Annotated in this window: 45 protein-coding genes, 1 tRNA gene, 1 other RNA gene and 1 pseudogene (2 of these 48 only partly in view); 13 read left to right on the forward strand and 35 right to left on the reverse strand. The window is 65.6% G+C overall.

Going from position 1 to position 57671, the window contains the following annotated elements; genetic code table 11:
- On the reverse strand, positions 1 to 3656 hold the 5' portion of the coding sequence (gene purL, locus G335_RS0111500) for a phosphoribosylformylglycinamidine synthase (protein WP_018176842.1). Its footprint begins 220 nt before the window's first position; the window shows 3656 of its 3876 coding nt (coding positions 1-3656); its start codon is at positions 3654 to 3656; its stop codon lies beyond the left edge, outside the window.
- 133 nt (positions 3657 to 3789) lie between these two features.
- On the opposite strand from purL, the gene ssrA reads away from it, so the two are divergent.
- Positions 3790 to 4150, forward strand: a transfer-messenger RNA (tmRNA) gene (gene ssrA, locus G335_RS14030).
- A gap of 59 nt (positions 4151 to 4209) precedes the next feature.
- Positions 4210 to 4629: a secondary thiamine-phosphate synthase enzyme YjbQ gene (locus tag G335_RS0111505; RefSeq protein WP_018176843.1), complete on the forward strand. Its 420-nt coding sequence runs from the start codon at positions 4210 to 4212 to the stop codon at positions 4627 to 4629.
- Positions 4630 to 4637: 8 nt separating this feature from the next.
- Here the strand turns inward: G335_RS0111505 and rlmM are convergent, their stop codons facing one another.
- From rlmM to G335_RS0111580, 14 genes are all read right to left on the reverse strand, one after another.
- Positions 4638 to 5714, reverse strand: coding sequence for a 23S rRNA (cytidine(2498)-2'-O)-methyltransferase RlmM (gene rlmM / locus G335_RS0111510; RefSeq protein ID WP_018176844.1), 1077 nt, complete (start codon positions 5712 to 5714; stop codon positions 4638 to 4640).
- 105 nt (positions 5715 to 5819) lie between these two features.
- Positions 5820 to 7553, reverse strand: a complete 1734-nt coding sequence (soxB, locus tag G335_RS0111515; RefSeq protein WP_018176845.1) for a thiosulfohydrolase SoxB — start codon at positions 7551 to 7553, stop codon at positions 5820 to 5822.
- A 456-nt stretch (positions 7554 to 8009) separates the two neighbouring features.
- On the reverse strand, positions 8010 to 9014 hold the full coding sequence (locus tag G335_RS0111520; protein WP_018145769.1) for a class I fructose-bisphosphate aldolase: 1005 nt from the start codon (positions 9012 to 9014) through the stop codon (positions 8010 to 8012).
- Between the two features lie 139 nt (positions 9015 to 9153).
- The gene (locus G335_RS0111525; RefSeq protein ID WP_018176846.1) at positions 9154 to 10341 is read right to left on the reverse strand and encodes an NAD(P)/FAD-dependent oxidoreductase; all 1188 of its coding nucleotides are present in this window, start codon (positions 10339 to 10341) and stop codon (positions 9154 to 9156) included.
- 52 nt (positions 10342 to 10393) lie between these two features.
- On the reverse strand, positions 10394 to 10942 hold the full coding sequence (locus G335_RS0111530) for an RDD family protein (protein ID WP_018176847.1): 549 nt from the start codon (positions 10940 to 10942) through the stop codon (positions 10394 to 10396).
- Between the two features lie 49 nt (positions 10943 to 10991).
- Entirely contained in the window at positions 10992 to 12554 is a 1563-nt protein-coding gene (locus G335_RS0111535) for a phospholipase D family protein (protein ID WP_018176848.1), read from the reverse strand.
- A 147-nt stretch (positions 12555 to 12701) separates the two neighbouring features.
- Positions 12702 to 12778 (reverse strand) — tRNA-Val (locus tag G335_RS0111540).
- Between the two features lie 217 nt (positions 12779 to 12995).
- Positions 12996 to 14333, reverse strand: a complete 1338-nt coding sequence (locus G335_RS0111545; RefSeq protein ID WP_018176849.1) for an FAD-binding oxidoreductase — start codon at positions 14331 to 14333, stop codon at positions 12996 to 12998.
- Positions 14330 to 15460 (reverse strand): cyclopropane fatty acyl phospholipid synthase, encoded by a 1131-nt coding sequence (gene cfa / locus G335_RS0111550; protein ID WP_043690082.1) that lies wholly within the window; start codon positions 15458 to 15460, stop codon positions 14330 to 14332. Before cfa ends, G335_RS0111545 begins: the two co-directional genes overlap by 4 nt.
- Before the next feature lie 491 nt (positions 15461 to 15951).
- Positions 15952 to 17277 (reverse strand): acetyl-CoA carboxylase biotin carboxylase subunit family protein, encoded by a 1326-nt coding sequence (locus G335_RS0111555; RefSeq protein ID WP_018176851.1) that lies wholly within the window; start codon positions 17275 to 17277, stop codon positions 15952 to 15954.
- A gap of 859 nt (positions 17278 to 18136) precedes the next feature.
- Positions 18137 to 20797: an AMP-binding protein gene (locus tag G335_RS0111565; RefSeq protein WP_018176853.1), complete on the reverse strand. Its 2661-nt coding sequence runs from the start codon at positions 20795 to 20797 to the stop codon at positions 18137 to 18139.
- Between the two features lie 26 nt (positions 20798 to 20823).
- The gene (otsB, locus tag G335_RS0111570; protein WP_018176854.1) at positions 20824 to 24915 is read right to left on the reverse strand and encodes a trehalose-phosphatase; all 4092 of its coding nucleotides are present in this window, start codon (positions 24913 to 24915) and stop codon (positions 20824 to 20826) included.
- Positions 24916 to 25284: 369 nt separating this feature from the next.
- Positions 25285 to 26214 carry a 1-phosphofructokinase family hexose kinase gene (locus tag G335_RS0111575; protein ID WP_018169674.1) on the reverse strand — a complete coding sequence of 310 codons (930 nt, stop codon included), beginning with the start codon at positions 26212 to 26214 and terminating at the stop codon, positions 25285 to 25287.
- A gap of 119 nt (positions 26215 to 26333) precedes the next feature.
- A complete protein-coding gene (locus tag G335_RS0111580; protein ID WP_231362646.1) occupies positions 26334 to 26576 on the reverse strand; it encodes a hypothetical protein in 243 nt (80 codons plus the stop codon).
- Between the two features lie 263 nt (positions 26577 to 26839).
- Here G335_RS0111580 and G335_RS0111585 point away from each other — a divergent pair, with 263 nt between their 5' ends.
- A complete protein-coding gene (locus G335_RS0111585) occupies positions 26840 to 28270 on the forward strand; it encodes a phospholipase D-like domain-containing protein (protein ID WP_018176856.1) in 1431 nt (476 codons plus the stop codon).
- 293 nt (positions 28271 to 28563) lie between these two features.
- Here G335_RS0111585 and G335_RS0111590 read toward each other — a convergent pair whose 3' ends face one another.
- The 3 genes and pseudogenes from G335_RS0111590 to G335_RS14040 all read right to left on the reverse strand — a co-directional run.
- Positions 28564 to 28884, reverse strand: a complete 321-nt coding sequence (locus G335_RS0111590; protein WP_018145781.1) for a hypothetical protein — start codon at positions 28882 to 28884, stop codon at positions 28564 to 28566.
- A 140-nt stretch (positions 28885 to 29024) separates the two neighbouring features.
- Positions 29025 to 29540 carry a type 1 glutamine amidotransferase domain-containing protein gene (locus G335_RS0111595; protein ID WP_018176857.1) on the reverse strand — a complete coding sequence of 172 codons (516 nt, stop codon included), beginning with the start codon at positions 29538 to 29540 and terminating at the stop codon, positions 29025 to 29027.
- Positions 29541 to 29601: 61 nt separating this feature from the next.
- Positions 29602 to 29965, reverse strand: a pseudogene (locus tag G335_RS14040) (hypothetical protein); the annotation flags it as partial.
- A gap of 116 nt (positions 29966 to 30081) precedes the next feature.
- On the opposite strand from G335_RS14040, the gene G335_RS0111600 reads away from it, so the two are divergent.
- Positions 30082 to 30288 carry a LexA family transcriptional regulator gene (locus tag G335_RS0111600; RefSeq protein ID WP_018169669.1) on the forward strand — a complete coding sequence of 69 codons (207 nt, stop codon included), beginning with the start codon at positions 30082 to 30084 and terminating at the stop codon, positions 30286 to 30288.
- Positions 30289 to 30301: 13 nt separating this feature from the next.
- On the opposite strand, the gene G335_RS0111605 is transcribed toward G335_RS0111600, so the two are convergent.
- Positions 30302 to 30973 carry a DUF429 domain-containing protein gene (locus G335_RS0111605; RefSeq protein WP_018169668.1) on the reverse strand — a complete coding sequence of 224 codons (672 nt, stop codon included), beginning with the start codon at positions 30971 to 30973 and terminating at the stop codon, positions 30302 to 30304.
- A gap of 85 nt (positions 30974 to 31058) precedes the next feature.
- Here G335_RS0111605 and ubiG point away from each other — a divergent pair, with 85 nt between their 5' ends.
- Complete coding sequence (gene ubiG / locus G335_RS0111610; RefSeq protein WP_038084752.1) at positions 31059 to 31817, forward strand: bifunctional 2-polyprenyl-6-hydroxyphenol methylase/3-demethylubiquinol 3-O-methyltransferase UbiG; 759 nt, start codon at positions 31059 to 31061, stop codon at positions 31815 to 31817.
- Here the strand turns inward: ubiG and G335_RS0111615 are convergent.
- Positions 31764 to 32432: a bifunctional 2-polyprenyl-6-hydroxyphenol methylase/3-demethylubiquinol 3-O-methyltransferase UbiG gene (locus G335_RS0111615; protein ID WP_018169666.1), complete on the reverse strand. Its 669-nt coding sequence runs from the start codon at positions 32430 to 32432 to the stop codon at positions 31764 to 31766. The genes ubiG and G335_RS0111615 overlap by 54 nt on opposite strands.
- Before the next feature lie 253 nt (positions 32433 to 32685).
- On the opposite strand from G335_RS0111615, the gene G335_RS0111620 reads away from it, so the two are divergent.
- Positions 32686 to 33309: an SPOR domain-containing protein gene (locus G335_RS0111620; RefSeq protein WP_018176858.1), complete on the forward strand. Its 624-nt coding sequence runs from the start codon at positions 32686 to 32688 to the stop codon at positions 33307 to 33309.
- A gap of 8 nt (positions 33310 to 33317) precedes the next feature.
- On the opposite strand, the gene G335_RS0111625 is transcribed toward G335_RS0111620, so the two are convergent.
- Complete coding sequence (locus G335_RS0111625; RefSeq protein WP_018176859.1) at positions 33318 to 33863, reverse strand: cyclin-dependent kinase inhibitor 3 family protein; 546 nt, start codon at positions 33861 to 33863, stop codon at positions 33318 to 33320.
- A gap of 35 nt (positions 33864 to 33898) precedes the next feature.
- Entirely contained in the window at positions 33899 to 35167 is a 1269-nt protein-coding gene (locus G335_RS0111630; RefSeq protein ID WP_018169663.1) for a phosphatidylserine/phosphatidylglycerophosphate/cardiolipin synthase family protein, read from the reverse strand.
- Between the two features lie 182 nt (positions 35168 to 35349).
- On the opposite strand from G335_RS0111630, the gene G335_RS0111635 reads away from it, so the two are divergent.
- Positions 35350 to 38508, forward strand: coding sequence for an error-prone DNA polymerase (locus G335_RS0111635; protein WP_018176860.1), 3159 nt, complete (start codon positions 35350 to 35352; stop codon positions 38506 to 38508).
- Positions 38509 to 38525: 17 nt separating this feature from the next.
- Here the strand turns inward: G335_RS0111635 and G335_RS0111640 are convergent, their stop codons facing one another.
- From G335_RS0111640 to G335_RS0111660, 5 genes are all read right to left on the reverse strand, one after another.
- Positions 38526 to 39575, reverse strand: coding sequence for a glycosyltransferase family 10 domain-containing protein (locus G335_RS0111640; protein ID WP_018145791.1), 1050 nt, complete (start codon positions 39573 to 39575; stop codon positions 38526 to 38528).
- Positions 39572 to 40537 (reverse strand): GDP-L-fucose synthase, encoded by a 966-nt coding sequence (locus tag G335_RS0111645; RefSeq protein ID WP_026182115.1) that lies wholly within the window; start codon positions 40535 to 40537, stop codon positions 39572 to 39574. Before G335_RS0111645 ends, G335_RS0111640 begins: the two co-directional genes overlap by 4 nt.
- Complete coding sequence (gmd, locus tag G335_RS0111650) at positions 40530 to 41615, reverse strand: GDP-mannose 4,6-dehydratase (RefSeq protein ID WP_018145793.1); 1086 nt, start codon at positions 41613 to 41615, stop codon at positions 40530 to 40532. Before gmd ends, G335_RS0111645 begins: the two co-directional genes overlap by 8 nt.
- An 86-nt stretch (positions 41616 to 41701) precedes the next feature.
- Positions 41702 to 43132 (reverse strand): mannose-1-phosphate guanylyltransferase/mannose-6-phosphate isomerase, encoded by a 1431-nt coding sequence (locus G335_RS0111655; protein ID WP_018145794.1) that lies wholly within the window; start codon positions 43130 to 43132, stop codon positions 41702 to 41704.
- Positions 43133 to 43137: 5 nt separating this feature from the next.
- Complete coding sequence (locus G335_RS0111660; protein WP_018145795.1) at positions 43138 to 44481, reverse strand: phosphomannomutase/phosphoglucomutase; 1344 nt, start codon at positions 44479 to 44481, stop codon at positions 43138 to 43140.
- Between the two features lie 183 nt (positions 44482 to 44664).
- Between G335_RS0111660 and G335_RS0111665 the strand changes: the two genes are divergently transcribed.
- Complete coding sequence (locus G335_RS0111665) at positions 44665 to 45426, forward strand: class I SAM-dependent methyltransferase (protein WP_018176861.1); 762 nt, start codon at positions 44665 to 44667, stop codon at positions 45424 to 45426.
- A gap of 116 nt (positions 45427 to 45542) precedes the next feature.
- Here G335_RS0111665 and G335_RS0111670 read toward each other — a convergent pair whose 3' ends face one another.
- The 4 genes from G335_RS0111670 to G335_RS0111685 all read right to left on the reverse strand — a co-directional run bounded on the left by G335_RS0111670 (position 45543) and on the right by G335_RS0111685 (position 49168).
- A complete protein-coding gene (locus G335_RS0111670) occupies positions 45543 to 46817 on the reverse strand; it encodes a diguanylate cyclase (protein WP_018176862.1) in 1275 nt (424 codons plus the stop codon).
- A gap of 84 nt (positions 46818 to 46901) precedes the next feature.
- A complete protein-coding gene (locus G335_RS0111675) occupies positions 46902 to 47294 on the reverse strand; it encodes a CBS domain-containing protein (protein WP_018145798.1) in 393 nt (130 codons plus the stop codon).
- An 11-nt stretch (positions 47295 to 47305) separates the two neighbouring features.
- A complete protein-coding gene (locus G335_RS0111680; protein WP_018145799.1) occupies positions 47306 to 47653 on the reverse strand; it encodes a P-II family nitrogen regulator in 348 nt (115 codons plus the stop codon).
- 3 nt (positions 47654 to 47656) lie between these two features.
- Positions 47657 to 49168 carry a DUF1538 domain-containing protein gene (locus G335_RS0111685; protein ID WP_018176863.1) on the reverse strand — a complete coding sequence of 504 codons (1512 nt, stop codon included), beginning with the start codon at positions 49166 to 49168 and terminating at the stop codon, positions 47657 to 47659.
- Positions 49169 to 49528: 360 nt separating this feature from the next.
- On the opposite strand from G335_RS0111685, the gene G335_RS0111690 reads away from it, so the two are divergent.
- Positions 49529 to 50233 carry an SDR family NAD(P)-dependent oxidoreductase gene (locus G335_RS0111690; RefSeq protein ID WP_018176864.1) on the forward strand — a complete coding sequence of 235 codons (705 nt, stop codon included), beginning with the start codon at positions 49529 to 49531 and terminating at the stop codon, positions 50231 to 50233.
- Positions 50234 to 50327: 94 nt separating this feature from the next.
- Positions 50328 to 50990: an OmpW family protein gene (locus G335_RS0111695; protein ID WP_018176865.1), complete on the forward strand. Its 663-nt coding sequence runs from the start codon at positions 50328 to 50330 to the stop codon at positions 50988 to 50990.
- A 27-nt stretch (positions 50991 to 51017) separates the two neighbouring features.
- On the opposite strand, the gene G335_RS0111700 is transcribed toward G335_RS0111695, so the two are convergent.
- From G335_RS0111700 to G335_RS0111710, 3 genes are read right to left on the reverse strand one after another with little or no spacing between them, the layout of a single operon-like run.
- Entirely contained in the window at positions 51018 to 51440 is a 423-nt protein-coding gene (locus tag G335_RS0111700) for an HIT domain-containing protein (RefSeq protein ID WP_018176866.1), read from the reverse strand.
- Entirely contained in the window at positions 51430 to 53394 is a 1965-nt protein-coding gene (locus G335_RS0111705) for a M1 family metallopeptidase (protein WP_018176867.1), read from the reverse strand. The genes G335_RS0111700 and G335_RS0111705 overlap by 11 nt, the downstream gene beginning before the upstream one ends.
- 3 nt (positions 53395 to 53397) lie before the next feature.
- Positions 53398 to 54555 (reverse strand): ChaN family lipoprotein, encoded by a 1158-nt coding sequence (locus tag G335_RS0111710; RefSeq protein WP_018176868.1) that lies wholly within the window; start codon positions 54553 to 54555, stop codon positions 53398 to 53400.
- Positions 54556 to 54715: 160 nt separating this feature from the next.
- Between G335_RS0111710 and G335_RS0111715 the strand changes: the two genes are divergently transcribed.
- Both G335_RS0111715 and G335_RS0111720 read left to right on the forward strand, forming a co-directional pair.
- Positions 54716 to 55495, forward strand: coding sequence for an FkbM family methyltransferase (locus G335_RS0111715; protein WP_018176869.1), 780 nt, complete (start codon positions 54716 to 54718; stop codon positions 55493 to 55495).
- A 45-nt stretch (positions 55496 to 55540) separates the two neighbouring features.
- Positions 55541 to 56344, forward strand: a complete 804-nt coding sequence (locus G335_RS0111720; RefSeq protein ID WP_018176870.1) for a creatininase family protein — start codon at positions 55541 to 55543, stop codon at positions 56342 to 56344.
- Positions 56345 to 56360: 16 nt separating this feature from the next.
- Here the strand turns inward: G335_RS0111720 and ribA are convergent, their stop codons facing one another.
- Positions 56361 to 57506, reverse strand: a complete 1146-nt coding sequence (ribA, locus tag G335_RS0111725) for a GTP cyclohydrolase II RibA (RefSeq protein ID WP_018176871.1) — start codon at positions 57504 to 57506, stop codon at positions 56361 to 56363.
- Between the two features lie 149 nt (positions 57507 to 57655).
- On the opposite strand from ribA, the gene G335_RS0111730 reads away from it, so the two are divergent.
- On the forward strand, positions 57656 to 57671 hold the 5' portion of the coding sequence (locus G335_RS0111730; protein WP_018176872.1) for a RibD family protein. Its footprint extends 770 nt past the window's final position; the window shows 16 of its 786 coding nt (coding positions 1-16); its start codon is at positions 57656 to 57658; its stop codon lies beyond the right edge, outside the window.

Raw genomic sequence — 57671 nt, forward strand, 5'->3', positions numbered from 1 at the left:
ACGTAGCGCAGGGTGGCCTGATCATGGACCGGCACACCATTAGCGTAACGGGTGCGTCCCTCGCCATGCGAGACCACGACCGGCAGCACCGAGCCGGCCATTCCGTCGAGCAGCACGGCCGGGCCCGGCTCGATGCGCACCTGCGACAGGCGCGCTTCGAACTGCTCGGAACGGTTGCGCACAAAGCGCGGCCAGTGATCGGCTCCCGGGATCAGCGGCGCGAGATGCGAAAGCATCTGACAGCCGTTGCAGACCCCCAGCGTGAAGGTCTCGGGACGCTCGAAGAACCCCTGGAAGCCATCCCGCAGAGCCGGATGATTCAGGATGGTCTGCGCCCAGCCGCCGCCGGCACCCAGCACGTCGCCGTAGGAAAACCCGCCGCAGACGGCCATCCCCTGCATCGAGCCCAGATCCTGGCGCCCATCCAGCAGGTCAGTCATGTGCACGTCCACCGGGGCAAACCCGGCGCGCTCGAACGCCGCCGCCATCTCCAGCTGCCCGTTGACCCCCTGCTCGCGCAGGATCGCAATGCGCGGACGTTCGCCGCGCGCGATCATCGGGGCGGCCACATCCTCGGCCGGATCGAAATTCACCCGTGGCTGCAGACCGCCATCGGCATCCACCCGCGCGAGCTCCTCGTCGGCACACTCCGGATCATCGCGCAGCCGCTGCATCCGCGCCGAGGTCTCCTGCCACTGACGCTGCAGACCGGCACGGTCACCGGTGTACAGATCCCGCCCGTCCTGGCGGATGGCGATCTGTTCGTCCTCGCGCAGGCGCGCCACCGGGTGCAGGTGCGCCTCCAGCCCCGCCTCCGCGAAGGCGTCGCGCAGCGCGGACTCGGCACCCGCAGCCATCTGGACCACCGCACCCAGTTCCTCGTTGAACAGCCAGGCCGCTACCGGCTGGCCGCCAGGGATCTCCACATCGAGCCCACAGCGCCCGGCGAAGGCCATCTCCAGCAGGGTCGTGACCAGTCCACCGTCGGAGCGGTCATGGTAGGCGCGCAACAGGCCATTGCGGCGCAGGGTGCCGATGGCATCGAAGAAGGCGCGCAGGCGGGCGGCATCCACCACGTCCGGGGCGGTCTCGCCGATATGCCCGTAGCCCTGAGCCAGCGCCGAGCCGCCCATGCGCGTGCGGCCTTCGCCCAGATCGATCAGCCACAGCCGATCGTCCGCAGCCGGATCCGGCTGCGGCGTCAGGGTCCGGCGGGCATCCGCGACCCGGGCAAAGCCCGACACGATCAGCGATACCGGCGCGTGCATGTGCCGCGCCTGCCCGTCCTCGGTCTCCCATACCGTGCGCATGGACAGCGAGTCCTTGCCCACCGGGATCGATATCCCCAGCGCCGGACACAGGTCCTCGGCAATGGCGCGCACGGTGTCGAACAGGTTGGCGTCCTCGCCCGGCACCCCGGCGGCGGCCATCCAGTTGGCCGAAAGGCGAATCGCATCCGTGCCGTCGATATCGGCCCCGGCCAGGTTGGTCACCACCTCGCCGATGGCCATGCGCCCGGAGGCCGGCGCCGACAGGATCGCCAGCGGCGTGCGCTCGCCCATCGCCATCGCCTCGCCGGTATACCCATCGAAATCCGTCAGCGTGACGGCGCAGTCCGCCACCGGCACCTGCCAGGGACCGACCATCTGATCGCGCGCGACCAGCCCCCCCACGCTGCGATCCCCGATCGTGATCAGAAAGTGCTTGGCCGCGACCGAAGGCACGTGCAGCACGCGCTCCAGCGCCTCCGCCAACGGACAGGCCTCGGGGTCGAAGTCCGTCACCGGCGGCGCCCGGCGGCGGTCCTCGCGGGTCATCAACGGCATCTTGCCCAGCAACATGCCCATGGGCATATCCACCGGCGGCTCGTGGAACAGGTCGTCCTCGACCTTCAGGTGCCCCTCGTCCGTGGCCTCGCCCACCACCGCGAACGGGGCGCGCTCACGCGCCGCCAGGGTACGGAAGGTCTCCAGATGTTCGCGGGCAATTGCCAGCACGTAGCGTTCCTGCGCCTCGTTGCACCACAGCTCCATCGGCGACAGACCCGGCTCGGCCGTCGGCAGGTCGCGCAGCTGGATCACCCCACCGCGCCCGGCGTCGTCCAGGATCTCCGGAATGGCGTTGGACAACCCGCCCGCACCCACATCGTGGATCGACAGGATGGGGTTGCCGGCCCCCAGGGCCGTACAACGGTCGATCACTTCCTGGCAGCGCCGCTCCATCTCGGGGTTGCCGCGCTGCACCGAGGCAAAGTCCAGCTGCTCCGAACTCGCCCCGCTCGCCATGGACGAGGCCGCCCCGCCGCCCAGACCGATCAGCATCGCCGGGCCACCCAGCACGACGATCGGGGTGCCGGCCGGCACATCCTGCTTGTGCACGTGCTCGCCGCGGATCGACCCGACCCCGCCGGCCAGCATGATCGGCTTGTGATAGCCGTACAGGGTCTCGCCACCGGCGGCATCCGGCAGTGCCATCTCCAGGGTACGGAAGTAGCCAGCCAGCGCCGGCCGTCCGAACTCGTTATTAAACGCAGCCGCGCCGATCGGGCCATCCAGCATGATCTGGCGCGCGCTCTCGATTCGGCCAGGGCGGCCAAAATCCCGCTCCCAGGGCTGTTCGAAGCCGGGAATGCGCAGGTTGGACACGGAGAACCCGGTCAGCCCCGCCTTGGGCTTGGACCCCTGTCCCGTCGCGCCCTCGTCGCGGATCTCGCCACCGGAGCCGGTGGCAGCCCCGGGAAACGGGGAGATCGCGGTCGGATGGTTATGCGTCTCGACCTTCATCAGGATCGCAAGATCCAGCGCCTCGCGACGATACTCGCCGGTAATTGCATCCGGCATCAGGCGCGTCCCTTCATGCCCGGCGATGACCGATGCGTTATCACTATAGGCGGACAGCACGCCCTCGGGATGGCGCGCATGGGTCTGGCGAATCATCCCGAACAGCGTGCGCTCGTCGGCCTCGCCGTCCAGCACCCAGGCGGCATTGAAGATCTTGTGCCGGCAGTGTTCCGAGTTGGCCTGCGCGAACATCATCAGTTCGGCATCGGTCGGCGCGCGCCCCAGCGCGGAGAACCCATCGGCCAGGTAATCGATCTCGTCCGGGGACAGCGCCAGGCCCAGTTCGCCATTGGCGCGCTCCAGCGCCGCGCGGGCATCCTCGCCGAGCTCCACACGCCCCAGCGACCGTGGCGTCTCGTGGTGAAAGAGTTGGGCCGCGGCCGCCGGGTCCTCGATCACCGCGTCGGTCATGCGATCATGGAGCAGGTCGGCCAGCGCCTCCAAATCGGCCCTCGCCGCTGCTTCGCCCCCGATCTGCCAGTGGATGCCGCGCTCGATCCGCTCGACCGCGTCCTCCAGCCCGGCATGGTGGGCAATCTCGGTGGCCTTGGACGACCACGGGCTGATCGTGCCAAAGCGCGGGATCACCACCAGTTCGCGTTGCACCGCAAACTCGGGGGCCTCCCAGGCATCGCCCTCGCGCAACAGGCGCGCCAGCACCGCCTCCTCGTCCGGACTCAGCCGACGGCGAGTCGCCACGAAATAGATGAACCGTGCCGCCAGCGGGCCGGCACCCGGTACGCTTGCCCGCAGCCCTGCCTCCAGAGCCCGCAGCCGAAACGGCGAGACCGCCGCGCCCCCTTCCACAACCCGCATTACGCTTCCTCGAAACCGGACGTACCGAAAGCCGCGCATTGTACCGGAGGCGCCTGCCGCGCGGGACCGGTACGTGACAGCAATTGCGCTGGTTGGGGAACTCCCAATGCGTTACCCTGTCCATGTAGTACTTGGGGGCGACATGGCTTCGACGCGGGTCGCGAAACCTGAGGTGCATGCCGAGGCTGTAGTGGACCTCGTTAAAACCGCTGCAAAAAAATAGTTGCCAACGACGACAACTACGCACTCGCCGCTTAAAAACCGGTAGATGCCGTCCGACTGGAGCCGTGCTTATGCGTCCAGTATCGGGCGTCGACTCTCATAAGATCGTGGTGAAGCGCGCCCGGCGTGGATCCATTAAAACTCAACCGGGATCGCCAGCTACATTCCCTGCCTGTCGGGTAGTCGCTGGTTAAATTAAAAGACAGAATAAGCATGTAGAGCCGAAGGCGGAGGTCCTGCGGACGCGGGTTCGATTCCCGCCGCCTCCACCAATTTAGATCGACCAATCAAGCGCCTACGGGCGCTTTTTTGTTTGCATTCGAGGAATCGCATGGCCGTCTACCAGGACACCCTGACGCAGCAGACCCGAGGCCGCGGAACCCACCACATCACCACCGCCGTGGAGCACATCGTACGCGCCTCCGGCATTACCACCGGCACCTGTCACGTCTTCCAGCATCACACCAGCGCCTCCCTGCTGGTCACCGAGAACGCCGATCCCGACGTCCGCCACGACCTGGAGACCTTGATCGCACGCATGGCCCCGGACGGCGACCCCGCCTACCGCCACGACATGGAAGGCGACGACGACATGGCCGCCCATGCCCGCGCCATGCTCACGCACAACGACCTGACCGTGCCGGTCGGCCAAGGCCGACTGATCCTCGGCACCTGGCAGGGCCTCTTCCTCTGGGAGCACCGCTACGCCGCCCAAACCCGCAAGCTCACGATCACGGTGCAGGGCGAGTAGAACCCGACTCAGCCCCGCTCTACATGCACGGTGATCTCCTCGCGGTCGTGATAGAGCTGGCGCGCCCGCATCCGGTGGGTGATTCGGGCATCCAGCAGGCGTTCCTCGATGTGGTCGAGGCAGTCGTATACGGTCTGCCAGCGCTGTTTCATCGGCAGCTTGAGATTGAAGATGGCCTCGCGGCACCAGCCGGCCTCCAGCCAGTCCGCCATGCGTGCGGCCACCCGCGAGGGCTTGTCCACGATGTCGCAGACCAGCCAGGTGACCGATTTCGGTGGCACCCAGGAGAAGGCGTCCTCGCGGTGGTGCTCCACCTGGGTGGTTGCCATCAACGGGGCATCCATCGGCCCGTTGTCTACTGCATGCACGTACATGCCGCGCCGCACCAACTGCCAGGTCCAGCCGCCCGGGGCTGCCCCCAGGTCCACGGCCTGCATGCCCTGCGCCAGGCGCGCGTCCCAGGCATCCCGCGGGATGAAGGTGTGCCAGGCCTCCTCCAACTTCAGGGTCGACCGGCTGGGTGCCTCGCGCGGCGAGCGCAGGTGCAGGATCCCGCCCGGCCACTCGCTGCGCTCGCCGGGCCGGCTAAGGCCCAGTTGCACGCAGTCGCCGGAGTGCCAGAACACATGCAGGCGCAGTCCGCCTGCATGTGCCCGCAGCACCCCGCGTTTGCGCAGGACGGAGGCCAGCGGCCGTTCTACGGCCTTGATCAACCGGCGCAGGCCCTTGCCCTCGTTGGTATCGGGCATCTCGTGCCAGATGGAATCCACCGGGCATCCGGCTGCAAACGCCTGTTCGATGATGGGCGTCAGCCGATCCGCGCGATCCAGGCCCTCGAGTGCGGGCAACGCCGGAAAGACCTGCCGCGCAAAGATCAATTCCTCGAAGGGCAAGGCGCGCGCCAGCCCCTCCACCGTGCAGCCGGCCGGCTCGAAATGGACGTACCCGCTGCCTGGCTGCACCCGCGCAAAGCCACCCAGCCCCGCGCGCGCTGCGCGGTCGGTCAGCTCGGCCGTCAGGTCCGCCTCGAAGCCCGCGCGACAATACAGCAGCAGGCCGGAAAAGCCTGATCCGCTCGTTCCCATCCCAGAACCCCTCTCCCACACACAAAAAAGCCGCCGCACACCCGAATGGTGCACGGCGGCTGCGAGACTACCCGGCCCGCTTGCACAGGCCAAGCCAAACGCCGATCAGCGATCCAGGCCAGGATCACCCGCCACGTTCTTCAGCTTCGGCAGGTAGGGCTTGCCGGGGCTAATGGTGTCGCGATCACGCAGATACCCGGCGACCACATCCCATACCGGATCGGTATCCAGCGGCTCGTGGACATTGGCCCAGCCGGCCACCACGTAGTTCTTGTCCGGGTCCAGCGGCTCACCGTTGATGTGCATGTCGCTGATGCGGCTACCCATCGATTCGTGCGGATCGATGGTGTATTCGATGCCCGAGGTCCGCACCATGTCCCCGCCGCGGTGATGGTAGGGATTGGCATTGAAGATCGAGTTGGCCACGTCCTCCAGGGCATTTTTCAGCTGCGCACCGGTCATCTCGTTGCGCTGCGTCTCCGAATAGGTGGTCGCGGTCTGCGTCATCAACTCCTCGAAGGTGATGGGCGAACCCGGCAGGACGCTAATACCCCAGCGGAAGCCGGGCGACAGGGCCACCTCGGCATCCATCTCCTTGATCATCGCATCCATGATGACCTCGTCGAAGGTACCGTTGAAGTTGCCGCGGCGGTAAAGAACACCGTCGGTTACGGCCAGTTCTTCATTCAGTTTGTCCTCATAGGGCTCGCGCACCGAGCAGATGTGCTCCTCCATCTCGGCATCTGCCTCGATCAGGTTGGAGAACACCGGCAGCAGGGTGAACTTGTAGTCGCGGATGCCGCTATCGGTCACATCCAGATCCATCACACCAAGGAACTTGCCGTTGGAGCCAGCATTGGTGACCAGTGTGGTCTCGCCACCGGCATTCTCGATCTCCATCGCGCCCGGCACCGCGTCATGCGTGTGCCCGCCCATGATGATGTCCACATCGCGTAGGCGACGGGCCATCTCCATGTCGGTGACCATCCCGTTGTGCGACAGGATCGCCACGACCTTGGCGCCCTTCTCGCGGCACTCGTCGATCATGCGCTGCATATTCTCGTCGCGGACGCCGAAGCTCCAGTCCGGGAACATGTAGTCGGGGTTGGCCACGGATGTATAGGGAAACGCCTGGCCGATCACGGCGACCGGCACGCCATTCATCTCGCGGATGGTATAGGGCTCGAAGACCGGGTCGCCCCAGTCGCGATCCTCGATGTTCTGCGCGAGGAACTCGATGTTGTTGGGTTTGAAGTCGTTTTCGATGATCTCCATCACCCGCTCGTCGCCGAAGGTGAACTCCCAGTGGCCGACCATGATGTCCACGCCCAGTAGTTTCTGCGCATCGACCATGTCCTGCCCGTTCGTCCACAGCGACGTGGCGGAGCCCTGCCAGGTATCACCACCATCCAGCAGCAGGGAATTCGGGCGCTCCGCGCGCAGCTTCTGGATCAGCGTGGACAGATGGGAGAACCCACCCAGACGACCGTATTTCTCGGCCGCATACTTGAAGTCCATATGGGTGACAGCATGCGCCAACGGCGTGCCCGGCCGGATATCGAAATATTCCAGCATTTCCTTGCCGGCCAGCACCGGCGGCTTGCCCTGCATATCGCCCACGCCGATGTTCACGTCCGGCTCGCGAAAGTGCACCGGTTTCAGCTGCGCATGGCAGTCGGTGTAGTGCAGCAGCGACACGTTGCCGAATTTCGGCAGGTCGTACATGTTCGCATCGGCCGGCTTCCAGGACCCCTTCTCGCCTGCCCAGGCATTCATCGAGAAGCCGGCGGCACTGGCCGCGACCATGGCTTCGAGAAACTCTCTGCGCGTAAGACTCATATGGATCTCCTTGGTGGCTTGGTTTTATCCGGGACGCCAATCGCACCCCCTACCAAGCTCCCGACGCACGGCCACCGCGAATGTTCCCCGAACCGGGCGGGGGAATACGTACGACAACAGCGTATTTTCGCGCTGTTTGATGGAGATCGGGAGGAAAACACGCCATTTCCTGAGTGTTGGCGAATTTCCATCTTTTTGCCAGGCCCGTCACATTTCGCACCGGTGCAGACACAAAAAAGCCTGCTATCCGGAGATAGCAGGCCAAGACGCGACATACACCGTCGGAAGCAATCGGCCCGCAGCGCACGCTGGGGGATCGTGCATCCCTTGCTGGGCCGAGGATCGGATCCGACGATCTCAGGCTAGTCAGCCTTCCGACGGTCTTTCTTGATCCAGATCAATATATACGCCGATCCATCTGCCGCGCTTGCGCACCGCGGCTGGCAGGCGACGACCTCAGGCCCCGTACTTTCCCTGGGCCGCCAGCCCGTTGTCCCGGGCGCGCTCGAACACCGTCTGCTGGGCCTTCTCGAAATTGGCGGCGGGATCCTTGCCCCAAAGCTCCATCGCGGCCTGCTGCATGCCACGGCCATAGGAGAAGGACAGCGGCCACGGTGTCCCACCGATCTGGTTCATGGCGTCCAGGTGGTTGGTGGCATCGGCGTCGCTCTGCCCGCCCGAGAGGAACACCACCCCCGGCAGGATCGCCGGCACGGCGGATTCCAGGCAGCGCAGGGTCGCATGGGCGACGTCCTCGACACTGGCCTGCTCGGGGCAGTCCTTGCCCGGCAGCACCATGCTAGCCTTGAGGATGGTGCCCTCGAGCAGCACGTGATGCTCGTACAGCGCCCGGAACACGGCCCGCTGGGTCGCTTCGGTCACGCCGTAACAGGTCTCGATGTCATGGTCGCCATCCATCAGGACCTCCGGCTCCACGATCGGCACGATCCCGTGCTCCTGGCACAGTGCGGCATACCGTGCCAGGGCATGCGCATTCGACTCGATGCAGGTATCAGTGGGCATGGTCTCGCCAATGGTGATGACCGCGCGCCATTTGGCGAACCGGGCCCCCATCCGCGCGTACTCCTCGAGCCGCTCGCGCAGCCCGTCCAGGCCCTCGGTCACCTTCTCCCCGGGGAAGCCGGCCAGATCCTTCGCGCCGGTATCGACCTTGATGCCGGGCAGGATGCCGGCCTCGTTCATCACGTCCACGAACGGCTTGCCGTCACGGGTGGACTGGCGAAGCGTCTCGTCATACAGGATCGCGCCCGAGATGTACTCCTTCAGCTTCGGCGTCGTCAGCAACAGCTCGCGGTACGTGCGGCGGTTCTCCTCGGTATTCTCGACACCGACCGCGCCCAGGCGCTTGGCAATCGTCCCGGTGGATTCATCAATGGCGATGATGCCCTTGCCGGGGGCCACCATCGCTTCGGCCGTCTCTACCAACTGATCGATCTTCATGCCTGCTCCTTGGGTTTCTGCGTGGGACTGCCTTCGAAGAGTAGTCACCCTCCGCGGGTTCTTCCAACCCGACAGGGAAAACCCCACCACAGTTTCCGGAACAGCACGAAAGGCCGTGTGCACGGCGCACGAAAACCGCTCAGGCGTACTCGCCCGCGGCGTGTCCGGAGGCCCAAGCCCACTGGAAGTTGTGGCCACCCAGGTGCCCGGTTACATCCACCACCTCGCCAATGAAGTAAAGGCCCGGGATCGTCCGGCACTCCATCGTCTTGGATGACAGCGCAGCGGTATCCACCCCGCCCAGGGTGACCTCCGCCGTACGATAACCCTCGGTCCCTGCGGGCCACACCGTCCATGGCTGACAAGCGGCCACTACCTGCTCGATATCCGCGTTGCTCAAGTGCTCCAGCGCCCGGTTCTCCACCCACAACTCGCACCAGCGCTGCGCAACCCGGCGCGTCAGCTGCTCGCCCAGCACACTCTTGAGCTCCAGCTTCGGACGCTGCTCGCGCAGTTCGCGCAAATGCGCCGCCAGATCGATGCCCGGGAACAGGTCGATCGCCACCGCCTGCCCCTCCTCCCAGTAGGACGACGCCTGCAACACCGCCGGACCGCTCAATCCCCGATGCGTGAACAGCAGATTTTCGCGAAACCCCATGCCCCCGGCCGTCGTCACCGTATCCAGCGCCACCCCCGACAGCCCCTCCAGCTCCTCCAGGGGCCGCCCGCTCAGGGTAAACGGCACCAGCGCCGGACGGGTTGGCTGCACCGGCAGCCCCAGCGAACGCGCAAGGTCCAGCCCGAATCCGGTGGCCCCCATGCGCGGAATGGAGTACCCCCCCGTGGCAATCACCAGCGACTCGCAGACAATGGCCTCCGCGCCGGCCTGCAGCCGGTGCGGCGCGCCCATTTCCACATCCGTCACCGGCGTGTCCGTGCGCACCGTGACTCCGGTCGCGGCGCACTCGTCCAGCAGCATCTGCACGATATCCTTCGACGAACGGTCGCAGAACAGCTGGCCCAGCTTCTTCTCGTGGTAGGGAATGCCGTGCTTTTCCACCAGGGCGATGAAGTCCCACTGGCTATAGCGGCTGAGCGCGGACTTCACGAAATGCGGGTTCGCGGAGATGAAATTCTCCGGCTCGCAGTACATGTTGGTGAAGTTGCAGCGACCGCCGCCCGACATCAGGATCTTCTTCCCGACCCGGTTGGCGTGGTCCAGCACCAGCACCCGGCGCCCGCGGTCGCCCGCCGTCAGGGCACACATCAGCCCGGCCGCCCCGCCCCCGATCACGACCACATCGAAATGCTTCGCCGCCTCACTCATGGCGCGCGCTGCGGCTCGAACCGCCGGGAGTCGGGCGTCGTCCCTGGCACAATCAGCGCACCCACTCCTTGCGCACCACCAGGGTCTGCGCAATCAGGTCATGCAAGGCCTGCCGACGCTTGGTAAAGGCCACCATGATGTAGCCGATCATCAGGATCAGCCCGGACAGGATGGTCGCGAAATGCCGCCCGGTCGCACGCAGGAACGAGATCCGCTCGCCCTGGAAGTCCACCACCCGCAGCCCGAACACCATCTTGCCCAGCGTCGCCTGGTACTGGGAGCTGTGCATGCCGGCCCAGTACAACCAGGCCACCACGACATTCACCAGAAACCAGGCCGCCTCCCCCGGCGGCACGGGATCATCCGGCCCGCGCGCAGCCAGAGTCTCCGGGCTGATTAGCGCCTGCGCCACGATCTGCGGCACACCGATAATCACCGCATCCAGCAGATAGGCCCCCACGCGCACCCAGAAGCCACCGTAGGCCGCGCGCGCCTCGGGCGGGCCCTCGTCACTACGGACTCCGGCCGCCAGTGGCGCACCACACTGAATACAAAACCGCGCCTCTGGCGGGTTCTGCTTGCCACACTGTCCACAATCCATGATGTCTCGCTCTCCCTTTATGTTGTGCGCTCTCGCCGTGACGGTCCGCCTACAATAACGGCTCGACGGGAAGGATCCGGGTCATCCCGGACACAAACCGACGCCACAGACCCGCCTTGGGCTCCTGACGGTAGGCATTTCCGGAACCGTCCCGCCATACCAGACCACCGGATGCATCCCGCTCCACCCGGTAGGCCACCTGCGGCCGAATCCCCCGTTGATGCAGCGCGGCCAGCTGCTCCACCAAAACCGGCTCGGACAGGAACACACCGGACTCGCTGTTCGTATGCGCCGAGCGCGGGTCCAGGTTGAACGAGCCGACAAAGGCCTCCTCGCGGTCGAAAACCAGCAGCTTGGAATGCAGGCTGGCCTGCGAGGGCTCGATCCCGCGATCGCGCTCCAGGCGCGCCCAGCGCGGCGGCCCGGTCGGGCGCAGCTCGAACAGCTCGACCCGGGCATCCAGCAACGCATGTCGCCGTCGCGCATAGCCGGCATGGGTAAAGGCCACATCGTTGGCCGCCAGCGAGTTCGTCAGCACCTGTACACGCACCCCCGACTCGCTCATCCGCGACAGCTGGGCGGTCCCGTCACGCCCCGGAACAAAGTACGGCGAGACGATCAGCAGTTCCTTCTCCACCCCCAGCAGCCGCTCCCCCAGGGCGTCCGCAACGCGCGAGCCATCGCCTCGTGCACGCGCCTTGGCCTCGTCATCGACCACGAACTCGGCTTGCGTCGTCCACACATATGCCGCCGGGTCGGCAATCGGCTGTGGCACCGGTTGCCCATTCAGGGGTTCCATCTGCATCAGGGGATGGGTGTGATTCTGCGCCAGCCAGGCCCGCAAGGACCCCTGCTGCATTGCCAGGCGCTCCGGCGAACCGTCCTTTCGCGCAACGCGCTCGACCCCGATCGCGCCCGGACTGTTCCAGAATTCCACGAACGACCGGTCGATCTCCCGGACCAACGGCCCCACCACCACCAGATCCAGATCCGCAAAATTGTAATCGGGGCTCACCTCGAAGTACTCGTCCCCGACATTACGCCCGCCCGTAATCGCCAGGCGCCCGTCCACCACCCAGGCCTTGTTGTGCATCCGATGGTTCAGGTCGCTACCGCGAAAAAAGAACTCGGCACTGGCCCGCAGCAGGCCCTCGCGCGTACGGAACGGATTGAAGATGCGAACGTCGATCTTTGGGTGCTGGGCAATCGCGGCCAGCGTCGCGTCCCGCCCGCGCGCGTCGACGTCATCCAGGAGCAACGAGATCCGAACGCCACGATCGGCCGCCCCGAGCAATTCGCCCATCAACACCCGTCCGGCAGCATCGTCGCGCCAGATATAGGCCTGCACCTGGATTCGTTCGCGCGCCATGCGCACGCTCATCACCCGCCAGCGGAAGGCTTCGGCCCCCTCGTCCAGCAGCCGGAATCCCGTCTTACCATGATCGCGGGCCGGCGCAAATCCTTCCAGCCACTCCGCCAGCGGTCCTTCTGAGGCGGGGGGCTCCAGCGCTTGCCATCCGCGTTCCGGCGCCGGCTGCAACGGCGCACAACCAGCCGCGAGCGCCAGAAACAGCACTGCCAGAAGCCAGGAAAACCGATACGAATCAAGCATGAACAAGCAATCGCCCGACGCGATGCCCCCTTATATCGAATAGCACGCCCGGTGCCAGCCTGACGCCGCGTACGCGCCCTGTCGATACCGACCGCCCAGGCATAAAAAAAGCGAGCCGGGCGGACCCTGACTCGCTTCTTCACAATCTGGTAGGCGCGATTGGACTCGAACCAACGACCCCCACCATGTCAAGGTGGTGCTCTAACCAGCTGAGCTACGCGCCTGTCGTCTTCGAGCCGCGTATTCTACCGACTCCCCGCCCCCTGTCAAAGCATCCGTTAACGCATTTTGCGTGCCGCGTTAACGGGGTCGGCCCACGGCACCCTGAACGCGCAACGCTGCATTGACCGTTGATCGCGCTCTTGCCCGTCGCCGCGGTTTCCCGGCGCGCGGCCCTCCAGGGTGTGGACGAGCGGTTCCGGCCTCGAGACCCAACCGGCCTCAGCCCCGTTTCACCGCCTTTTCATAGAGCCCCGGAAAGCGCCCTTCGGGATCGCATTCGCGCTTGAGGGCCTCGTAGGCCGGGCGGTCGTAGTTCTGCCAGAAGGTGGTCTCGTCGTAGGTGCTGCGCGAGTACAGGCTCTTCTTGCCGCCGTGCTTCGCGACCAGTGCCTCGACCCGAGCGTTGTAATAACCGTCGGGCTCGCTGGAGCGGACCATGTCCCAGAAGCCGAAGTTGATGTACGCGGTATCGGTACGCAGCTGGAACAACGAGAACCCGGCCTCGGGCACGACAAACGGGCAGATCCACACCGGGCGGATACCGATTTCGGCCTCGAAATCTTCCAGAAACGCCGCGGCGTTGACGATCGGGATGTCGACGTCCTGGATCACCGCCTCGGTGCGTGGCTGAATGGACTGGAGCAGGCTCAGGGGCCAGCGTCTACTAGAGCGCATGATCTTCTGGTAAGTGACGCTCGACAGGCGCTTGCGCCCGAGAAGGAGCCGCACCGGCTTGAGGTGGGCCCCGACATTCCTGCTGCACCAGAACCAGTCGGTGTCCCAGCGCCAGAGGTAGTCGTGGATGCTCAGATAATCCTCGCGCCGGTCGCGCAGGCTCCGCCAGTACTGGCGCATCCAAGTGTAGTCGCTGGCCTCGGTGCCCGCCGGCGGCGATTCCACGCAATGCGCGCGGGTCAGCACGTAATCGCCGGGTCCGAAGTACACGCCATCGAGAAACGCACAGGTCGGTTGCGCGCATTCCTCGGCGATCGCCGTGAACAGTTCTTCGGGGTCGCGGAAACGGGTGTGCTCGAGCCGGACGTAGGGCTGCACCGGAATCAGCCGCAGCTGGACCCGGGTGGCGTAACCGAGGCTGCCGTAGGAGTTCGGAAAGCCGTAGAACAGTTCCGGGCGCTGCTCGCGCGAGCAGGTCAACACGCGGCCATCGGCGACCATGACGTCGAGCTCTTCCACCATGTCGTGCACCAGGCCGTAGCGGAACGCGCCCGACTCGATGCCGATCCCGGTGGTCGCGCCACCGACCGTGATGCTCTTGAGCTCCGGCACGATGGCCGGGGCCAGGCCGTACGGCAGGGTTGCGTCGACCACGTCGGCATAGGTCGTCATGCCCTCGACCTCGGCAACGCCGGCCTCGGGATCGATCTCGATCACGTGGTTGAGCGAAGCCACGTCGATCTCCGTCCGGCGGGCCTCCTCGCGCGGCCTGAACAGGTTGCTGGTGGACTTTCTGAGGCGCACCGGTCCGTCCGACCCGGCCAGCGCCGCGGCCATCGCCTCCACACGATTGCGGTGGGCGGCCCAGCCGGCGCTGCTCATCGGACCGGCTCGTAACGCGGCAGATCCCCGTGGCTGAGCACGAGCTGCCAGAGATTCAGATGACGGGCCCGGAACGCGCCGGCACAGCTCAACAGGTAATAGCGCCACATCCGGTAGAAGCGTTCATCCAGGCCTTCGCTTTGTTTCAGATCCGGCCAGGCGGCAGCGAAATTGTCGTCCCAGGCCATCAGGGTGCGGTCATAGTCCGGGCCGAAGTTGTGCCAGTCCTCGAGCACGAACAGCCCCTCCTTGGCCCGAGTGAGCTGCGCCTCGGATGGGATCACGCCACCGGGGAAGATGTATTTGGCGATCCAGCGGTCGGTACGAACGCAGCTGACGTTGCCCCCGATGGTGTGCAGCAGCATCAGGCCAGCGGGCTTCAGGCGGGCCCGGGCCAGATCGAAGAAGGCGCGAAAGTTCTTCGGGCCGACGTGCTCCATCAGACCGATGCTCACGACACGATCGTATTGCCGGGATTCGTTGGCGGCCTCGCGGTAGTCCTGCTGCCGGACATCGACTGGAAGGCCCTCGCAGAGTCCTCTCGCGTACTCCACCTGCTGGCTGCTGATGTTGTAGCTGTCCACCTCGCATCCGTGCTCGGCGGCCAGAAACCGAGCCAGCTCGCCGAACCCGCCGCCCAGTTCGAGCACGCGCATACCCGGCTCCAGGTGCAGCTTGCGCGCGATCAGGTCCAGCTTCGCGCGCTGGGCTTCGTCCAGGGTCGCGTCGGCCCCGTCGGGGCCGTAATAGGCGCAGGTGTATTGCATGGTCGGCCCGAGCATGGCCTCGTAGAGCCGGTTCGAGAGGTCGTAGTGCTGCTCCGCGACCCGCCGCGAGCGCCCTCGACTCTGCTCATTGGCGAGCCAGCTCAGCAGCACCCGGCCGAGCACCGCGGGGCTGCGCACCTTGCGCTCCAGGCGCGCCCGGAGGATCCGGAAGAACAACTCGTCCAGCCGCTCGACGTCCCACCAGCCGTCCATGTAGGCCTCGCCGGTCCCGAGCGACCCCTCGGCCAGAATCCGCTGATACAGCCGCTCGTCGTGGACCTGAACATCCCAGGGCCGCTCGCCACCAACCTCGATGTCAGCGCTGAGCAATAGTTCCGTGACTTGTTGGCTTGCTGACATGCTCGTGCTCCTTGCAAGAATCGGACGGCCGGTTTCCAGCCGCGATAAATCCCTCCACTTTAGGCAGAGTTATGAGCTAGACCCAAATTCGCAATGGTCCGTTCTCCTCCAGATCCGGTCCCCTCGTTCACCCGCCTTCCGCCGTTGTGCATGAACGATCCGCCACCAAAAAGACCTGCGACGGGATAAGCCACCCCACATCACAGCCCGTACCCAGAAGATGTACGGCCAGGCCAGGGCTGCGCCGCTACGTCGGCAAGCAGCCCACCGGTGCCGGGCTACCTCATCAGACCGCCTCCGCGCAGGTCCGCAAACGCGACTGATTGATCCGCTCATATGCCCCGGGACTACCGAACACTGCTTTTTGGAACATGATCGCCCTTCAGACCATGCGCGCAAGCCGTACCCCTTGCAAAGCGGAAACCCCGGTCGCGCACCCTCGCACACCCCGGGGCCATTTCGGATTCCAATCCCGTAGCGAAGGCCGCATCTCAGGACACAGCATTCTGCACCTCCGGGGCCTCGCCTGATATCTCTGGAACAGAACCGAACTCGAAGTGCAGGGCCTGCAGAATACGGTTGTATTTTTCCAGCAATGCCTTGCGATCCTCTGCGCCCGTATGGACATGAGCGATATCGTAGCTGTAGCTGTCCTGCTCCAGCAGGCTCGAGAGCCGCGTCCCCTGCTCGACCTTCAGCTCGATCAGGGTATCCGGAAATTCCTCTTGGATACGCTCGATATCGCCGGCGCTGGGAACATGCGTGGCGATGCCATCCTCGAACACGCGCACGTGAAACTTCGCGGCACACCCATAACGGCCGCGTCGTAACGGTAAATCCGGTGCCCTTCCCAATGCCAGTTCAAGCATGATCTGGAAATTGGAAGCCCCATCCACTTTTTCGAACATATCGCTATGTGATTGTGACAATCGAGGATTGACTTCCAGCAACGTGAGCTCCTCGGTCTTTGGCCGGTAAAAAAACTCCACGTTGTAGGTCGCACTGTCGTAGCCAAAGTGTAGCAATACTTTGTTGGTTGCCTCACTGATCCTGTTCTTCACCCGCTTCGGAAGGCTAGACGGGTATTGATAGCGAAGAAACGACGAACGGTTGGGATAATTGATCGAATCGATGATCCCGTAATGCTGCGGCTTGCCGGCAAACACGTAACCCTCTATCGTGCACTGGCGCCCGCCAACAGCCTGTTCAACGATACAGTTTCGGCCGCCGATGGCGGCAATCTCCTCAGGGAGATCTGCATACGAAAGGATCTGGTCGAAGGGTCCGGCGATCCGATCGATGCGCGCGCGGAGCTGGCCAATGGCGTGGCTCAGCTGGCCCCGGTTGCCCACCCTGAATGCAAGAAGCGAGTCCATCCCCTTAACCGGCTTGATCCAGAAGGGAAAGGGAACGTCAATGGCGTCGATGGCGGCATCATCGAACGGATCCACGACATCGAATCGCGGGACCATGCCCGGGATCACTTTGTGCTGTTCCAGCCGACTCCAGTATTTGTGCTCACAGCGGAGGACACTCTCGAGCGAGGGCGAGGAAAGTCCATATTCGCGGCAGAGGATCGCTACCATCGTGGTCACTGGAAAATCCCAATAACCGAGAATTCCGTCGATCGAACCGTCGAACTCCTGAAGACGTTCTCGTGCCTTGCCAAGGCATTCTTCGACAGGATAAAACCCTTTGGCTTTTACTTCATCAAAACTCAATAGCTCATGGAGTCTGTAGTCGATGCCGATGTCAACCGCCCTGACCTTATTCATGTTAAACGGGTCGGCCCCGACGATGAAAATATTCTTGGCCATTGAAAATCCTCCACGGCGAAGTGGTACAGAACACAATCGCCTTGGCCTGCACCGGACCAAGTGCAGGTATTACAGAGCCGGGCTGGCCAAAACGCTCGCCCTGTCACATGAGGGCATTACCCCGAGATTAGATGCTGCCTACCAGATAGCAAGCTCGGGGGCCGCCCCGATGGCCGGCCCGACTGTCGTGGGGAGAGGAGTTTGTCAGCGTGATCCGCCAATCGAGTTCGCGAAGCGGCTGATCATCATCCACGGCCCGGAGATCAGGACACACAAGGGCTGGGTCGCCCCAAGGCTCAAGGCTTCAACAAGGATCGCCTCTTTCCAGGCCGTCTCTCATGCTGAAGTCCACCGGTTACGGGAGATCGTCCAGGCCGGGCCGACCGTTGTCTTCAGCACGAGCGTTCCGAAACTACCGCTCGACATCCTCGGCACGGCACATCACGGTTCCTTCGCTTAAGGAGACGCTGATTGAATCACGCGCTCGCGTTGGTGCCCCCTGTTTTCCGAGACAAGGCACGGCGTGCAGCGGGTAGTGATTCTACCCGAAAGCGGCGCAACACAGGATCGGGGAACAGGGGGCACCAACCCCACAAGCCATTGAATGCAGGGGCTCGGCCGCCCGTTGTTGACGAAAACGTGCGCGCGCACGGCGTTGCGGTTCCCTTGTGCAGAATGACTGCACGGCAGTCACCGCGCCTTGTTCGCACGCAAAAGCGACTCGAGCGCGAGCGCGCAACTCAATCAGCGTCTCCATAACAGGGCGGCGACACCCGTGGCGACGGCATACCACGCCGCACCCCTGACCGCCAGCCAGCGTAGTTGACGCCAGACACTCCCCTATCGGTCAACGTAGTGGTCACCTGCCGTGTTCTGCCGCAGCGCCCAGTTCCTCCAGAGCGGACTGCAGGGTGCGGACGATCTCTCGCTCGTCGGTGCCGTATTGCTCCGGCAGAACCGGCTCCCCGATGACAACACGCACCCTTCCGCCGAAACGCGGGAAATGCTTGCCCGGCGGCAGCACCTCGCGCGTGCCTTCAATCCACACGGGCACCACCGGGACGGGTTGTGCCGCGAGCACGAGCCCGATACCGGGCCGCAGTCTCTGGAGCGTGCCGTCCGGGGAGCGCTGGCCTTCCGGAAACCAGATCAGGCTGTGTCCCCGCTTCACACTGGCCGCAGCCAGAGCGAGGCTCCTACGCGGCGCGGATCCGGGGTCGACCGGCAGGACGCGCGCAGTGCGGCTGAGCGCCCCATATAACCGATTGGAGAAGAAATAGTCCTCCAGACCGGCCCAGTACAGCGACTCGAGATCCCGCCTGCTCAGGGCGGGCAGCAACGCCAGGGGGTCGACGAAACTCAGATGGCGGGGTGCGAGCAGGTAAGGACCGTCGGCCGGAAGACTGCCCTGCACCTCGACGCGCATCAGCAACCGCGAGAGCAGCCGCGCAAAAACCAGCAGCAGGCCGCCGACCACGCGGCGGGTCGTGCCGGGGGGCTCCAGGTCCTTTTTCTGGTCTTCGGCGAGCAGCGCTTCCGGATCTTCGAGTTGCGCCTTCAGTTCGCCCCGGCCCTCCTTGGCTTCGGAGGCCCCGGCCGCCTCCTGCAGGAGGTCCCGGACGGTTTCGACGCGTTCGATCGCCGAATCATCCAGATCGATCCCGGCGCGGTCCTGCAGCGCAAGCGTGAGGTCGACCCAGCTGAGCGAATCGATCCCGAGCTCCTCGGCGAGGCTACTATCCGGCGTAACGCGGATATCAGCAAAGCGCTCGGCGAGGTAGTTCCAGGTACGTTCGGCGCCCGGGTCCGAGAGCAGCTGCTGGTCCTCGGGGGCCATCGACTCCGGAGAGACCGGCTCCGGTCGCGCCTCGGAAACGGTATTTTCCTTGCCTAATTTCTCGAAGAGCTCTTCGAGCTTGTGCCGGCGCAGCTTGCCGAGGCGCGTGCGCGGCAGGGGGTCGAGCGCAATGCGCACCACGCCCGGGCGGTGATGACTCGGCAGCTCCTCTGCCGCGCGCTTGACCGCATCCTTCACCCGTTTCTCCAGGTCCTCACCGGTGACCTCGCGCAACAGCCCCGACTCCGGAACCACGAGCGCCGCCAGGCGATCGTCATGCGCCAGCACGCCGGCCTCGCGGATCTCGTCAATGCATTGCAGGGCGCCCTCTACCCGTTCCGGGTCGACGTTCTCGCCCCCGGAGAGCAGGATCATTGAGGACTCGCGACCGTGCAGGTGCAGGTAGCCATCGTCGTCGATCTCGCCCGTGTCCCCAGTGCGGAACCAGCCGTCCTCGTCGAGGACCTCCTCGGTCTTGTCCGGAAGATTCAGGTAGCCGGCAAAGATGTTCGGGCCGCGTGCCATCACCTCGCCGCGCCCGTCGCGGGAATCAGTGTCGTCGATGGCCAGCTCGACGCCCGGAAGGGGCAGCCCCGCAGCCTCCAGTCGCAACCGGTCCGGGGGGTTGTACGTGAGAATCGGCGCGGTCTCGCTGAGCCCGTAGCCGGTACCCACCTCCCAGCCCAGCGCCTGCAGGTCGCGCCCGAGTTTGGGGTCGAGCGCGGCACCCCCGGCGACCACCAGGCGCAGGCGCGGGGCGAGCCGCTGGTGCAGGCCCTTGAACAGCCGGCGACCCAGGCGCAGCCCGAATCGCTGGCGCGCCAGTCTCGACAGCCCCAGCATCTGCCGGAACAACAGCGCCACGATCCGCCCACGCCCCGCAACCCGGTCCTCCAGGGCCTTCCACACGGCCTCGTAGAGGCGCGGCACCCCCAGCATCACCGTTGCCTCGCCATCGCGCAGGCCGCGCACGATCTGCGGCCCTACCAGGGAGAACGGCACGATGATGGGCGCCCCGAGGGTCAGGGGGACCAGGATGCCGACGGTGAACGGATAGACATGATGGAACGGCAGAGGGACCAGGACCCGGTCGCGATGGTCCGCGATTTCCTCCGCACAGAGCGCGCCGACATTGCTCGTCAGGTTCCGGTGGGTCAGCGGCACGCCCTTCGGCGGTCCGGTGGTACCGGAGGTGTAGAAGACCGCCGCGACATCGTCGTGTCGCGCAACCGACGATGCCGCATCCTGCTTCAGAAGCCCCTCCCACGCCTTGGAAGCCTCCGGCTCGGCATCAAAGAGGCAGGTGCGCACCTCACCCAAATCAGCCGGGAGGCGCTGTTCCAGCCTCGAGGTAGTGAAGATGAAGCGCGGCCGCGAATCGGACAGGGCGTGCTGCAGATCCTCGGAGGGCATCTGCGTGTCCAGGGGAACCACAGTGCCCCCCGCGGTCATCACCCCCAGCGCGGCGATGACCCACTCCGGGCTGTTCGGGGCGAACAGCCCCACCCGGTCTCCGCGTTCCAGGCCGGCCTCCCGGAGTCCGGCCGCCAGACGCCCGGCTCGCTCGAGCAGATCCGCCCGCGAAGTGGTTTCGAGGCCATCGCGGGTCATGGCGACCACCGCCACCTGCCCCTCCTCCGGCGACTGCGAGGCGAAGAGTTCGTCGACGGTCTGGGCATTCATGTCGGAAACCTCCAGGGAAACACGGATCAATGTGCCGGGTCGGGCTCGACCCCGCCGGTGCGATTCTCGTCGCGCACGCGTTCCTCCGGCTTCAGCAGCCGGAAGCGGCAGTCGTCGCCGGGCGCCAACTCCCGGTAATGACCGCGGTAAGCCACCATGATCGAGTGGGTGGTATAGGCACCGCTGCGGATCTCCAGCAACTCGCGGGTGGCCTCCACCTCCAGCGTTTGGTTGCGGTAATGCAATCGCACCTTCACGCAGTGCAGTTCCGGGGGAAACACCGGATCGAAGTGGAGCACGTTACCCCGCATGTCGATCCCCAGGTAGCAACGCTGAACCAGATCGACGCTCCCGGCCATCGCGCCGACATGGATGCCCTCGGGCGTCGTACCGCCCTGGATGTCCTCGAGGTCACTGTCCAGGACGCGCTGAAAGAGATCCCAGGAATGGGAGCGGTCGGACCGCGCCATCACCCAGGAATGCGGCACGTGGCTCAGGGTCGAGCCGTGCGAGGTGCGGGCCAGGTAGTAATCGACGTTGCGCGGGATCATCGACGGATCGAACGGATAGCCGAGCTGTTCGAACAGCATCGCCAGCTCCTCCGCCGAGAACAGATAGAACATCATCAGGACGTCGGCCTGCTTTGAGACCTTGTAGCGATTTGACGAATCGCCCTCGGCCTCCAGGATCCGGTCCAGGCGCTGGATATCACCGTAGCGTTCCCGGTACTCCTGCCAGTCGAACTCTGCGAGCTGTTCATAGCCCTCGAACTGACAGATGATCCCGTCCGCGTCCATCGGCACGCGCAGCTTGCGGCTGATCTCGTCCCAGAGATCGAGTTCCGCGTCGTCCAGGCCGACACGTTCCCGCAGCTCCCGCCAGCGGATCTCCGGAAGCAGGTCGATGACGTCCCGCGCGCGGGTCAGTACCCAGGCCGCCATCACGTTGGTGTAGGCATTGTTGTCCACCCCGCCCTGGGCCTCGGGGTCGGCGTCCGGATACGCGGTGTGATACTCGTCCGGCCCCATCACACCCTTGATCTCGTAGCGGTCCAGGTTCGGGTTGTAGACCGATGCACTGGCCCAGAACCGGGCGATCTCCAACAGCATCTCCGCCCCGTAGAAGTTCATGAACTCCTGGTCACCGGTGGCCTGGAAGTACTGCCACAGGTTGTAGGCGATCGCGGAGTTGATGTGCCGCTGCCGGTGGGAGGTATCCGGGAGCCACCGCCCCGAAGTCGGGTTCAAATGCAGTCGCTGCGTCTCCTCGCGTCCGTCGCTGCCGCTCTGCCAGGGATACATCGCGCCCCGATAGCCGGCCTCAAGCGCCGCCTGCCGGGCCTCCCCGAGGCGGCGATAGCGGTAGCGGAGCAGCGCCCGGGTCAGCATCGGAATACGCAGGTTCAGGAAGGGGAAGATGAACAACTCGTCCCAGAAGACATGTCCGCGGTAGGCCTCGCCGTGCCAGCCCCGCGCGGGGATGCCGGTATCGAGATCGACCGAGTGCTTCGAGGTGGTCTGCAGCAGGTGAAAGATGTGGATCCGCAGCTTGAGTTCGGTATCCGGCGCCGCGTCATCCTCGAGCGCAATGTCGCATTCCCCCCACAGGTGGCGCCAGGCCATCTCGTGGCGGGCGCGAAGGGCGTCGAAATCACCGGCACGGCCGAGGGTTCGGAGGGCCTCTATGCCGGGTTCGGCGATCGCGGCATCACGCGACGAGTACAGCGCGAGGACCTTCTCAATCCGGAGGTTCGCGCGTTCCGGCAGATCGAGGATGATCTCCTGCGCCACGCCCTGCGCCTCCCGCAGCGTTTGGCGCTCGACCCCGGCCTCCACGCCTTCGTGGTACACACGGGTGCGGGCGGCCTGCGCAATGTCGAGCCGGGACTGGTTGGTCCGGGCCCGAAGAAAGAGGGTGTCGTCGCCCCGGTGGTCCGCCTCGAGAATCTCGAGATGGCGGTTCTCGAGCCCCCGGTAGCGCGCCACGCCATCATTGACCACCCCGCCGTCGAGCGTGGAATGCAGGGTGACCCGTCCCGACCAGTCCTCCGCGGTCAGCTCCACGCACAGGGCCGCGAGGTGCGGGTTATCCATGCTGACCAACCGACGCTCGCGCCACTGCGTGGTACGGCCCGCCGGATCGCGGAAACGCAGGCTGCGCAGCAACAGGCCGCGGTCAACATCGAGTTCCTGTGCAAACGACAGGATCTCCGTGTCGTCAAGCCGGAACCAGTCGCCGTCATCCACGCGGAAGGTCAGCGGCAAGGCGTTGGGTAGGTTGACTAGGTCCTCGTTCTCGACCTTCCTACCGGCCACCTCGCTGATCAGGCGGTTGTAGCCGCCGGCGAGATAGGTGCCCGGGTAATGCACGTCATCCGCCCACGCGTCCGGCGCGGCACCCCGCATCGCGAAATACCCGTTGCCCAGCGTGCACAGCGCCTCGCGCAGACGCTCCTGCCAGGGACGGTAGCCGGAGTAGCGCAACACCCAGCCTCCCTTGTCCCGTGTATCCGCCGCCGCGGCATCGGAGACGCGCGCCGCCAGAATCCCGGTCAGGGACTGGAGCAGACGTTTCACGCCGAGGACGTCATCCACCACGCAGTCGGCAGCGGTCGCCCGGGTTTCGTCATGTCGCACCGCGACGCAAATGCCCTCCCCCGCAAGCGCGCGGAAGGCGTCCTCGTCGGTCAGGTCGTCGCCGACATACACCGGCACGAACTTCTCGCCCGGGCCGTCCACCTCGCCAAGAATCCAGCGCACGGCCTCGCCCTTGTTCCAGTGGATGCCCGGACCGATATCCAGCACCTTCTTGCCGTGGCCGAGACGCAGTTTCGGGTGTACCTCCAGCACCTCGCGGACGATCGCGCCGACCCGATCCACCTCCGCGGTGGCGACACGCCGGTAATGCACGGCAATGGAAAAGCGCTTGCGCTCCACCATGTGGCCCTCGATCCCGGCCAGCCGCTGCGTTAGTTCCTGTTCCGCCGCATCCAGTTCGGGGAGGAACTCATCGCCCTTCTCCAGACTTCGGTCGTCGTCCTTCGGACCGGCGATCTCGAAGCCGTGGCTGCCCGCGAGCCACACGGAGTCGAGGGCGACCAACTCCCGAAGCTTCATCAGATCGCGACCGCTCACAATGACCACACTGCAGTGCCGGGCCAGCGCCCCCACCGTCGCGCGCATGTCGCCGGCCAGCCATGCCTGCGTGTGATCCTCGATGATCGGCGTCAGGGTGCCGTCGTAATCCAGAAACACCACCGGACGCGCGGCCTGCAGGCGCGCGAACATCTCGCTCTCGCGATCCCGGGCACGGGGCAGATCGACGAGCGTGCGTCGGGTCAGTCCGGCGGCACGACTGTAGCGAAGCTCGGCGGCATCGCGGACCACCAGGTCGGCGCCGAGCTCGAGCAAGGCATCGGCACGGTCGGGACCGGCCATGCCGATCACGGGCCGAAAGCGGCCGCGCACCGCCGCCTCGACACCACTGCCCGCATCCTCGAGGACCGCGCATTCCTGCGGCGCTACGCCCAGTCGCCGCGCCGCCTCCAGCAGCATCGCCGGATCCGGCTTGCCGGGGATATCCAGCCGCGCCAGCTCGTTGCCATCCACCCGTACGTCGAAGGCGTCGAGCAAGCCGGCGCTGCGCAGGACGGCCTCCGCATTGCGACTGGAAGAGAACACCGCGGCCGGGATGCCACCGCGGCGCAGTACATCAAGCAGTCGCAGGGTGCCCGGGAGCGGCTGCACCCGGTTTGCCTCCAGCCAGGCATGGAAATACCGGTTCTTGCGCCGGCCCAGGCCCGCGACCGTCTCCGCCTCCGGGTCATCCTCGTCGCTGCCGGCCGGCAGTTCGATGCCGCGCGCGTCAAGAAACGTGCGGATGCCCTCGGCACGAGGGCGCCCGTCCACATACCGGCGATACTCCGCATCGGCGTCGAAGGGCTCGAACGTCTCTCCGAAACGCTCGGCGCGCGCCTCGAGGAACTCGTCGAACAGGCGCTTCCAGGCCGCGGCGTGGGCGCGTGCCGTATCCGTCACCACCCCGTCCATATCGAACAGCACGGCCCTGGTGTTTGCCCCTCGTTCCGCCTGATCCTTCATGCGGGCCTCCCGCTGCATGAAATCCCTCGGTCGAATGGCGGCGCCTGCAGGCAACCCCCACTCTCATCATACGCATGGAAAGATTTCGCCAAGAAACCCTGATCTTCGATGAAACCCTGCCGCCGCCACGCGGCACGGATATCACCCTCGCGCAGATTAATGAGCACCCCGACTGTCGTGCTGAACGGGGTTTTTCAGAGTGATTAGCCAATCGAGTTCGCGAAGCGGCTGATCATCATCCCCGGCCCGGAGATCAGGGCACACGCCCCGGGCCTGGGTCGCCCCAAGGCGCGGGTGTTTCAACGAGGATCGCCTGTTTCCAGGCCATCTTTCATGCGGACTTCTACCGGTTATGGGAGATCGTCCGGACCGGACCGATCGTTGTCTTCACCACGAAGTCTCCCGAAACAACCGCTCGACATCCTCGGCACGGCACATCACGGTACCCTCGCTCAACAGCGCGGCGGCACCCGCGGCGACGGCATACCGGGCCGCACCCCCGAGTGACTTTCCGCCAGCCAGCCCGAGTACGAGAGCAGCCACGAAGCTGTCACCCGCACCCACCGCGCTGCGGGCTTCAACCTCTGGCGAGGGAAGATGGAAGACACCCTCGGACGAGGCAAACAGCGCCCCTTCCCCGCCAAGGCTCAGCGCGACGATCTCCGAGCCGCCGGCGTCGAGGATCTTCTGCAGCGCGGCCTCCTGCTCTTCCCGCGAATCCAGATCGGCCCCGGTTAGCTGGCGCAATTCCTGTTTGTTGGGCTTGACCAGGAAGACCCCTTCATCCAGCGCAGCCTCCAGGGAGGCGCCGGAAGCATCGACAACACAGCGGGTCCCTGCCTGCTTTGCCAGCCGTGCCGCCCGGGCCGTGAAATCGTCCGGGACCCCTTCCGGCAGGCTGCCGCTCACCACCAGATAACCACCGTCCGAAAGCGCCTCCTCCACACGGTCCAGCGCCCCGCGCCACTCCTTCTCCTGCCACTCCGGACCCTCCAGAACAAAGCGATATTCCTTTCCGGTCGAGTCCTCGGTCACGTTAAAGCTCTGGCGGGTGCTGCCCTCGATTTCAATCGGCTGTGCCCCATCCAACTCGGCTTCCAGCAACCCGCGGTACACGTCGCCCATCGGGCCGCCCACGGCGTAGAGCGCCGTCGCCTCGCCTCCCAGACGCTCGATCACGCGGGCGACATTGACGCCACCGCCACCGGGATCGAAACGGCCGCCCGAGCAGCGCAGCTTGTGTTTGCTGACCACCTCCTCCACCGACGTGCTGACGTCGAGTGCGGGATTCATCGTGAGCGTGACGATCGGTTGCATCGCATTTCCTCCGGTGCTTGCGTGCGGATGTTCTCAAGTACCGAATCCGGGTATCGGCGTAGCGCCCCACTCATCGGCTGCGAGTTTCTTCTTGCATTCGGCCTGCGCGACCCTCCGCTTCACCATGAAGCTGTCCGGACACTCACCAGGATGCGTTCGATCCCCTGCTCCACCCGAAACGCGGCGAACTCCGGGTAGTCGTTCGGGGCCCGGCCGCCGAGGCCGGTCTCCACACCGGCGTCCCCGGCCTTTTCCAGCATCACACCGTTCGCGGCGATGCTCTCGCCAAAGCCGGGATCCCGAGACCACTTGTCCGGCACTGGCATCCAGGCCCCCGCCTGCGCATTGACAGACTTCGCCACCAAACCCCAGTCTCTAGGCAGACGCTACGCGGTCCTACGGCCCGGACAAGCAGTTGCGCTTCAGGGGCCACCCGCCACCGCAGCCGGGCGGGTTCCCTGACATCAGTGTAGCCCACCATCGGAGGGGTCCCGTTGAACGTCACTGAGATGCCCCCGCCACCTCTGGACGGCTATGTGCCGATCGAGGATCACGGCCTGATCGGGGATGGTGCCAGGACCGGAACGCCGCCGCGTTCGTCCCTGGCCGGCGCTTCGGGCTGCGCATGAGGCGCGGGCGCTGGTTCCTGCTTGGGTTGCTGGCTGTCTACCTCTCGACCGGCGCCTACCACCTGTACAAGCCGCTTCCCGAAGGGCTCGATGTCGTCACGCCCTACCATCCCGCCGAGGGGGTCGAGTTCCTCGCGGATGCCACGTGGACGGACACGCAGGGCAATCAGCACACAGAGCAGGAGATATTCGATGCCGCCCTGGAGATGATCGGACAGGCGCAGTCGCTGGTCGTCGCGGATTTCTTTCTGGTGAACCAGTTTGCGGCGACGTCCGAGGCTGCGCATCGTCCGCTCTCAAGCGAGTTCGTCCTCGGACTGGCGGAGTGGCACGCACAACGCCCCGGGGTCGAGGCGCTGCTGATCACCGATCCCTTCAACACCCTCTACGGCGGCATCAAGCAGCCCCTGCTCTCCCGGCTGGAGGCGCAGGGGATCCCCGTGATCGAAACGGATCTGCGGGCCCTGCGCGATCCCAACCCCCTGTGGTCGGCCACCTGGCGCATCTGTTGTCAGTGGTTCGGCAACAGTTCGCATGGTGGTTGGCTCCCGAACCCGGTGGGCGATACACCCGTCACCCTGCGCACGTACCTTGCGCTTCTAAACTTCAAGGCGAACCACCGCAAGACGCTGGTCACGGATGGGCCGGACGGCTGGACCGGACTGGTGACCTCGGGGAATCCGCATGACGCCAGCAGCCGGCACGACAACATCGCCGTGCGTTTCCGGGGCGCCGCGGCCATCGACCTGCTGCACACCGAGCGCGCGGTCGCAGAGTTCTCGAATGGAACCCGAACGGCCCTTCCGGATCGCGTGGAAGCGAACGGAGCCGTCGATTCGCCCGTCGGGATCCGAGTCCTGACCGAGTCACGGATCCGCGACGCCGCCCTGGAGATGATTGACGCCTCGGATCCCGGGGACCAGCTGGACCTGTGGATGTTTTACCTCTCGCACCGGGCCATCGTGAAGGCCCTTCTGGCCGCGCAGCAGCGCGGCGTCGACCTGCGGGTGCTTCTCGATCCGAACCGTGATGCATTCGGCCGGAAAAAGCAGGGACTACCCAACCGGCAAGCGGCGCTGGAACTGAACGCCGGGGGCGTCTCGGTGCGCTGGTGCAATACCCAGGGCGAGCAGTGCCACGCGAAGATGCTCCTGCATCGTCCTCGCGATGGAGATGCCACGCTGCTTGCGGGCTCCGCGAACTTCACCCGGCGCAACCTGGACAATTTCAACCTGGAGACCAACGTGCAGATTCAGGCCGAGGCCGGGACTCCGGTTATCGCCGATGCCGCCCAATTCTTCGATACCCGCTGGCACAACGAGCCGGACCGGGTTCACAGCCTCCCCTACCAGGAATATGCCGACGACTCCCGGCTGCGCTACTGGCGCTACCGGATGATGGAGGCAACCGGGCTGTCTTCTTTCTGATCCGCACCAGACACCGCTTACTGCGGTGCGGACCCGTTCCACACTCGGAAACACCACGCCGAGGGCGGTCGCCCACGAGTATGGCGGTTATTCGCGAACCAGCAGGCGCGGGCCACACCACGCTGGGCTGAACCCACCGAAGCGACCTTCCTCCACCGGGGACGCACCGCCCCCCGGGACGGACTCGCGGCCATGCCTCTGGCAATGCCAGGCACTGGGCCGGGGAGCAAGAAAAGGCGATCGGGGCGGCGACGCGGCTCGCGCGACCGTTTCCATTTCGCCAGGCCTCGTTCTTACCGGAAGCGATCCGAAGCGTTCCGAAGTGCCTTTGCCATGTCATCCCAGGCGGACTCCATTCCTTCCCGCAACTCCTTCCACGAATCCTCGCTCGCCTCGCGCACCTGGCGTAGCCGTTCCTCGGCCTCGTCGCGCCGTTTACGCAGTTCCTGGATTTGCTCTTCGTACTTGGCGCGCAGATCCGCATCCGCCTGCTTGGCCTTCGCCTCCAGCTTTCCCAGGTCGTGGTTCCATTCGTCAATTTTTGCTTTCATCTTCTCGACGTATTGTTCGCGATCACTCATCTCGTCCGTATCCTTGTTCTTCGTGAATTGCATGGGTCCGCTGCGAACCAAGGATCCGCAGCATATAAAGCTGCGCCCTGAACACGCCCCAATACATCCGTTAGCGGAAGCATTGGTCCGGGACTAGGGCCTGCTGGCTCGAACTAAAGCCCTCTGCTGTATGTGCGGGGGAATCAGCCCAGTTTTTCGAGCAACACCCGACAAAATGCAGGCAAGTCATCCGGCGTGCGGCTACTGATCAGGTTGCCATCCTGCACGACTTCCTCGTCGAACCAGTCGGCACCTGCGTTGACCATATCGTCACGGATCGAATGGAACGAGGTCACCCGCCGCCCGGCCAGTATGTTGGCCGATACGGCCATCCAGCCACCGTGACAGATCCAGGCCACCAGCCCGCCACGCTGGTCCACGGCGCACACCAGATCGACCATTGCCCGATGCCTCCGCATCTTGTCGGGTGCCATGCCGCCCGGGATGATCAGCGCATCAAGGTCGTTCGCATCGACCCCGACGGCACTGACGTCCGCCTTCACCGTATAGCCCTTGGCGCTGGCGTATTCCGGCTTGCCGGCGCCCACAACGGAAACCCGCATCCCGGCTTCCAGCATGCGCAGCCGTGGATAGTGCAGCTCCAGCTCCTGGTAATTATCTTCTGCGAGGATGGCGACATGCTTGTCGGCAAGGCTCATGGTGCTTCCTCCATGCAGGGGTTTTCATGACGGGTGTAGTCAAGCCCGCGGCGGAAGAGCGTCACGCCTGCCCTTCCATCGCCTGATCCTTCAGGATCTCGCGGATTGCTTCCACCTCCAGGGTTTCCTGTTCCGCCAGGGCCTGGGCAAGGGTTTCGAATGCTTCGCGGTGTTTTTCCAGTGTCTCCCGAGCGCGAGCCTCGTTGAATACCAGAGATTCGGCCAGACGCCCGCCCGAACATCACCGCGATCTTGTCGCGCAAGTAGGACTCGCCGAAATTGTAGCGCTCCTCCTCGGGCACCTGCGCCGTTACCGCAAGGGCGTGCCCGCGCGGGATCACGGTCGCCTTTTCGAGAGCATCAGCCTTGGGTAACAAATACGCCAGAAGGGCATGCCCCGACTCGTGGTACGCGACGATCTGTTTGGCTACATTGAGCGGTTCCACAATCCAAGGATGCGGCGCCGCATCGCCGTTCAGGATCTGAAGTTTTCAGCCCTTTCCAAACCGTCCGCAGAAATGGGGTAGAACCCGACTGGGTGGTGATCGAATCGCGCAACCATGCCCGCAACGGCGAGATCCTCGTGGTCCTGATCAATGGCGAAGAAGCCACCCTCAAGCGTATCGAGCAGCCCCCGAATGTCGTCCTGCTGCACGCGGAGACTCGGACCTATGCGCCCCTCTTCGTCGCCCCGGACCGACTCCGCATCCAGGCCGTACTGGTCGGGCAGATGCGCCGTCACCTCTGATCGAAGCAGCCCGTCAGCAGGCGAAGTCGAACGGATGCAGCGGCGGCTCGGCCGGGTGGATCCAGGCGGGGCTGCCCTGGCTCCACCACCAGGCCGCCACGGCCGCGGCACAGGCGGCCACCGAGTGATCGCTGACCTGATCGAGATCGCACACCCCGTGGAGCCCCTGCCCCTCCAGCCAGACCAGCAGCTCGCGGCGCGCCTCTGAATCATGCTTCATGGCCTTCAATGTCGCCACCGAGGCGTCCCTCAGGACCATCGCCACGGTGGGGTGTACCTCCACCACCCGGGCGTCCGGGCGCTCGCTGCGGAGCATGCGGCTGACCGCCACGCCCCGCAGCGTCAGGTAGGCCATGCGCGGTGCGGAAGGTGCCATGACGGTTCCGGCCGGCAATCCGTGTTCGACCGCCACGCGTCGCAGGGACTGGTCGGATGTGCGGCTGCCTCCGATGGGCGAATACGACAAGGGCGCATCCAGCCCCACAATCGCGCCCGCGGGTACACGGTCGAGGATCGCCTGGTCATTGGCCCCCGCCACCAGCTCCAACAGATCGAGCGCCCCACCCTGTTCACGGAACACGGCGACGGAGGTATGCGCGGCACTCCCGGGACCGGACAGGTCCACCCCGATGATCGTCTGCCCCATTCGATCTACCTCGGCCCGCTTCTGACGAAGGGCCACCATCGCATCGATCCTGGCCGGGTGCGATCAAAAACGGGATCGCGTGGTCCGAAAGTAACCTTCACATACATGGTGAGCCGCGCAGCCAATGAATTCTCCGGATGTGGAACGCGACCGAACCGTCGATCCGAACGAGGTGGAGCGCTACCGCGCCCTGGCCGAGATGTGGTGGCAACCGGATGGCAGACTCTGGCCCCTGCACGTGCTGAATCGCCTGCGCACCGACTACATCCGGGATCAGCTCTGCCACTCGCTCGGACGGGACCCGGAAGCCGACCGCCCCCTGGCCGGCCTGCGCATGCTGGACATCGGCTGCGGCGGAGGCCTGTTGAGCGAGGCCATGGCCCGCCTCGGTGCGGACGTGCTGGGCGTGGACGTGGTGGACCGCAACATCGCCGCGGCCCGGCATCACGCCGACGAGCAAGGCCTCGATATCCAGTACGAGGTCAACACGGCGGAGGCCCTCGCGGAGCGCGGAGAAGACTTCGATGTGATCCTCAACATGGAGGTGGTCGAACACGTCGCGGACCTGCCGGCGTTCATGGGGAGCGTCAATCGCATGCTCCGCCGCGGCGGTCACACCTTCGTGGCCACGATCAACCGCAATCCGGTCTCGTTCGTGGTCGCCATTGTCGGGGCCGAGTACCTCTTCCGCATCCTGCCCCGAGGCACCCATCAGTGGAAGCGATTCGTCACGCCCCGGGAAACGCGGGACCTACTGGCACGGGACGGCCTGGAGCCCATGACGCAGACGGGGGTCAGGGTCAATCCGCTCAACCGCCGGATGTGGCTGTCACGATCCATGAGCGTCAACTACATGATCCTGGCGCGCAAGCCCATTGCCTGATCCGGCGCCCTCGCTCGCCGGACACGCCACCACGAGGCAGGAAGCACGCGACCCATGGGTGGCCAGCACGCTCCATTCCTCCACCACCAGATCCGCGGCCGCGAGCTGGGCGCGGAGATCCGCCTCGTAGGTCACGTGCCCGAAATCGATGGTCGTGATCCGCAGCAGCAGGGGCTTGAGGATCTCGACCCAGCGCGCCGGGTGGCGCTGGATGGTCTGCGTGAACAGGAACCGGCCGCCTGGCGCGAGCAGCCCCTTGCAGTGGCGCAGGGCCTGTTCCGGATCGGGCAGCAGCATGAAGCTCGCGGAAAAGTACACCACGTCGTAGGGACCACCCGCGTGGTCGTACACGGATTCCCGAAATACCGCGGCGCAGTCGGCCAGGGTTGATTCCTGCAACCGGCGCCGCGCCCGCCGGACGTAGTCGCCATCGATGTCGATCCCGGTCAGGTGCAACTGCTTGTGCCGCGCCCGCTCGGCATTGGCCAGCAATGCCCCCGCCGTGCCGATGCCCACATCCAGCACTCGCGCGCCATCTGGCATCCGCTCCAGGGCCTCCGCATACCAGCGGGCGGTCAGTCGCAGGATCAGGAGATCGTAGATCGCACTTCGCATCAGGCTTCTCGCCAAGGACCGGTAGGGCAGCGCGGCAGGGACAAGGGCCGTACGAACCCTCGCCAGGCCCTGCGCGCATCATCGCACCCAAGCAGACAGTCTTCCACGAACCTCTCGCCTCCCGGCCCGACCCATAACTGGCATCTTGTTTGCATATCGCTACAAGAGGGCGGAAACGTCATTTTTCCGTCGCCCGACGGAGGTCCCGCCCCTCGATGACGAAAAGGCAAAGATTGCCAAGGAGGGTCATAAGATGATCAATCTGTTCCTTACCCGACGCCAACTGTTCCTCCTGGTGCTGGGCACCCCGCTGGCCACGGTCCTGCTATTCGTTCTGGGTGTCTTTTCGGGCGCCGCGATCGGGGCCCCCGGACCGCTTGTCGCCGAGCCCGAATCGCCGGCAACCGAGAACACGGGCTCGGCGCCGGAATCCGGACGCGCCCGCGCGTCTTGGCTGGATACCCCGGCACCCTTGTCGACCCGCGCCGGCGATGACACCGCATTGCCACTCTTCTCGCCGGCTCGCCATTCCGGCCGCATTGAGCGGAAAAGCCAGGAGCCGTCGCTGGCGGAACCCACGCCGGAACGCCAGCATGAGCGGAGCGAAGCCGCCTCCGCACCCGAGGAGCTGTATTCCATCCAGGCCGGCGTATTCACCGAACTGGAAAACGCCCGGAAGCTGGACCGGATCCTGAAGGCCCGCGGGCTTGCCAGCCGCCTGGAGGTCGTGGACGGACCCGAGCCGGCCTCCGAACGCTACCGGGTTCGCATCGGCCTGTTCGACGCGCGCGCAGCCGCGATGGCCGCCCTCGAGGCACAGGAAGGGGATACGCTCGCGGATGCCTTTATCGTCGCGCGGCCGTTGAACCACTCCTGAAACGCACCTCAGTCCGTGCGCGGCAAGCTGCGCAGGTAGCGTTCCTGGTCGGGGCTTTCGATCGCGCCGGGACGGGCCGACCGGACCTCCCGGATGGCCGCCTCCGGCGCAAGCCCGCGTTCGATGAGGGTCAGGGCAGCAATGGTGCCCGCACGGCCCTGACCGCCCCCGCAGTGGAACACCACGCGCTCGCCGGCCCGCAACCGCTGGTGGACCTGCGGCCCGACATCCTGCCAACCCTCTTCCCAGGGCCGATCGGGAGCGGCCATGTCGCCGATCGGGAGATGCAGCCAGCGCATCCCCGCCGCCCGAACGGTCTTCCCGAGATCCGGAACACCCAGATCAGTTAGCTCGGACCCCTGATTCAGGGTCACGAGCACGTTCGCACCCCAGTCCCACAGCGCCGCCAGATCCGCCTGCACGTCCTGCGCCGCGCAACTCGTTCCATCCGGCCGCTTGCCGGGGCAACGAGTCATGCCAATCGCCCCGCCCTCGGGCAGATGAATGACCCCGATGTCGAACGAAGGGGTCTGGCCGGCCGTGGGGGATGTCATGGCGTGCTCCTGCCGTGGGGGTCGGAATGGGTGCATCAAAGATAGGGACCAATCAGGTGCGTGATCCACCCCGCCAGGCGTCGCCGCAGCGGCCGGTTCTCCCAGTCCTCGATGGTCAGGCGCTCGGCATCGGCCTTGTCCACCTCGATCAGTTCGCGGATCTCGCGGGCGAAGCCTTCGTCCCAGATGTTCAGGTTGGCCTCGTCGTTCAGACGAAACGACCGGTTGTGCAGATTCGCGGAGCCGATACTGGCCCAGCGGTCGTCGATCGCCATCAGCTTGGAGTGGTACATGCGCGGATGATACTCGTACAGTTCCACCCCGGATTCGAGCATCGGCCGCCAGCGATTGACCGATGCATGACGGAAGAAACCGAAGTTCATGCTGTCGCCCGGGACGAGCACGCGAATACGGACGCCCCGGTCGGCCGCCTCCTCCAGTACCTCCAGGAACCGCGGATCGGGATAGAAATAGGCCGTACCGATCGTGATGTGCTCTTCCGCCGCGGCGATGGCATGCAGAAACATCAGGCGCACCCGGTGACGCCCCTCGCGCGGGGCACTGTTAACCATCTGGGCGTCGCGATCCCCCATTTCGGACAGCTCGGGGAAATACGCCTCGCCGGTGGGCATCCGCCCCGTGGCGTCCAGCCAGGTCTCCAGGAACACCGCCTGCAGATTGCCGACCACCGGGCCCTGGATGCGGAAGTGATTGTCGCGATAGCCATCGCGGTCGTCACCGTCAACCCAGGGATCGGCCACGTTGGCTCCCCCGATGAAACCGGTATGACCGTCCACCACCAATAGCTTGCGGTGCGTGCGGTGATTGAAGCGCGACAACTGGTACCAGGACGGCTCGCGCCAGCGCACCAGCTCCACCCCGGCCTCTTCCATGCGCTCGAACATCTCCGGGTCAGCATCGCGCGAACCAAGGAAATCCAGCATGGCATGCACCCGAACCCCGCGTTCCGCCGCACGCGCCAGGACCTCGGAGAAAATCGCCGCCTGCTCGCCCCAGTACTCGTACACCTCGAAGGTGACCGAATGCTCGGCGTTTTCGATCGCCTCGATCTTGGCCGCGTAGATGGCCTCGCCGTCCTGTAACAGGTCAATGCGGTTGCCGCTCATGATCGGCTGCTGCAGGAGCAGGCCCATGTCCCGCCGGAACTGCTCCGACGAAGTCCCGTACTCCAGCGCCAGCGGCTCTTTCAGCCGGTCCGGTTTCGGCAACGCATTGAACAGCACCACATTCCCCAGCGCAAAGATCAGGGCAATCAGCACCACCGGGAGCAGGACGTAGCGCATGGGGTCTCCAGGCACGCAGCGAATACATGAGGATTTTGGCTCAGTGTACACAGCCGGTTACAAAAACCGGCGAAGGTTCGTCAGGTGGCCTGTTATCCCGGCACCGCGTTGAAGCGTAATGGGTTGGCGATCCCCCCGGTCATTGTGGGACGGATTCCATATACTGTATATATCGACAGTATATGGAATCCGCAGCCCATCCCCCCACCCGCAAGCATGCCGGCGCCCCCCCGGCCTATGCCGAACTGACGACGCTCAGCAACTTCTCGTTCCTGCGCGGGGCTTCGCACCCGGAGGAACTGGTCGAGCAGGCGCAGGCACTGGGCTATCGCGCGCTGGCGCTGACCGATATCGCCTCGCTGGCTGGTGTAGTACGAGCACACTCGGCAGCAAAGGAATGTGGGTTACACCTGATCCTGGGGGCGACCTTCCGGCTGGCCGATGGCCCCACCCTGACGCTTCTGGTGCGCAATCCCACGGGGTATTCCGCCCTGTGTCGATTGATCACTCGGGCCCGCGGCGCGGCGGACAAGGGACACTACCACCTGACGCGCGCCGACCTGGATGCCCTGCCCGCCGAGAGCCGCACCGGCTGGCACAGCCTGCTGCGGGTCGAGGCCGACAGCCCAGGGGCGTCGCTCGCCGAAGCGGCCCACTGGCTGTCCGGATGGGCCGCCCCAGGTCAGGGCCACCTGGCCGTGAGCCAGTTGCGTACCCCCGAAGATGCCACCCTGACGACCCGCGCCCGGACGCTGGGAACCGCCACTGGACTCCCGCTCGTCGCCTGCGGCGACGTGCACATGCACCGGCGCGGCCGGCGAGCACTACAGGACGTGCTGACCGCCCTGCGCCTGCGTTCGACGGTCGCGGAGGCGGCGCAGGAACGCTTCCCCAATGGGGAACGCTGCCTGCGCCCGCGGGCCGAACTGGCCACGCTGTATCCCGCCGCCTGGCTTGAGGCCAGTGTGGCCATCGCGCGGGACTGCGACTTCTCGCTGGACGCGGTCACCTACCGCTACCCCACCGACCCGTTGCCGAAGACCATGACCCCGTCCGCCTACCTGCGCGAGGAGACCCTCAAGGGCGCGCTCAAGCGCTGGCCCGATGGCATCCCGGCCCCGGTGCGCGAACAGATCGAACGCGAACTGGGCATCATCCGCGAGCTGGGCTACGAGCCGTACTTCCTGACCGTCTACGACATCGTGTGCTTTGCCCTCGGCCGCGGGATCCTGTGCCAGGGGCGCGGCTCGGCCGCGAACTCGGCGGTTTGCTACGCCCTCGGCATCACCACGGTGGATCCGTCGCGCTCCAGCATGCTGTTCGAGCGCTTCATCTCCGCCGAGCGTGGCGAGCCGCCGGACATCGACGTCGACTTCGAGCACGAACGCCGCGAGGAGGTGATCCAGTACATCTACCGGCGCTACGGCCGCGAGCGCGCCGCGCTGGCCTGCACGGTAATCCGCTACCGCCGCCGCAGCGCCCTGCGCGACGTCGGCCGCGCGCTGGGCATCTCGCGTGCACGGCTGGATGCGCTGACCGCCAACCTCGCCTGGTGGGACGACGGCATCCCCGCCGAGCGCCTGCGCGAGGTCGGGCTGGACCCGGACGGCGCCCTGGCCCGGCAGTGGCAGATGCTGACCGCCGAGCTGCTCGACTTCCCGCGCCACCTGTCGCAGCACACCGGCGGCTTCGTGATCGCCGACGGCCGGCTGGACGAACTGGTGCCCATCGAGAACGCGGCGATGCCTGAGCGCTCCGTGATCCAGTGGGACAAGGACGACCTGGACGCGGTGGGCCTGCTGAAGATCGACGTGCTGGCGCTGGGGATGCTCTCCTGCGTGCGCCGTGCGCTGGAGCTGATGGCGCATCACCGGGGCCGCGACTGGGGCCTGGCCGACATCCCCGCCGAGGATCCGGCGGTCTATCGCATGCTGCAGAAGGCCGACACCCTGGGCGTGTTCCAGATCGAGTCACGCGCGCAGATGAGCATGCTGCCGCGCCTGAAGCCCGCGAACTTCTACGATCTGGTGATCGAGATCGCCATCGTGCGCCCCGGCCCTATCCAGGGCGAGATGGTGCACCCGTTTCTCAAGCGCCGCGCCCACCCGGAGCGAGTGCGCTACCCAAATAGCGAGGTGAAACGCGTGCTCGGGCGCACGCTGGGTGTGCCGATCTTCCAGGAGCAGGTGATCGAGCTGGCGATGGTCGCGGCCGGTTTCTCCGCCGGCGAGGCGGACGGGCTGCGCCGCGCGATCGGCGCCTGGCGCCGCACTGGCCAGCTCGCGCGCTACCGCGAGCGCCTGATGGACGGCATGCGCGAACGCGGCTATCCGGAGAAATTCGCCGAGCAGTTGTACAAGCAGATCCTCGGTTTTGGCGAATACGGCTTCCCCGAGTCGCACTCGGCGAGCTTTGCGCTGATCACCTATGTCTCGTCCTGGCTCAAGTGCCACGAACCGGCGATCTTCGCCTGCGCCCTGCTGAACAGCCAGCCGATGGGCTTCTACGCCCCGGCGCAGATCGTCGCCGACGCCCGCCGCCACGGCGTGGAGGTCCGCCCGGTGGACGTGCGTTGTAGTGACTGGGAGTGCACGGTGGAGCCGCTGGCCGGGAGCGACGCGCTGGCCCTGCGCCTGGGCCTAAACCGCGTCGGCGGGCTGGCCCGCGACGTCGCCGGGCGCGTGGTCACCGCCCGCGTTGAGCGGCCATTCGCGGACGTGCCGGACCTGGTGGCTCGCGCCAGGCTCACCCGCGCCCAGGCCAATCGCCTCGCGCGCGCCGACGCCCTGAAGGGCCTGGCCGGTAACCGCCACCAGGCGCGCTGGGCGACCGAGGCGGTGGAGGAGCCTCTGCCGCTGTTCGCCGAGGGTCCGGGCGAGACCGTGCGCGAGGCCGACGTGACCCCGTTGCTGCCCCGCCCGGATGCGGTGGACGACCTGGTGCAGGACTACGCCACCCAGGGCCTGAGCCTGGGCCCGCACCCGCTGGCGCTAATGCGCCCATTCCTGGAACAGCACCGACTGTCCACCGCCGCCCGGCTACTCGAACAGCCCGGCTACAGCGGGGCCCGCTACGCCGGACTGGTGATCACCCGCCAGCGCCCCGGCTCGGCCAACGGCACGGTATTCCTCACCCTGGAGGACGAAACTGGCACGTTGAACCTGATCGTCTGGCCGGACCGGGTGGAGCACTTTCGCGCCGAGGTCCTGCACGGCCGCCTGCTGGAGGCCCACGGCGAGTGGCAGTACAGCGAAGGCGTCGGCCACCTGATCGTGCAGCACCTGATCGACCGCAGCACCTGGCTCGGCGAACTCGCCACCCACTCCCGCGACTTCGGCTGAACCGCAAAGCGGCCAGTTCAGGTACGTCCGGCGAGGTGGCCGATGCGCTGGCTGACCTTCTCCCAGGCTCCTTCCAAAGCGGCCAGCGGATCGCGGCGCCGGAGGGCGCGGCGGGAATGGATCCACTGCCCCGTGGGACCAGCCGGCTCGGTGTCGTGTGCAGCCTCGATAATCCGCGAGACCACGGCGAACTGGTTGTACTCCTCCAGCACCCGGCGCCGGGCCTCGAGGATGTGTGGCAGGCGCTGTTCATACTCGTTGTCGCGGATGGCGCGGCGAATGCGTTCCGCCGTCCCCTCCACGTCATCGATATCAACCGCGATGAAGCTTTCCGGCGGAAAATAGTCCGCCGCATTGGGCGCACCGTAGTAAAACGGGAGCGTCGCGCCGAGAAAGGCGTCCGCCAGCTTCTCGGTCCAGTGATGCGGCCCCACGTAGTTCTCCACCGCGAGGTGATAGCGGTACGCATCCAGGCATTCGGCCTTGTCATCCAGCGGCTGCACCCCCTTGCCGAAGATCTCCAGTTCTGGCAGCTCGGCCTTCAGCGCCCAGGTGAAGTCATAGCGCCGCCGGTGCAGAGTGTGGCGCTGGCGTTTCGCCGAACACATGGTGGCGATCTCGCGGGTCTTCTCCAACGGCGGGTTCGCCCGCATCTCGTTGTACGGCCGCTCGCCCTGACTGCCGAAACCGTAGTACCAGAGCATCCCCTGCTGGGAATGGATGCGCCGACGGTGCTTGAGGGCCCATTCCGGGTGCGAGGTCAGCACGCGACCAAACTGCCGGGTAAAACGCCGGCCATAGGACTTGATGGACGGCGGCTCCATGGTTACCAGCAGAGTGCGCTCGGCCCCGCAGGCCATTTGCTCGCTGTAGTGCCGATTACGCCCCGTGTTCGAGGGAAACTCGTCGTAGACCACCAGCCAGTCGTATTCCGTCGCCTGGGGATCGAAAATGAACTCGCAGTCTCCCCACCGCCCTTCACCGTCCGGCAGCTGGTGGCGCCAGATGCTCTCGCGCATGGTCGAGAGGAACTTGACCCGGATTGGACGCGACACGGGGTCCGTCACGGCCTCTCCCCGCCGCGTTCCAGGAATTCGGCATAAGCTCCCGCGAGGCCCTCTTCAAGTTCGATCCGGGCCTTCCATCCCAGCGCCGCGAGTCGCGAGACATCCAGCAGCTTGCGCGGCGTCCCGTCCGGCCGCGAGGTGTCAAAACGCAGTTCGCCGGCAAAGCCGACCACCCGGGCCACCAGCCGCGCCAGATCGGCGATCGCTAGATCCTCGCCGGTGCCGACGTTGATATGGCTCAGCATCGGTTGCGTGTGTTCTGCGTAGGTCACGTGATCGAGGTTCATCACGTGTACACAGGCCGCCGCCATGTCATCCACGTGGAGGAACTCCCGGCGCGGGGTGCCACTCCCCCAGACGGTCACATGCCCGGCTCCGGCCCGCTTCGCCTCGTGAAAGCGCCGGATCAGCCCGGGAATCACGTGGCTGTTCTCCGGGTGATAGTTGTCACCCGGGCCGTAGAGGTTGGTCGGCATCACCGAGCGGTAATCCGTGCCGTACTGCCGGTTGTAGCTCTCGCACAGCTTGATGCCGGCGATCTTGGCAATCGCGTAGGGCTCGTTGGTCGGCTCCAGCGGCCCGGTCAGCAGGGCCTCCTCGGGGATCGGCTGCGGCGCCTCGCGCGGATAGATGCAGCTGGACCCGAGAAAGAGCAGCCGCCGCACGCCCGCTCCGTGCGCGCCATGGATCACGTTCGTCTGGATCGCGAGGTTGTCGCGGATGAACTCGGCCGGATAGGTGTTGTTGGCATGGATGCCCCCGACCTTCGCCGCCGCGAGGTAGACCCGATCCGGGCGCTCCACGCGCATGAAGGCCTCGACCGCCGCCTGATCGGTCAGGTCCAGCTCCGCATGGCTGCGGGTCAGCAGTTCCACCCCCGGCCAGTCCTCGAGCTGGCGACACACCGCGCGGCCCACCATCCCGCGGTGTCCGGCGACGAAGACGCGTTGCAATTTACTCATGGCGACTCAGGGTCCGGTAGCCGTGGTCGCGCACCAACTCGTCCCGCTCGGCACTCCTGAGATCCTCGCGCACCATCTCGGCCACTAGTTCGTCAAAGCGAATACGCGGTTCCCAGCCCAGCTCGCGCTTGGCCTTGCTGGCATCCCCCAACAGGGTCTCGACCTCGGTGGGACGAAAATAGCGCGGGTCCACCGACACGATGCAGCGGCCCTTTTCGTCGAAGCCCTGCTCGTCCACGCCCTCGCCGCGCCATTCGATGCGCATGCCCAGCTCGCGCGCTGCGGCGTCGACGAAGTCGCGCACGCTGTGCTGTTCGCCGGTGGCGATCACGTAGTCGTCCGGGGTTTCCTGCTGCAACATCAGCCACTGCATCTCGACGTAGTCACGGGCATGTCCCCAGTCCCGTTTGGCATCCAGGTTGCCCAGATAGAGGCGTTCCTGCAGCCCCAGCTTGATGCGGGCCAAGGCGCGCGTAATCTTGCGGGTGACGAAGGTTTCGCCGCGCACCGGCGATTCGTGGTTGAACAGGATGCCGTTGCAGGCATACATCCCGTAGGCCTCGCGGTAATTCACCACGATCCAGTAGGCATACAGCTTGGCCACCGCATACGGGCTGCGCGGATAGAACGGGGTGGTCTCGTCCTGCGGGGTGGCCTGAACCTTGCCGTAGAGCTCCGAGGTGCTGGCCTGATAGAAGCGCGTGGTCTGCTCCATGCCAAGGATGCGGATCGCCTCCAGCACGCGGAGCGTGCCCAGGGCATCGGAGTTGGCGGTGTACTCCGGCTCCTCAAACGAGACCGCGACATGCGACTGCGCGGCGAGATTGTAGATCTCGTCCGGCTGCACCTGCTGAATGATGCGGATCAGGCAGGTCGAATCAGTCAAGTCGCCATGATGCAGGATGAACCGGCGATCACTCTCGTGCGGATCCTGATACAGGTGGTCGATACGATCGGTATTAAACAGAGAGGAGCGGCGCTTGATGCCGTGCACCTCGTAGCCCTTGTCCAGCAAAAACTCGGCCAGGTAGGCCCCGTCCTGCCCGGTAATCCCGGTGATCAATGCCACTTTGGCCATGCCAACTCCTGCTCGCAGGCCACGCCCCGTCCGCGCGCCGCCCAAAAGGGCGGATCATAGCATTCCCGGAACCACCCGATGCCCGGTCACGCGCGGCCGTACACGTCCTCCAGGCGGACAATGTCATCCTCGCCGAGGTAGCTTCCGGACTGCACCTCGATCAATTCCAGCGGGAGCGCGCCGGGGTTCTCCAGGCAGTGAACCTGGCCAATCGGGATGAAGGTCGATTCGTTCTCGGTGACCAGGTAATTCTGCTCGCCATTGGTCACCCGCGCGGTGCCGCTGACTACTACCCAATGTTCGGCTCGATGATGATGCATCTGCAGGGAAAGACGCGCACCGGGGTTCACGGTGATGCGCTTGACCTGATAGCGCGCCCCGGTATCGATGGATTCGTAGCACCCCCAGGGACGATAAACCGCCGTGTGATTGACGTGCTCGCTGCGGTTGTCCGCTTTCAGGCGCTCCACGATGAGTTTGACGTCCTGAACGCGGTCGCGGTCGGCAACCAGTACGGCGTCACGGGTGGCGACCACGGCCAGGTTGCGCAGGCCAATGCCGGCGACCAGCAGGCCGTCGGCATCCACCACGCAGCCCTCGCTATCTTCCAGCAGGCAGTCCCCGCGCAGGGTGTTGCCCTGCTCATCCATACCACGCACGCGCGCCAGAGCGGACCACGAGCCGATGTCGCTCCAACCGGCGGCCAGCGGTGTGACGGCGGCGTGCTCGGTGCGCTCCATCACGGCGTAATCCACCGAGATGTTCGGGGCCGCGGCGAAGGCCTCCGGGTCCACCCGCAGGAAGTCGAGGTCCTCGCGAGCGCCCTCCAGCGCGGCGCGACAAGCCTCGACGATGCCCGGTTCGAAACGCTGCAACTCCTGCATGTACAGCGAGGCGCGGAACACGAACATGCCGCTGTTCCAGAGGTAATCGCCACTGTCGACGTACTCGCGCGCGGTGGCGGCATCCGGCTTCTCGACGAAACGCGCCACTCGCGCCCCGGCCTCCCCCAGGGACTCACCCTGCTGGATGTAGCCATAACCGGTCTCCGCAGCAGTAGGTACGATCCCGAAGGTCACCAGGTGGCCCGCCTCCGCCAGCGTCATGGCTCGCGCCACGGCGGCCTGGAAGGCCTCGGGATCACCGATGTGGTGGTCCGCCGCCAAGATCAGCAACAACGGGTCGCGCCCTTCCACCTGCGCCTGCAATGCGGCCAGGGCGATTGCCGGGGCGGTATTGCGCCCCTCCGGCTCCAGCACGATGCGGGCATGCTCCACACCTGCCGCCCGCAACTGCTCGGCCGCCAGGAAGCGATGCTCGACGTTGGCCAGCACCAGGGGCGCCGACGCGCCCAGGCCGTACAGCCGCTGGGCCGTCTGCTGCAGCAACGTCTGCTCCCCGGTCAGGGGCAGGAACTGCTTGGGGTAGTGACTGCGCGATACCGGCCACAGCCGAGTCCCCGATCCGCCGGCCAGGATCACCGGCTGCAGTTCCGTCCGGCTTTGCGTATGTTCCATCGGCCTTACCCCCGTATCAGGCGTGAAATCTCGTCCACGCGGCGTTCCAGCAGGGCCGGATCGGCGCGGGTCTCCACATTCAACCGCAGCAGCGGCTCGGTATTGGAACTGCGCAGGTTGAAGCGCCAGTCCGCGAATTCCAGACTGACGCCATCCGTATGATCCAGCCCCACGGCTTCCGACGCGTAGGCCTGCATCACCCGATCGGTGGCGGCAGCGGCGTCCTCGACCTCGAAGTTCAGCTCGCCGCTGCAGGGGAAGCGCGCCATGCGCTCGGCCACCATCTCGCCCAGCGTTTGACCGCGCCGGCCCATGAGCTCGGCCACCCGCAACCAGGGCAACATCCCGGTATCGCAGTAGTAGAAGTCCCGGAAGTAGTGGTGAGCACTCATCTCGCCTCCGTAAATCCCATCCTCGTGGCGCAGCCGCTCCTTCATGAAGGCATGTCCGGTCTTGGACTGGATGGGCTCGCCCCCCGCGGCACACACCATCTCAATGGTGTTCCAGGTCAGGCGCGGATCATGGACGATGCGCTCCCCGGCGTGCCCCTCCAGGCATGCCTCGGCCAGCAGGCCCACGATGTAATACCCCTCGATGAAGTTGCCTTCGGCGTCGAACAGGAAGCAGCGATCAAAGTCGCCGTCCCAGGCCACGCCCAGATCGGCGCCGTGCTTGCGCACCGCCTCCGCGGTGGCCGCGCGGTTCTCCGGCAGCAATGGATTGGGAATGCCATTGGGGAAATGCCCATCCGGTTCGAAATTGACGCGGATCAGCTCGAACGGGAGATGCGGCTCCAGGGCCTCCAGCACCGGCCCCGCGCCCCCGTTGCCGGGGTTCACGACCACCTTGAGTTTCGGCAAGGTTTCGCGGTCGACCGAGGCCAGCAACCGGGAGATGTAGTCCGCCCGATGATCCAGGTGCCGGACCTGCCCGTGGGGCATGGGCCGGAAGTCACCGCGCTCAGCGCGAGTGCGAATCGCCTGCAGCCCGGAATCCCCGCTGATCGGGCGCGCATCGCTGCGTACCAGTTTCAGCCCGTTATAGTCCAGCGGATTGTGGCTGGCCGTCACCATGATCCCGCCACCGGCCCCATAGTGCGCGGTGGCGAAATACACCTCTTCGGTGCCACACATGCCGATATCGGCAACATCACTCCCGCCCGCCGTAAGCCCTTCGGTGAGCGCCCGCGCCAGTTCCGGGCTGGAAAGGCGGATATCGTGCCCGACGACCGTGCGTCCCGGCCGGATCTCCTCGGCGAAGGCGCGCCCGATCGCTCGCACCACATCCGGATTGAGCTGGTCCGGCACCCGGCCACGTATGTCGTAGGCCTTGAAACAGTCGATCTTCATGCACGCCCCTTACCGGCATCATTCGCTTCCCGCACCGGACAGAAATCCGTTGCGTACACCTTCATGATACATAGCCAAAGGGCTCCGCGAGGCCATGCCAGCATCACTGGCGTGAGTGCCGTTACTTGACGCTCTACACGCATACCCCCGAGCATGGTGGGTTTATACAACGAGGAAAAGCCGATGAGTGAGCCGCAAGTGAAGACCGAGGAGAAGAAACAGCATTTCGACGATATCTACGTCGCCGAGACCCCGGTGCCGTTCAAGGAGCGCATTATCGACGCGCTCGACTACATCTCCGACGACTTCAACCGGCAAACCTTCGACCGGCTGATCCTTCCCTGGGCCGAGCAGCAGGCCGCCACCGGCAAGACCCTGAACTACGTGGACCTGTGCTGCTGCTTTGGCAACACCACCATGGCCGCCATCCACAATATGGATGTCGAAGCGATCCGCGCCAACTGGGCCGATGAGCAAGCCTGCAAGACCGTCGCCGCCCCGCGCCGTCTGCCGATGAAGACCACCGGCATCGACATCTCGGGCAACGCGCTGGCCTATGGCAAGAGCGCCGGGCTGTTCGACGAAACCTTCGAGGCCGACCTGAACCAGCCCGCACCGGAGACCCAGGCCGCGATCGAAAAGTCCATGGCCGACGCGGACATCGTGATCTCCACCGCATCGCTGGTCTATCTGGACCCGCCGGCAATCGAGAAGCTGATCCGCTCCTTCGCCGAGACCCCGCGCGAGGGCTACATGCTGGTCAACTTCCTGAACCCCTTCGCCCTGGAAAAGGCCGACGCGACCAAGCGCCTGCTGCTGGAACACCTGGAATTCGTCGGTAGCACCGCCAGCCGCCATCGCCGCCTGTCGCCGCTGGAGCAGGAAAACTATCCGGGCGAGGACTGGGCCCTGCTGGAGATCTGGGTCCTGCGCCGCCGCGCGTAGTCCGGATGCTGCCAATATCGGGGCATGGCATCCCCGACAGGACACAGGACGGGCCGACCCTTTTGGGGTCGGCCCGTTTTCGTTACGGCCACCGACGCACTACCGGAACCACGGCCTCAGAGCAAGACGATCCGGTTACGCCCCGCCTCCTTGGCCTGATACATCGCCTCGTCCACGCGGCGGGCGAAGGTCTTGGGGGTATCGCCCTGGCGCATCTCGGTCACCCCGAAACTCGCCGTAACCGACACCGGGCACGCCGTTTCCATGGCCGCCACGGCCCTGCGCAGCTTTTCGGCCATGGCCTCGGCGCCCGCGCCAGGGGTCTCCGGCACGACGACCATGAACTCCTCCCCGCCCCAGCGCCCAAGGGCATCCGCCTCGCGCAGCGCGCCCTGCACCGTATCGGCCAACCGCTTGAGGACGTCATCTCCAGTCTCGTGACCGTAGTCGTCGTTGAAGTCCTTGAAATGGTCGATATCGAACATGATCAGGGAAAGGGGCCGTTCGTAGCGGCGGCTGCGCTCCATCTCCGCCTCCAGGGTGTTGCCCAGGCTCAGGCGATTGGCCAGCCCCGTCAGCCAGTCGGTATGCGCCAGCCGCCGGATCTCGTCCTCCATGCGCACTCGATCGGTCACATCCTTGCTGATCGACACGTAGTGCGTCACCCGGCCATGGGAATCGGTCACCGGACTGATGCTCTGCTCCATGTTCATCAGGGTGCCGTCGCGGCGGCGGTTCACGAACTCGCCACGGAAGGCTTCGCCGCGCGCGAGCGTATCCCACATGTCGCGATAGAACCCCGGCTCCTGCTGACCGGACTGAAGGAACCGCGGATTCTTGCCTACCGCTTCATTCCGGCTGTATCCGGTCTGCTCCTCGAAGGCCGCGTTCACATAGGTGATCGTGCCTTCGGGATCGGTGATCATCACGGGGTCCACCGACACCTCAAGCGCCGTCGACAATAGCCGCAGCTCGTCATCCCGCCGCCGCTCCTCGGTAATGTCCTTTTGCACCGAGACGAAGTGGGTGATGTCACGGTCGTTATCGCTGGCATATACGGGCGAGATGTGCCAGCGAACCTCGTACGGGGAGCCATCCTTGCGGTAGTTGACCGTTTCGCCATCGAAATACTCGCCACTGACGAGTGCCCCGCGCAACCTGTCCAGAACGGCACGCGAGGTGGCCGGGCCCTGAAGGATACGCGGGGTTTTCCCCAGGGCTTCCTCCCGCGAATACCCGGTCATGTGCTCGAAACCGGTATTGACGTAAACGATCCGCGGACCGCCGTCCAGATCCGCGTCGGTAATGACGACCGAGTTGTACGATTGCTCGATAGCGGCATCCAGCAATCGGAGTTTCTCGAACCCCTCGATGATCGACACGGACGCCATATCGGGCCTTCTGCAAAAAATGAACGCACGACACAGGGTCATGCGCGAGGTCACTGAAATCCGACCCGCTTGGGGCGGCGCAGTTCAGTCCATGTCCGCCATCTCGAGGATCGATCCGACAATGTCGCTGGTCGTCACGATCCCTTCCAGCTCGTTGCCCTTCAGCACCACCAGCCGTCGAATGCCCTGGCTCACCATCAGCCGCGCGACGTACTTCACATCCATCTCGGCGGGCACCGTGATCACCGGTTTCGTGCAGACATCATAGACATTCGAGAGGTCGATATCGCCCTCTTCCGCCACGATCGTCTTGAGGATGGTGGTGTAGGTGATGATGCCGTAGGCATCGTGGGCGTGCTGCTTCTCCACCACCAGCGACTTGACGCCATGCTTGCGCATCAGCTGCATCGCCTCGCGCAGCGGTGCCAGGGGAGACACAGTGACGACATTGGGTCTTAGAATTTCGCTTACCAGCATGTTGCTCTCCGTCAGAGTTCTTCCTTGACCTGTTCCTGGAACTGCTCGATCTGCTTGCGCCCGATACCGGCGAGATGGGCCACATCCACCGTAAAGGCCACTCCCCGCGGGTCATTGGCCAGGTCCAGCTCCCTCGAGATGCACTTGAGCACGTCCAGGGCCACCTTCTTCTCCAGCACCCACAAGAGGACCGACTGACTGCCCTCGTAGGTCATGCCGAGAAACGTCCTGCGGGCCTCGGCGCCAATCCCGCGCGCATCCATGATGGTCACGCCACCTGCGCCCGCTTCCTTGGCCGTGGCAATCGCCTGTTCCTCCAGATCATCCGAGAGGACGGCCACCAGTGCAGAAAATCGCATTGCTCACTCCTCCTGCCGCTCGTCGCGAGCGGACCAGCGTTCGTAAAGATCCACGGCGATCGCGTAGAGCATCACCGTGACGATGGGAAATATCGACGCGAACGCGATCAGACCGAAGCCGTCGATCAGTACGTTGCGATCCTCCAGGTGCGTCGCCAGGCCGATCCCCAGAGCCGTCACCAGGGGCACAGTCACCTCGGAGGTGGTCACCCCGCCAAGATCGAAGGCCAGTGCCACGATCTGCTTGGGCGCCAGGATCGTGAGCACGATCACCAGCAGGTAGCCGCCCATGATGTAGTGGTGGATGGAGTCCCCCGCCAGGATGCGGTGCACTCCGATGGTGATGCCAATGGCCACGCCCAGCGCCACCAGGATGCGGATTACGTTGCCGCGCAACGAACCGCGAGCGGCCTCCTCGGCCTTCTGGCCAATCGCGATCAGCGCTGGTTCCGCCATGGTGGTCGCGAACCCGATGGAAAAGGCGAACAAATACACCCACACGAACAGTTCGTTGGTAATCAACTGCTCGGCCATACTCTCGCCGATCGGGAACAGGCCCAGCTTCAGCCCCACCACGAAGGCATAAAGCCCCAGCACCACCAACACGAAACCGAACATCACCCGCGGCAGATACGGGATGCGCTTGCGCAGCACGAAATACTGGAACACCACGATCACCGCGATGATCGGTGCCACGTCACGCAGCATCAGCAACAGGTCCATGCCCATCGCGGACAGCCAGTGCCGCTCGCCTGCGCCTGGCAGATCGGTTCCCGGATCCATGGCCGCTGTCTCGGCGCCGGTTGGAGCCGCGATCTCCGCTCCCGTGAACACGATGATCCCGTAGATCTGCACCGTGATCATCGGCACCATCACCGCCAGCGCCACCAGCCCGAAGCCGTCGCGCAGCGGGTTGCGCCCCCTTATGGAGGCCGCCAGCCCCAGGCCCAGTGCCGCCACGAGCGGCACCGTCACGATGTTCGTGGTCACCCCGCCCGAGTCGTAAGCCAGGCCCACGATCTCCTCGGGGGCGAAGAAGGTCACCAGCACCACCAGCACATAGCCGGTCAGGATGTACCAGTGCAGCGGATGTCCGAGCACCGTGCGCAGGATCCCCAGCGCCACCACGGCCCCTACCGAAAGCGCGACAATCAGCCGCAGCACCATGCCCTCGATACGGCCCTCGCTGATCACCTCCGCCTGCTCCGCCACCGCGATCAGGGCCGGCTCCGCGATCACCGTCGCAAACCCGAGCGTAAAGCCGAAGGCCATCAGCAACAGCAACGATCCACGCCGCGCCAGTGCGTTGGACAGGTTCTTGCCGATGGGGAAGATCCCCATCTCCAGGCCCTGCAGGAACAAGGCCACGCCGAACACCACGATGGCCAGGCCCACCACCATCGACAGCAGGCCATCCGGCACCGTGCGCAGCACCAGCGCCTGGAACACCGCCACCACGATCACGATCGGAGCGAGGTTGCGTGCCGCATGACCCAGGGTGTGGAGAAAATTCATGCGCTCCCTAGGGAAACACTAATTAATGTACACACTCGCGCTCGAGTCGCTTTTGCGTGCGAACAAGGCGCGGCGACCGCCGTGCAGTCATTCTGCACAAGGGAGCCGCAACGCCGTGCGCGCGCCCGTTTTTGATAAGCACGGGCGGCCGAGCCCCTGCTTTGCAATGGCTTGTGGGGTTGGCACCCCAGGTTCCCCGATCCTGCGTTGCGCCGCTTGCGGGTAGAACCACTACCCGCTGCACGACACGCCTTGTCTCGGAAAACCTGGGGTACCAACGCGAGTGTGTACATTAATCAGTGTTTCCCTAACCGAGGCGCCGCCCCGGAATCAATCGCAAGCGTAATGGTCCTACGCTGCATGGAATCCCTGCAGATACCCTATCGCGCTGTAGTCATCGGCGCCACGGGCGGCCTCGGTGCCGCGTTTGTCGACCACATGGAGAACGACCCGAACTGCGAACGCGTGGTCGGCCTCGGACGCCAAAGCACCCCACCCGTGGACCTGCTCGACGAGGCCAGCATCGAACACGCCGCCACCTGGCTGCGAGACCAGGCAGCCGAGTGGGACCTGATCCTCGACGCCACCGGGATCCTGACCATCGACGGCCACGGCCCGGAGAAGCGCCTGCGCGATCTCGACCCGACGATCATGGGCCGCGCCTTCGCCATCAACGCCATTGGCCCGGCATTACTGTTCAAGCACCTGGCACCCCTGCTCCCGCGGGGCCGCAAGGGCATCCTGGCTACCCTCTCGGCCCGGGTCGGCTCCATCGAGGACAACCACCTGGGCGGCTGGGTGAGTTATCGCGCCTCCAAGGCCGCGCTCAACCAGATCGTGCGGACCACGGCCCTGGAACTACGCTTCAGCCATCGCCATGCGCTGGTGATTGCGCTTCAGCCTGGCACCTGCGACACCCGTCTGTCGGAGCCGTACCGGTCACGCGCCTCGGAGGTCCTCAGCCCCGAATACGCAAGCGAACGTCTGCTCGGTGTCCTGGACCATCTACAGGCCGACCAGTCCGGCAGCTTCCACGACTTCGAGGGCCAGCGCCTGCCTTTCTGAACGCTCACCCGCCACAACCATGATCTGCATCAACAACCGCTAATACCGATGGCGGGATAGTGCCTGCGAACATACACCGATTCGGAGGCTCGACATGCAACGTTCCACCACCCTGCGCGCTCTGACCCTGGCCGGCCTGCTGGCCCCCGCGGCCATGATCCCGGCCCACGCGACCGCTGCCAACGCCGATGTCTCCGCTGGCGACTGGCTGCTGCGCGGCGGCCTGACCCACGTGGCCCCCAAGTCCGACAACGGCAATCTGGATGCAAGCGGATTGGGCCTGAGTGCAACCGCACCGGTCGACGTGGGCTCTAACACCCGCCCCTCCGGCAATATCACCTACATGATGACCGACAACCTGGGCCTGGAACTCCTGGTCGCCATCCCGTTCAAGCATGACCTGAACGTAGGCGGTGTCGACATCGGCAGCACGCGCCACCTGCCGCCGACCCTGAGCCTCCAGTACCACTTCAACACTGGAACGGCCGTTCGACCCTACGTCGGCGCCGGCATTAACTACACCCACTTCTTCGACGAAGATACGGCTGACGTGACGGGGCAGGACATCGACCTGGATGATTCCTGGGGAGCCGCGGTGCAGGCCGGGATCGACTTCGCCGTGGACGAAAACTGGTTCGTCAACGCCGAGGTTCGCTGGATCGACATCGAAACCGACGTGTCGCTGGGCACCGCCGACCTGGGCACGGTCAAGATCGATCCCTGGACCTTCGGGATGAACGTCGGCTACCGCTTCTGAGCCTAGCCACGACCGTCTCACGCCGGCCTAGCCGCCGACGTCTCCGACGAGGCCGAGGACCCGCGCAATGCGGTCCTCGGCCTCTTGCGTTTCCAGCCCGCGCGATTTCGGGGCACCCCACACGGGGCCGGGCCACGCCGGGTCCCCCTCGCAGCGCGCTACATGATGCAGGTGCAGCTGCTCCACGATGTTGCCGAGCTTGGCCACGTTCAGCGCCTTCGGAGCAAAGGCCTGCTCCATCGCCCGCGCCAGTGCACCGGACTCGCGCGCCAACTGGATGGCATCCTCGGGGGCCAGTTGATGCAGTTCGCGCACATCGGCGCGACGCGGCACCAGGATGAACCAGGGATAGTCGTGATGATCCATCAACCGCAGCCTCGACAGTGGCCACTCGGCCACAGCCCAGGTATCGGCCTCCAGGCGTGGATCCAGCAGAAATTCATTCGTCATCGTCAAACTCCTGCCATATTCCCGGCTGGGACCAGAGGCCGGTCTGCCATTCGCCGTTCGCGCCGGGCAACAGGTAACTGTAGTGGGATCGATGCCGCAGGGCAGCCATGGCCTCGCGCCGTATATCCGCGTCCGCCCCACTGATCACAACCAACCGGGTATCCGGTACGGCCCAGGCCCGCGCACCCGGACCGATCTCGCCTGCGTTCGCCAGTGCGACAGGGTCGCTCGGCAAGTCATGCCGCCCCAGCCAGCCGGCCACGGAGGAATGCGAGCCCAGCACGATCCGCATGCCTTCTGCGTCGTCCGCGGAACCCGGCACTCGACCCAGCCAGGGAGCGACCTCGGAGGGGTCCGCATCGTCCAGCGCCACCACCCGGGCTTCCGGGTCCAGCGCCCCCTGACGCAGGATGGCGGGCGACTCGTCCGCTGCCAGCTGGCGGAACATTCGCCAGTCGGGGTCGATGGCAATGGCCAGGGGTCGGCTGGAGGTCTCCAGCGAAATCCCCTTCTCTACCGCATTCAGCTCGACCCAATGAGTCTCGCGGCCGTTCTCGGTTACCAGCACCAGCGGCACATACAGATCCCAAGGGGCCTGCTCGTCGCGTTGTTGCAGCCGGCCCTGTACTCGCCAACCGTCTCCCCGCGCCTCACGGTACAGTCCCGTCAGTTCCAGCGCAGGCGCGCCGGGGCGCTCTACCCACTGGGAAAAGAAGGGCTGCAGGTCTTCATCCGTCGCTCCGTCGAACGCCCCGATCACGGCGTCCCAGTCCGCCTCGCGAAAGCGCCATTCGTCGTACAGGGCCCGCGCACCCGACAGCAGCGCCTCGCGCCCGATTCGATCCTCCAGCATTCGCCACAGCATCGCGCCGCGGTAATAGCCGGCGATGCGAGCCGCCCCCGAATTGCCGCCCCGGAAGCTCCCGTGCGCACGATCTTCCCCGGCCGGCAAGGCCGCGTAATCGCGCAGCCACTGGCCCCGTTCCTCCCGCCCTTCGCCGCGGTCGCGCTTGAATTGATAGTCGGCCATGTAGGTCGTCAGCCCTTCCGACCAGTTGCCTGCGGAATAATCCACGTACACCCCGGTTCCCCACCAGGCGTGCAGGACCTCGTGGCCCAGCGAGGTGTACGGAATGAATGGCAGCGGAATCACACGTTCCCCCAACAACGTAAAGCCGGAAAACGCCAGCCCCACGGGCTGCGGACTCGCAGCGATCGTGAAGGTCGCAAACGGGTACGGGCCGATCTCGTCATTGAAGCGCTGCAGGTATTTGGCCGCCTGCTCGCGATAGGTCTCCCCGAATCGCTCCTCGAGGCCGACCGGAAACAGGGTGCGTACCTCCACATCTCCAACCCGCCGCTCGGCCGACTCCCAGGGGCCGGTGGCGATCGCCAGGGCTCGACCAGCGGGGTGCTCGAACGTGGCATGGTATTCGTCACCCCGGCGCTTTTCGGCCACGCGGGAGCCGGACGCCACCCCGAGATGGCCACCGAGGCTCCTCAATTCGATCCGCACAGCGTGGGGCTCGGCATCGGGACGGCGCGGATACCAGTCGGCGCCCGGCGGCAGATACCCGCCGTCCGGGCCCAGATATCCGCTCCCGGGACGTGCCTGGTCCGGTGCCGAAAGACGCGCCCCATAGCGGATCGCCAAAGGCCCGTCATCCGCGGCCGGCTCGCGCGCCAGTTCCAGCCAACCATCCTCGCTGCGGTCGAACTCGACTACCTGCCCGCCAAGCGTCACCGCATCCACGGCAATGCCCGGATCCAGTCGCAACCGGCGCAGCGAGGCCGGATCGATCCGGGCCGGATCCGCCTGGAACCGCCCCTCCAGCCGCGCCTGGCTGGGATCCAGTTCCACCTCCAGCGTCACACCATCGTATGCCGTGTCGGCCGAAGCCGCTCCACCGGCCAGCCACAAGACAACACTGCACACCAACAACCCCGGGCGCATGCGTCAGTCCTCGCGCGGGAAGCGTGCCACGCGCTCTAGCCGCTTGCCCTCACGCTCGATCTGCAGTGGCAGCCACATGCCCGGTGGCGTCGCTTGCACCACGCGTTGCAGATCGCCAGCGGCGCGAATGGTCTGTTCGCCTGCCCGCAAAACCCGATCTCCAGCCTCCAGGCCGGCCGCCTCACCGACCGACCCCTCCTGCACGCGCAGGATGCGAATCCCCGGCGCGTCATCGGACTCCAGGTGCACGCCCAGCATCAACCTCGAACGTTCAAAACGCTCGTCGTGTGGCACGCCGAAGACGGCGTGCGCAAGCGCCGGATCGCTGTCCGCACAACCGCCGGGCTCGCGCGGCAACAACACCGCGGCCTCGGTCACGCCCAGATCGGCAAGTTGATGCGGCACCCCATAGCCGTATTCCAGGTGCCCGGAGCCAATGATCGCGGCCACCAGCGGCGGCGTATCGCCGCCCGCCTTGATGCGCGCCGCAATCCCGCCAGCCATCATCCGATCCCACGCCAACTGCGTCGCGATAAACCGTTCCGAGTCCGGTCCCATGCCCGCTGGATGACGTTCCAGCACGGCTTCCAGATAGTCACGGTAGCCCTGGCTCGCCGCGGCCGGGGCCGACACCCCATCGCGCGTATCGGCATCCACGGTATCCCAGCCCTCGTGACCCAGACGCTGGATATACTCCCGCTCCAGGTTCAGCGCCAGCAGCGGCACGTCGTGGACGCGGGCAAAGTGCAGGATCGGCCAGTACAACTCCGGGTCGAAACCCCAGTGCTCGTACCAACCGCTCTTCTCCAGGAATGCCTCCGGGTCCAGCTCGCCCGCGACCCAGGCATCCAGCACCGGCTGCCTGGAGCGGGGCAGCATCTCCAGCCCGATCACCATGTCCGGACGCTGACCATGCAGCGCAGAAAGCGTGCCCAACTGCCAGCGATGATGATCCATCCGGTCGTGGCGCTCGCCCAGCAACACCACCTCGCGGGTGGCAAGGTCGACATACAGTTCGGCGGCATCCAGCGGCTCGCCCGCCGGCGTGGACCACGCCCCCGGAGCCGGACAATCACTGCCCGCTTTCACGGTACCCGCCAACAAGGCCGCCAGCAGGCCAACCGCGCCCACCCATGTCCCAACCCGAAAACCCGCCTGCATGCAGCACTCCTCGTTGCGAACCCACTACGCGCGGGACCATTTTCCAACGCCCACTCTTCGACGAACCCGGAGATCGGGTCCCGGCACGGCCAAACTATCCAGAAGACCCTGCGGCGCCTCCAGCGTTCCCCCGAGACCTCCGCTCGGTTAGCCTGAAAGGATGAGCACACCCCCGCAAAACCCACGCCACCTGGCCTGGCTGGATCAGACCATCGGTGTCCTGCGATCCCTGATCATCTATCGCCGGCCCGGACGCCAGCGCGGACTCCAGCATATGTATGCCCCGTTTATTCGGTCCGGGGATCTGGTGTTCGACATCGGAGCCCATGTCGGCGACCGCACCCGCGCCTTCGCCGATCTTGGCGCGCGTGTGGTCGCCCTGGAACCGCAACCGCAGCTCCTGCCCTGGCTGCGCCGCGCGGTGCGCGGGCGCCCGAGCATCTCGATTCGGCGCGAGGTGGCCGGGCCACGCCCAGGTACCGCACAGCTGCAGGTCAGCCGACGCCACCCGACCGTCTCCTCCGCCTCGCGTTCCTGGGTGCGATCACTGCGCACCCGCAACCGCAGCTTTGAACACGTACGCTGGGATGAAGAGATCGCGGTACCCATGGTCACCCTCGACCAGCTCATCGCCGAATACGGGCCTCCAGCCTTCTGCAAGATCGATGTGGAGGGCATGGAGGCCGAGGTTCTGCGCGGCCTGAGCCACCCCATCTCCGCCCTGTCCTTCGAGTTCGTGGCCGGCGCGCTGGACGTCACCCGCGACTGCCTCGACCAGCTGGCGGAACTGGGCACGTACGAATACAACCTGATCCCCGGCGAACGCCGCCAGTATCAATTCGCCGACTGGCAATCCGCCGCAGCGATCCTTGCCTGGCTGGAGCGACACGGCGAAAACCTGGGTTCGGGCGACCTGTATGCCCGCCGACACGATGCTTGATGGGGTCGCCTTGACGGAACCAGTGCGAGCGGCAAGGCTGAGCCTATGAACGCCGACAACCTCCCCTGGTGGCAACACCACACGAGCGACGGGATCGCCGCGCTCGCCGCGCGCGATGCGGTCGCGATCCTGCCCCTGTCGGCCATCGAACAACACGGCCCCCACCTGCCGCTGGATACCGACTACCGCATCGGGCTGGGCCTGCTGCAGGCCGCCTGCGAGACCATACCGGAGGACCTTCCGCTCGCGGTCCTGCCGCCGGTGGCGATCGCCACCAGTACCGAACATACCGGATTCCCGGGCACCCTGAGCCTGCAGCCCGAAACCGCATTGGCCACCCTGCGCGACATCGGCGACAGCGTGTCCCGCAGCGGCCTGCGGCGCCTGCTGCTCGTCAACAGTCATGGCGGCAATACCGCGATCTGCGACCTCGCTGCCCTGGAGTTGCGCCGGGCCCACGGCATGCTTGTGGTCAAGTATCACTATTTCACCCAGCCCCCGCCGGACGCGCCCCGCATCGCGCCCGACGAGCTTCGCCACGGCCTGCACGGCGGCTTGCTCGAGACCGCGATGATGCGGTTCCTCGCTCCGGAGCACGTGCGCATGGAAGCAGCCCTGGACGCGCCTTCACTGGGCGCGGAGCTCGCAGAAAAGCTGGAGGTGCTGGAACCCGAAGGGCGCGCCGCCTTCGCCTGGATGGCGGGCGACCTCCACCCGTCCGGTGTCGTCGGGGATGCCCGCGGCGCAACCGCCGAACTGGGACAGCAATTGGTGGAGCACTACGCTCGCACCCTGGCCGCGGCAATCCGCGACGCCGCGCGGTTCGACCTGACGCAACTCGCGCCCTGAGAGGGAGCCAGTTGCGTCAGCCGCGCTCGGCCTCCGAGGCCAGCAGCTCCTGGAGCCAGTGGCCGCCACGGTCGGCCTTGGTGCTGAGATAGCGCAGGTTGTGCGGATTCAGCTTGCCATGCACCGGCTCGCGTGCCACCACGTCGATGCCACCGGCACGCAGGGCATCCATTTTTCCGGGATTGTTGGTCAATAGCCGCACGCTGTCGATGCCGAGGAACTCCAGCATCTCCACCGCTGCGTCGTAACGCCGGCCATCGGCCTCGAAACCCAGCTGGCAATCGGAATCGATGGTATCCAGCCCGGCCGTCTGCATGGTATAGGCGCGCAACTTGTTGGCCAGTCCAATACCACGACCCTCCTGCGCCAGATACAACAGGACGCCGCCGCCCGAGTCATTGATGGTCTTCACGCCCAGGCGCAGCTGATCACCGCAGTCGCAGCGGAGGCTGCCGAACAGATCCCCGGTCAGACAGGCCGAGTGCAGCCGGACCGGTACCGCATCCGGCCAGTCGCGGGGCTCCCCTATCAGCACCGCGACGTGCTCCAGGATCCCGTTGCCCTCGCGGAACAGCATGAACCGGGTCACCGGCGCGTCCGCCAGCGGCACCGGGGCCTCACTGACATAGGCCAGTTCCAGTCGCGGGTGCTTGGCCACCGCGCGCGCCTCCTGCTCGTCGACGTCGAGGAACATGCCATCCGCCAACGCCGCGCGAATGGCCTCCGGCATCGGCTCGGGGACCGGCGCGGCCACCACCGCCGGCAACAGACGCCCCGCACGCACAAGCTCCAGGGCCGCGACCTCTGCGGGAAGCGCACGAACCACCGTGGGCTGCCCCATCGCGGCGTACGGGTGGGTCGTCTCGTTCGAGGCCTCCGGGGCACTGGCCAGGGTAAACAGGGCCTCGGGATCGGTATTCGGAGCGAATTCCAGGGCCACACCTTCCCAGCCTTCCTGCAGCGGCTGGGACCAGCCCATTGCAGAGGCGCGGTGCGCGGTTAGAATCAGTCGAGGCGCGGACCCGGTCATGTGGGTCAGGCGATCCAGCAACACAGGGGTCAGCCCCTCGACGGCCGCAACGAGTACACTCGACTGCGAACCACTCACCAGGACCGGATGGCCCCGGCGAAGATCAAAGATCCCGCGATCGGCGTTGTGCATCGGGTGCTTCCATACGGAGTTTTGTTTATGACCAGCCCGCAAACCGCGAATTCCCCGGATGCGGTTCCCGGCTTGGCCAGGCAGGTCGAAGACGGCGTTAGCCTACCCCAACTCGCTACTTGCGGTCCCGTAACCCCGGGGATTGCGGCATGACAGCCTATCCGG

This window comes from Thioalkalivibrio sp. AKL8 (genome assembly GCF_000380525.1).
Classification (GTDB): domain Bacteria; phylum Pseudomonadota; class Gammaproteobacteria; order Ectothiorhodospirales; family Ectothiorhodospiraceae; genus Thioalkalivibrio; species Thioalkalivibrio versutus.

Coding starts and splice junctions, on each gene's coding strand:
- G335_RS0111505 (WP_018176843.1), top strand. CDS start 4,210: ATGGCCGTCTACCAGGACACCCTGACGCAGCAGACCCGAGGCCGCGGA.
- rlmM (WP_018176844.1), bottom strand. CDS start 5,714: ATGGGAACGAGCGGATCAGGCTTTTCCGGCCTGCTGCTGTATTGTCGC.
- soxB (WP_018176845.1), bottom strand. CDS start 7,553: ATGAGTCTTACGCGCAGAGAGTTTCTCGAAGCCATGGTCGCGGCCAGT.
- G335_RS0111520 (WP_018145769.1), bottom strand. CDS start 9,014: ATGAAGATCGATCAGTTGGTAGAGACGGCCGAAGCGATGGTGGCCCCC.
- G335_RS0111525 (WP_018176846.1), bottom strand. CDS start 10,341: ATGAGTGAGGCGGCGAAGCATTTCGATGTGGTCGTGATCGGGGGCGGG.
- G335_RS0111530 (WP_018176847.1), bottom strand. CDS start 10,942: ATGGATTGTGGACAGTGTGGCAAGCAGAACCCGCCAGAGGCGCGGTTT.
- G335_RS0111535 (WP_018176848.1), bottom strand. CDS start 12,554: ATGCTTGATTCGTATCGGTTTTCCTGGCTTCTGGCAGTGCTGTTTCTG.
- G335_RS0111545 (WP_018176849.1), bottom strand. CDS start 14,333: ATGAGCAGCGCCGGCTGGGCCGCCCACCGCAATCGTGTGGAGGCGATG.
- cfa (WP_043690082.1), bottom strand. CDS start 15,460: ATGTCAGCAAGCCAACAAGTCACGGAACTATTGCTCAGCGCTGACATC.
- G335_RS0111555 (WP_018176851.1), bottom strand. CDS start 17,277: ATGGCCAAGAATATTTTCATCGTCGGGGCCGACCCGTTTAACATGAAT.
- G335_RS0111565 (WP_018176853.1), bottom strand. CDS start 20,797: ATGAATGCCCAGACCGTCGACGAACTCTTCGCCTCGCAGTCGCCGGAG.
- otsB (WP_018176854.1), bottom strand. CDS start 24,915: ATGCAGCGGGAGGCCCGCATGAAGGATCAGGCGGAACGAGGGGCAAAC.
- G335_RS0111575 (WP_018169674.1), bottom strand. CDS start 26,214: ATGCAACCGATCGTCACGCTCACGATGAATCCCGCACTCGACGTCAGC.
- G335_RS0111585 (WP_018176856.1), top strand. CDS start 26,840: ATGAGGCGCGGGCGCTGGTTCCTGCTTGGGTTGCTGGCTGTCTACCTC.
- G335_RS0111590 (WP_018145781.1), bottom strand. CDS start 28,884: ATGCAATTCACGAAGAACAAGGATACGGACGAGATGAGTGATCGCGAA.
- G335_RS0111595 (WP_018176857.1), bottom strand. CDS start 29,540: ATGAGCCTTGCCGACAAGCATGTCGCCATCCTCGCAGAAGATAATTAC.
- G335_RS0111605 (WP_018169668.1), bottom strand. CDS start 30,973: ATGGTGGCCCTTCGTCAGAAGCGGGCCGAGGTAGATCGAATGGGGCAG.
- ubiG (WP_038084752.1), top strand. CDS start 31,059: ATGAATTCTCCGGATGTGGAACGCGACCGAACCGTCGATCCGAACGAG.
- G335_RS0111615 (WP_018169666.1), bottom strand. CDS start 32,432: ATGCGAAGTGCGATCTACGATCTCCTGATCCTGCGACTGACCGCCCGC.
- G335_RS0111620 (WP_018176858.1), top strand. CDS start 32,686: ATGATCAATCTGTTCCTTACCCGACGCCAACTGTTCCTCCTGGTGCTG.
- G335_RS0111625 (WP_018176859.1), bottom strand. CDS start 33,863: ATGACATCCCCCACGGCCGGCCAGACCCCTTCGTTCGACATCGGGGTC.
- G335_RS0111630 (WP_018169663.1), bottom strand. CDS start 35,167: ATGCGCTACGTCCTGCTCCCGGTGGTGCTGATTGCCCTGATCTTTGCG.
- G335_RS0111635 (WP_018176860.1), top strand. CDS start 35,350: ATGGAATCCGCAGCCCATCCCCCCACCCGCAAGCATGCCGGCGCCCCC.
- G335_RS0111645 (WP_026182115.1), bottom strand. CDS start 40,537: ATGAGTAAATTGCAACGCGTCTTCGTCGCCGGACACCGCGGGATGGTG.
- gmd (WP_018145793.1), bottom strand. CDS start 41,615: ATGGCCAAAGTGGCATTGATCACCGGGATTACCGGGCAGGACGGGGCC.
- G335_RS0111655 (WP_018145794.1), bottom strand. CDS start 43,132: ATGGAACATACGCAAAGCCGGACGGAACTGCAGCCGGTGATCCTGGCC.
- G335_RS0111660 (WP_018145795.1), bottom strand. CDS start 44,481: ATGAAGATCGACTGTTTCAAGGCCTACGACATACGTGGCCGGGTGCCG.
- G335_RS0111665 (WP_018176861.1), top strand. CDS start 44,665: ATGAGTGAGCCGCAAGTGAAGACCGAGGAGAAGAAACAGCATTTCGAC.
- G335_RS0111670 (WP_018176862.1), bottom strand. CDS start 46,817: ATGGCGTCCGTGTCGATCATCGAGGGGTTCGAGAAACTCCGATTGCTG.
- G335_RS0111675 (WP_018145798.1), bottom strand. CDS start 47,294: ATGCTGGTAAGCGAAATTCTAAGACCCAATGTCGTCACTGTGTCTCCC.
- G335_RS0111680 (WP_018145799.1), bottom strand. CDS start 47,653: ATGCGATTTTCTGCACTGGTGGCCGTCCTCTCGGATGATCTGGAGGAA.
- G335_RS0111685 (WP_018176863.1), bottom strand. CDS start 49,168: ATGAATTTTCTCCACACCCTGGGTCATGCGGCACGCAACCTCGCTCCG.
- G335_RS0111690 (WP_018176864.1), top strand. CDS start 49,529: ATGGAATCCCTGCAGATACCCTATCGCGCTGTAGTCATCGGCGCCACG.
- G335_RS0111695 (WP_018176865.1), top strand. CDS start 50,328: ATGCAACGTTCCACCACCCTGCGCGCTCTGACCCTGGCCGGCCTGCTG.
- G335_RS0111700 (WP_018176866.1), bottom strand. CDS start 51,440: ATGACGAATGAATTTCTGCTGGATCCACGCCTGGAGGCCGATACCTGG.
- G335_RS0111705 (WP_018176867.1), bottom strand. CDS start 53,394: ATGCGCCCGGGGTTGTTGGTGTGCAGTGTTGTCTTGTGGCTGGCCGGT.
- G335_RS0111710 (WP_018176868.1), bottom strand. CDS start 54,555: ATGCAGGCGGGTTTTCGGGTTGGGACATGGGTGGGCGCGGTTGGCCTG.
- G335_RS0111715 (WP_018176869.1), top strand. CDS start 54,716: ATGAGCACACCCCCGCAAAACCCACGCCACCTGGCCTGGCTGGATCAG.
- G335_RS0111720 (WP_018176870.1), top strand. CDS start 55,541: ATGAACGCCGACAACCTCCCCTGGTGGCAACACCACACGAGCGACGGG.
- ribA (WP_018176871.1), bottom strand. CDS start 57,506: ATGCACAACGCCGATCGCGGGATCTTTGATCTTCGCCGGGGCCATCCG.